This is a genomic window from Mesorhizobium sp. P2_F8 (assembly GCF_056403655.1).
The window spans coordinates 618,036-674,021 of record NZ_JBFUFB010000001.1; the positions used below are offsets into that span (position 1 = coordinate 618,036).

The window sequence follows — 55,986 nt, forward strand, 5'->3', positions numbered from 1 at the left end:
ATCCGGAAGCCTGGGAGTGGTATTTCAACGTCGTCGGCAACGGCAAGGTGCCGATCGTCGACACCTGGTGGCAGACCGAGACCGGCGGCATCCTGATCACCCCGCTGCCCGGCGCCACCGACCTCAAGGCAGGTTCGGCGACGCGGCCTTTCTTCGGCGTCAAGCCGCAGCTGGTCGACGGCGAAGGCAAGGTGCTGGAGGGCGCGGCCGACGGCAATCTGTGCATCACCGATTCCTGGCCGGGCCAGATGCGCACCGTCTATGGCGACCACGAGCGCTTCGTGCAGACCTATTTCTCGACCTACAAGGGCAAGTACTTCACCGGCGACGGCTGCCGCCGCGATGCCGACGGCTATTACTGGATCACCGGCCGCGTCGACGACGTCATCAATGTCTCCGGCCACCGCATGGGCACGGCGGAAGTCGAATCCGCGCTGGTCAGCCACGACAAGGTTTCGGAAGCGGCCGTCGTCGGCTACCCCCACGACATCAAGGGCCAGGGCATCTACTGCTACGTCACGCTGATGGCCGGCGAACAGACTGGCGAGGAATTGCGCAAGGAACTGATTGCCCATGTCCGCAAGGAGATCGGCGCCATCGCTTCGCCCGACAAGATCCAGTTCGCGCCCGGCCTGCCCAAGACACGCTCGGGCAAGATCATGCGCCGCATCCTGCGCAAGATCGCCGAGGACGATTTTTCGACCCTCGGCGACACCTCGACACTCGCCGATCCGGCCGTCGTCGAGGACCTGATCGCCAACCGGCAGAACAAGAAAAGCTGATGCAATCGACAGTCGCGGTGGGTTCGGTCACCGAGCTTTGGCGCTACCCGGCGAGTTCACTCGCCGGCGAACGCCTGGACGCGATTTCGGTGGATCAGGAAAGCATCGACGGCGACCGCATGTTCGGTCTCGTCGATGCCACCGACAACGAAATCGCGCGACCCGACCGCGATGCGAAATGGCACAAGGTACCGCGCATCAGGACCCGGTTGTCGCCAACCCGTGAACTGGAGGTTGCCATTCCGGGCGGCGACTGGCTGGCGGCGCCAGGAGCCGAAAGCGATCGCGCCGTTTCCGCCTATCTCGGCTTCGCGGCCTCGATCCGGCCGTTTCGGAGGGAACACGCGGCGCCTGGCTATTCCGGACCGCTGACCGCCGAGCGTTACCGCAAGGCCCCGATCCACCTTTTGACCACGGCTTCGCTGGCACGGCTGAAGGCATTGCACCCCGAAGGCGTGCCCGATCCGCGACGCTTCCGCCCCAACATTGTCGTCGACATGGCGCCGGTCGAAGGATCGTTCCCGGAGACGGAATGGATCGGCCGCAAGCTGGCGATCGGCGATCTGCACTTGACCATCTCCGAGCCGTGCCGCCGCTGCGGCTTCACCATCATTGCCCAGGATGATTTCGACCACGACCCGGCCATCCTGCGCAATTTGGTCCGCCACAACGCGCACAATCTCGGCGTCTACTGCACGATCGATCGACCGGCCCGCGTCGAAATCGGCGCGGCGATGCGATTCGTCTGATCACCGGTAAAGATCCGCCCGCGTCGGCGGCAAGCCGCTCGATCCCCGCACACGCTTGGTGACGACGGTCTGGAAAATCTGCGCCGAGGCGCGTTCGAAGGTGATCGAACAGCCTGTCAGGTAAAGCAGCCACAGGCGGGCCTTGGCTTCGCCGACCTCGGCGATCGCCTCATCGAACCTTGCGTGCAGACGTTCCGCCCAAAGCCTGCAGGTGCGGGCATAGTGTTCGCGCAGGTTTTCGACGTCGTGGACGAGAAATCCATGCGCCTCGAGATTGCCGAGCGTCATGCCTATGGTGTCGACCTCACCGCCGGGAAATATGTATTTGATCAGCGCCTTATATTCGGCGCCCTTGCGCAGCGTCTTCTTCGGGCTGCCCTTGCCGCGCCGGGTGATGGCGTGGTGCAAGTAGATGCCGCCTGGCTTGAGCAAGCGATGGATGGTCGAGAAATAGGTGCCGTGGTTGGCGAGGCCGACGGCCTCGAACATGCCGATCGACGAGATCTTGTCGTAGCTGCCGCTCAGTTCCGTATAGGATTTTATGTCGATGGTGATCCGATCATCGAGACCCTCGGCGCGGATGCGCTCGCGCGCCAGTCGGGTCTGCTCCTCCGACAACGAGACCCCATGGCCGATGGCGCCATAGTGCTTGGCGGCATGGATCAGCATCGCGCCCCAACCGCAGCCGATGTCGAGCAGCCGGTCGCCGGGCTTCAGCCTCAGTTTACGGCAGATATGGTCGAGCTTGTCTTGCTGCGCCTGGTCGATGCCGTTGGCGAAATCGGTGAAATAGGCGCAGGTGTAGACCATGCGTTCATCGAGGAAGAGCCCGTAGAACGCGTTCGAAATGTCGTAGTGATGCTCGATCGCTTGCTTGTTCGAACCGCTGACGAAGGGGTTGCGGCCGGCAAGATCGGCTCGGCGCGTCATCTGCTTTCGCGAGAACAGGACGGCGGGCAGATCGCGCAGGATCGCCAGCTTCGGCAACGCCTTCAACCTCAGCTTGCCCTGTGAGGGCAAGGCGTAGAGATCGAACAGCGACCCGTCCTCCACGTCGATCGTCTTGGAAATCCACATCTCGAGCAGCGTCGAAAAATTTGGCCGGCGCGCCAGGTGCCAGACGATGTCCTGGTCGTTGATGGCCAGCACCGGACCGTCGGCGGGGCCAATGCGCTCGCCGGTCCAGAGCTTGACGGCGAAGCCCGGCTTCAGCGTTTCAACAACCGTTCGAACGATCCGCGCGGCCTTGTCGGTGGCGTCCATGCTTCCTCCCCGAAGCCAGAGCGCCAATGTTGTCCGTTTGCCCCCGGACCGCAAGCCACCCCGTCTGGCCAGCATGTCTGGGCAGCATGTCTGGGCAGCATGTCTGGGCAGAATGGCCGGAAAGACACACACCCGGCTTTTTGAGGGCGACGCCTTGCCATTTGCCAAATCAGACCCCATCATCTCAGTGTGTTCAACAAATCGAAAGGAGGTGATCCGATGTCGAGTGATTTCGTTTTCCAGAACGTGGCCTCAGCGGATTGCACTTTCGGGAAGCAGACTTCCCGTTAAGGCGCGAGATGCGCGGTAGGTGACCTCACGGGTCACCGCCATTGGCCGCGCCACGGACGGAAACACGGAAGGCCGCCGGCTTCGAGAGAAGCGGCGGCCTTTTCCTTTTGGACCAATAACCTGCGGAACTGTCCGCTGCTCAAAGGCTCATTTGGTGACGGTGATCTTCTCGATGTTCTGGACGATGTCGTCGAACGCCTGCTTCAATTCCGCCCCTGTGGCCGCCTCGTAATAGTGCTTCAGCGAAGACGTGTCCGCCGTGGAGCAGTCCCGGAGCACGCTTTTTGCCTGGTCCCGTTCGGTCGCCGTCATGGTTGGATCGTTCAGATCGAAGCCGATCGTGAAGATCTCGATGCCGACGCGCTTCATCTCGTCGCAGATGCCTTCGGCATTGTCGCGCGACATCTGGCCGGCATTCTGTGATTTTGGCGCGCCGCGCTCGCCAGCGAAGGCTGTGTTGAACTGGCCGTCCGTCATCAGGATGGCGACCTTGGCGACTTTCCTCTTGTCGAAATTGGCGGGACCCGCACCGAGCCCGGCATTGACGATGGTCGAGCGCCAAGAGGGTGAAAGCATGTAATAGCCCCACTGCGCGGCGATACCGCCGGCGGTCACGCCAGCCGCGCTGAAATCATCGATCGTGTCGAGCAGCTTGTCTTCGTCGGCCGACAGCGGGATGAGTTCCGGCGTAGGGCAGGTTCTCATGTGATCGTCCCGATTGATTTTGGCCAGGTACTCCTTGCCGTTGCTGTCCCACCGCGACGTGGAAGGTCCGTCTGACGAAGTGTCGGCATAGCCATCCTTGTCCTTGCGTTCGGTGGCGCATTTGTCGGGCACTGGTATCACCGACACCGAAACCGGAGCATCCAAGGGTGGCGGCAGGTCCGGCCCGCCCTTCTCCTCGACGAAGACACTGCCAGCAAGACCGCCTGTGTTCACAGCTTCGGCGTAGGGAACAATCGCCACACGCACACGCGGATTTCTCGGATCGATGTTGTTGTCCAGCAGATCCTTGACAGCCCCGGAAGCGGCAATCTGCAGGTCGCCGATCTTGTTGGTCTTGGCCCAAATGTTCGGCCCCATCGACCCGGTCACATCGAGCATCATCGCCACTTCGATGGTCTTGTCCGAATAGAGCGCCGTTGTGGAAGCGGCGACGCGCTTTATGTCGCCCATGTTGAACATCGGGAAATACAGGGCGACATCGACATGGGCGTCCACCTGGACGGTCTTGGCGGTCCTGCTGACAATCAGCCCGTCGAGCACGATCTGGTCGGCCTGTAGTATGCCTGCCTGGCCGTTGGCATCGAGAAAGGCCTGCACCGATTTGTTGGCATCGGCTTCCCTGATGACGCCGGTCGTCAGGTCGCGCGCCGTCGACGTGACTGCGGCGTCGACCACGCCCTGCAGGCTCGATCTGGCATTGTAGAGCTGGGTTACGTTGACGGAAAAACCAACAGCCAGCGCCAAGACCGAGGCGGTCAGGCCGAACAGGACTGCGAAATTTCCACCGCAATGTCTGGCGAAGACGCCAGCCGTGTGAACAAGACCCCCGAAATTCCGCATCCTGCAGCCTCCACTCGCCTCGGCCTCGTCGCCGCAGGAAGGGCAATGCAGGATTCCGGCCGGGTGACGCCGGAACGGGCGGAAGGCCAACCGCTCGCCAACAACTTGTTGTTTTTGTTTGAGTTCGAGCTGCGCAAAGGTGAATGATTGGTAAACAGAAAAACACTTTTTCGGGTTCGTTTACCAGGCGCTTGCCATGATCAAGCCAAGGGATCACGCAATGCCCGATGACGTCCTGTTGCGGCACAGGGCTTCTGTGCCGAAGCGGACCAGCTGTTAGAAATCGCAGGGCGTCAAACTTGCCGGATCACATGCCCGGCTACCGGGAGATCAGGCCAGCATCTGCGCGCTGACCGTCCGGTCGATGCCGTGATAGGGCGGGTTGAACAGATTGCCTTCCTGTTCGTAGGTCCACACCTTGAACAGGGTGAGCCGATGCGGGCCGAAGCTGTGCAGCAGCGGGACGTCGGTGGCGTCGCGGCCGCGCGCGATGACGACGCGGCCGACCCTCGGCGTGTTGTGGCGAGGATCGAACGCGTACCATTTGCCGTCGAGGAACACTTCCATCCACGCCGAGAAATCCATCGGCGCCGGATCGGCGGGCACGCCGATGTCGCCGAGATAGCCGTTCACATAGCGCGCCGGAATGTTCATGCAGCGGCAGAGAGTTATCGCCAGATGAGCGAAGTCGCGGCAGACGCCGACGCGCTCCTCATGCGCCTGTGCCGCGGTGCGGGTCGAACGCGCGTAGCCGTAGCCGAACGATAGGCGGTTGTGGACATAGTCGACGATCGCTTGCACCCGCGCCCAACCCGAGGGGACATGGCCGAAAAGCTGCCACGCCAGGCCGCTGAGGTGATCGGTCTCGCAATAGCGGCTGCCGAGGAGATAACCGAGCACCTCGTCGGGCAGTTCCGCCACCGGCACTTCCCTGGCCAGTGTGTTGACCGCATCGGTCTCGCCACTGTCCTCGACGACCGCATCATAAAGGATGCGAAAACCGCCGGCGGGCGCGGTGAAGCGGCGGCAGCCATTGCCATAGAGATCGTGGTAGAGCCTGGTCGACACCGCAGGCGATGTCAGCACCCGTGTCTGCCGTTTGATGTCGGCCTGCCTGTCCTTGTGGATCTCGAGCAGTGAAATCACCGGGGTGGCCGCGGTGCACTCGATAGCGATTTCGTAGCCGAGCCGGATCAGCATCGCAGTCCCCTTCGATCGTCGTGGAAAACAGTTTTGCTCAAACGCGAGAGGACGGACTGTGGTTCCCTGGGACTATCGAAAAGGTGGCCCTCGCGCCTTCCCATACCGACGCCGCGACGTTAGGTTCGGCGACCGCCATAAGCGCTCCCCCAATTCAAGGAAAACCATGTTCGCAGGCAAGAAATTCGCGGCCTTCCTCTTCGATATGGATGGCACGCTGCTCAATTCGACCGCGGCCGCGGAACGCGTCTGGAGCAACTGGGCGATGGGGCACGGCCTCGACGTGGCGACTTTCCTGCCAACGATGCATGGCAGGCGGGCCATCGAGACCGTCCGCCGGCTGGCACTTCCCGGGGTCGACCCACAGCACGAGGCGAACGAGATTACACGGGCCGAAATCGCCGATGTCGAAGGGGTCAATGCCATCGCCGGCGCCGCTGCATTCCTGGGTGCGCTGCCGCCGGATCGCTGGGCCATCGTAACATCATCGCCGCTCGCGCTTGCGCTGGTGCGGATCGAAGCGGCGGGCATCCCGCGTCCGGCGACAATGGTCACGGCGGAAGACGTGGTTCACGGCAAGCCTGCTCCCGACTGCTTCCTGTTGGCGGCCGAACGGCTTGGCTTCGACGCCCACGACTGCGTGGTTTTCGAGGACGCGACGCCGGGCATCCAGGCGGGCGAGGCGGCCGGCGCCACGGTGGTGGTGATCACCGCGACGCATCAGCACAAGATGGAGACGCCGCACGAAACCATTTTTGACTACAGCAACCTGACGGCGGTCACCGACGCCCAGGGCCAGCTTGGTCTGGAGCAGATACGAAGCGCGGCGGCTTCCTAAAGCGCGTCGCGTTGAGACCGATTCAAGCAACGCGCTTTAGGCCTTCTTGTTGTGCATGTCGTTATCGCAAAACCGAGGCCACTTTTGCGCGACATGCATTAGAAATCGCTGGTCAGGCCCTTGACCTCCCAGTCGCCGTAGCGGCCGGGTTCCTTGCCGCCACGGCCGCCGATTTCCTTCGGCGTCGCGGCTTCCTTCTCCAGATATTTCGCGCGCCTTGCTTCGGCTTCCGCGAGCGCACGGCTAGCCTCCGGCGTCAGCGCCTTTGGCTGGAGGTCATGGCCAAGGTCGGCATCGGTTTTACTGGTCTCGTCGTTCATGCGATATTTCCGGCGGATTGAAACAGGGGCAAGCCTTTCCCATCATATAGCGATGAGTTCTCAGGGATCGACCCCTTTTCACCGCAGCCGGGACAGGAGCAGACGATGAACACACTTCGCACCGCCATGCTTCTTGCCGCGATGACGGCGCTGTTCATGGGCGTTGGCTTTCTGATCGGCGGATCGGGCGGCATGATGATCGCGCTGGTCATTGCCGCCGGCACCAATCTGTTCAGCTACTGGAACGCCGACAAGATGGTGCTGTCGATGAACCGCGCCGTTGAAGTCGACGAAAAGAACGCGCCCGAATACTACGCCATCGTTCAGTCACTGGCCCAACAGGCCGGCCTGCCGATGCCGAAGGCCTACCTGATCGACAATCCGCAGCCGAACGCCTTCGCCACAGGTCGCAACCCGCAGAATGCGGCCGTCGCCGCCTCCACCGGCCTGCTGCAGCGGCTGAGCCATGAAGAAGTCGCTGCAGTGATGGCGCATGAACTCGCCCATGTGCAGCACCGCGACACGCTGACCATGACCATCGTCGCCACCTTTGCCGGCGCCATCTCGATGCTTGGCAATTTCGCCTTCTTCCTTGGCGGCAATCGCGACAACAATCCGTTCGGCTTTGTCGGCGTGCTGGCGGCGATGATCGTAGCGCCCTTTGCGGCGATGATCGTGCAGATGGCGGTCAGCCGCACCCGCGAATACGAGGCCGATCGGCGCGGTGCCGAAATCTGTGGACACCCGCTCTGGCTGGCGTCCGCCCTTGACAAGATCGCTCGCGGCGCCGAACGCATTCCCAACCCCGATGCCGAGCGCAATCCGGCAATGGCGCATCTCTTCATCATCAATCCTCTTTCCGGCGAGCGCATGGACAGTCTGTTTTCCACCCACCCGAGCACCGAAAACCGCATCGCCGCCTTGCAGGCGATGGCGCGCCAGATGGAAGGCAGCGACACTCGGGTCGCACCACGCCAGGCCCCGGCCCCCCGGCAGCCGGACGAACAGCCGCCGTCAGGCCCATGGGGCCAGGCAGCGCGACCTGAACAGCCGGCGGAATCGGCTGAACCGAAGCCCAATCCATGGGGGCGCAACCCGACCGGGCCCAAAGGCCGGTGGTCGTGAGCGTGGCGGGCAGAGGACCTCGACGCACAGTTTCAGGCGATCAGGAACACAAGGATGGCGGCGACTTCGTTGCCGGTCTCGCCGCCCGCAAGGCGGCGGCGCGCCTGCTTGCCGCCGTCATCGACGCCAGGACGCCGCTCGACGGGCTCACCGACCATGAGAACGGCCATCCGCAGTACAGAGCGCTCGACCTGCGCGATCGCGGCCTGGTGCGTGCCATCCTGGTCACCGCACTGCGCTATCGCATGACCATCACCGGGTTGCTGGCGCGCCGCCTGGAAAAGCCACTGCCGCCCAACGCCACCGCGCTGTCGCACATATTGCATGTGGCGGCGGCACAGATCCTGTTCCTCGACATTCCCGACAGCGCCGCCGTCGACCTGGCGGTGACCCACGCCAAATCAGATCCGCGCACGGTGCGCTTTTCCGGCCTGGTCAACGGCGTGCTGCGCACGCTCGCGCGCGCCAAGGAAACGGAGTTGCCTGCCGCCCTTGCCGCCACCGACGAAGCGCCCAAATGGTTCTCCGACCGGCTGAAGGCTGCCTACGGCAATGAAAAGGCCAGACAGATTCTCGCCGCGCATCGACACGAAGCGCCGGTCGATTTCTCGGTCAAGGCCGATCCCGAACTGTGGGCCGAGCGGCTCGGCGGCATCGTCCTGCCGACCGGCACAATTCGGGTGGAAAAGCTTGCCGGGCCCGTCACCGAATTGCCCGGCTTTGCCGACGGCGCCTGGTGGGTCCAGGACGCCGCCGCCAGCCTGCCGGCGCGGCTGTTCGGTGATGTCAGAGGGCTTCGCGTCGCCGATCTCTGCGCCGCTCCCGGCGGCAAGACCGCGCAGCTCGTTCTCGCCGGCGCCAAGGTCACCGCCGTCGACACATCGAAGAACCGGTTGGTGCGGCTGACGCAAAATCTCGACCGCCTCGGCCTGTCCGCCGACATCGTCCAGGCCGACCTCACCAAATACGAGCCGAAGGAATTGTTCGACGCCGTGCTCCTCGACGCGCCCTGCTCGTCGACCGGCACGGTGCGGCGACATCCCGACGTGCCATGGACCAAGACGGCGGCCGATGTCGAAAAGCTCGCCGATTTGCAGCGCAGGCTGCTCGCCCGCGCCGTGACGCTGGTAAAACCCGGCGGCAGGATCGTCTTTTCCAACTGTTCGCTCGACCCGCTTGAGGGCGAGGACCTCTATCGCGCCTTTCTGGCAGGGACGGCTGAAATAGCCGACGATCCGCTGCAGCAAGGCGAGATCGCCGGCATCGATCCGTTCCTGACACCGCAAGGCACATTGCGCACCACGCCCGCCGATCTGGACCTCGGCGCGCCGGAACGCTCGGGCCTCGACGGCTTCTTCGCCGCCCGCATGCGCAGAGCCGGCTAAATATTTAACCGCCTGGATTTGCTGACTTTTTTAGGGAGAGTCGCGGGCGGGACCGGGTGAGCCGGCGCCGTCCGATGGAATTCGCCTTCGCACGAGTCGTGCAATCATGTAAACTTGTGCCGGGGTAGAAGACGATCAGGAGGGGTTTTGGCACTTGCTGCCAGCAGCACGACGCGTCTGTGGACGCTTGTCGCGAAGGAGTTCTGGCGCAAGACGCGCCGGCGCTTGCGTGCCGGGCCGATCTATCGTTGGCGCTATTCCGGCCGCACGCCCGAACGTGTGCTGATCGCACCGCCGGACCTGCGTCTGGCCGACCCGCAGATCGCGCTTGAGATCTACTACGGCCGTTATCCCCTGTCGGGTCATCTGGTCGAGACCGGCGGCAAATCGCCCTTCCAGATCAACGTGCCCAACCATGGCTGGCAAAAGACGCTGCACGGCTTTCGCTGGCTGCGCCACATGCGCGCCGCCGGCACCGAGCTCGCCGCCGCCAACGCCCGCGCGCTGGTCTCCGACTGGATCACCATCCATGGCAGCCATATTTCCGGCATCGCCTGGGAGCCCGGCACGACGGCCAAGCGCATCATCGCATGGCTGCAGCATTCCTCTGTCGTGCTGCAGGGCGCCGAATTCCCCTTCTACCGCGCCTTCCTGAAGACACTTGCCGTCCAGATCCGCTACCTCAGGTCGATGGCGCGCGAAATGCCGGATGGCAAGGACAGGCTGCGCGCCCGGATCGCGCTGGCCTTCGCCGCCCTGTCCTTGCCGGCGCCGGCATCGGCGCTGCGCGGCGCCACCCGCAACCTCGCCGCGGAGCTCGACCGCCAGATCCTTGCCGATGGCGGTCACATTTCGCGCAATCCGATGGTCGTCCTGGAAATCCTCGCCGACCTTTTGCCGCTGCGCCAGACCTATGCCAACCAGGCCGAAACGCCGCCGCAGGCCCTCATCGGCGCCATCGACCGCATGCTGCCGGCGCTGCGCTTCTTCCGTCATCAGGACGGCAGCCTCGCCCGCTTCAACGGCATGGGCGCCACCATCCACGATCGCATCGCCACCATCCTGCGTCACGACGACACCGCCGGCTCGCCGCTGCTGCATGCGCCGCATTCCGGCTATGAGCGCCTGTCGATGGGCGGCGTCACCGTCATCGCCGACACCGGGCTGCCGCCGCCGGTCGACGTGTCCAATGCCGCGCACGCCGGCTGCCTCGCCTTCGAACTGTCGTCCGGCCGCCAGCATTACATCGTCAACGCCGGCATCGACACCTATGGCGTCGCCGAGTTCAGGCCGCTGGCGCGCGCCACCGCAGCGCACTCGACCGCCACCATCAACGATACCTCGTCGGCACGCTTCAGCCATTCGTTGCGTGTCAACGACCTGCTCGGTTCGCCATTGATCGGCGGGCCGCAGCAGGTGCAGTGCAAGCGCACCGATCAGAAAGGAATTCAAGGCTTCATCGCCCGCCATGACGGCTATGTCCCGCGCTTCGGCTTCTTGCATGAGCGCGAGCTGAAACTGTCGCAGAACGGCAACGTGCTGGCCGGCAGGGACCGCTTTCTGCGGCCCGGCAATGCGGCGATCCGCAACAATGGCCGCGACTTCGTCACCATCCGCTTCCACGTCCATCCCGACGTCAACCTGCTGCAGGACGAACACGATCGGCTGGTCCTGGCCGGCGATCAGGCCGACACCTGGGTGTTCACCTCCAGCGAAGTGGTGCCGGAGGTCGAGGAATCGATCTATTTCGCCGGTCTTGGCGGCCCGCGTCGCAGCCGCCAGATCGTGCTTGCCTTCAAAGCCTCGGACGTCGCCGAAGTCCACTGGCAGCTGACGCGCACCAGCATCGCCGGCTATCCCGAGAACAACTGATCTGGCGCGCGAAAACAGTCGGCTCGCTCAAGCCTGTTGCGAGATACCGAAGGCGTCATAGGTGCTGAGCGATGGCGGGCCGGCGAAGGCGAAGCGGATCTTGTCGACCATCGCCGCCGCTTGGCCGCTGCGGTCATAGCGCTCTGCGTCCTCGACGGTGTTCCATATGGTGATTGCCATGAATGTGTCTCGCGCTTGATGCTGCTGCAGCAGCACTGCGCTGATATTGCCGTTTGCGGCGCGGATAGCGGGGATCGCCTCGGTTTCATAGATCGCCCGCAATTGCTCCGTCATTTCCGGCAACGCTGTGAACTGGCCAATACGGACAAATGCCATCAGTTTCCTCCATTGACGAGAAGAGGAGCCTATATCCGCGCCCGGCAAATTGCATATGAAACCGTCGAATGAAGCGCGACGCTTGATTTCCGGGCCTCATGTGCTACGGCGCGGGCACCCACCACACCAGCCGTGAAAGGCCGCCGCCCATGGCCGTCGCCGCCAAGAACATTCCAGCACCTGACCTCGTTCCGGTGCGTCGCGCCCTGCTCTCCGTCTTCGACAAGACCGGGCTGATCGATTTCGCCAGGGCGCTGGCGGCTGCCGGCGTCGAACTGGTCTCGACCGGCGGCACGGCAAAGGCGATCGCCGAGGCGGGCCTGGCAGTGCGTGACGTCTCCGAGCTCACCGGCTTTCCCGAGATCATGGATGGCCGCGTCAAGACCTTGCATCCCAGCGTGCATGGCGCGCTGCTTGGTGTGCGCGACGACCCCGAGCACTCGGCTGCGATGAGCAAATACGGCATCGAGCCGATCGATCTCGTCGTCTCCAATCTCTATCCGTTCGAGGAGGTCCGCCGCTCCGGCGCCGACTATGCCGCGATTGTCGAGAACATCGACATTGGCGGCCCGGCGATGATCCGCGCCTCGGCCAAGAACCATGCCTATGTCGCCATCGTCACCGACCCCGGCGACTACGCCTCGGTGCTGAACGCGCTGGAGATGAACATCGGCTCGCTGTCGCTGGATTTCCGCAAGAAGCTGGCGGCCAAGGCCTTTGCCCGCACCGCCACCTATGACGCGGCGATCTCCGGCTGGTTCGCCGAGGCGCTGGAGATCGAGCATCCCATGTGGCGCGCCTTCGGCGGCCGGCTGGTCGAGGTGATGCGCTACGGCGAGAACCCGCACCAGAGCGCCGGCTTCTACGTCAATGGCGACAAGCGGCCTGGCGTCGCCACGGCGCGCCAGTTGCAGGGCAAGCAGCTCTCCTACAACAACATCAACGACACCGACGCCGCCTTCGAACTGGCCGGCGAATTCGATCCGAACCGCTCCGCTGCCGTCGCCATCATCAAGCACGCCAACCCGTGCGGCGTCGCCGAGGGCGCGTCGCTGAAGGCAGCCTATGCCAAGGCGCTCGCCTGCGATCCGGTCTCGGCCTTCGGCGGCATCGTCGCCATGAATCGCACCCTCGACGCCGAGGCCGCCGAGGAGATCGTGAAAACCTTCACTGAGGTGATCATCGCGCCCGACGCGACCCACGAGGCAGCCGCAATCGTCGCGGCGAAAAAGAACCTGCGCCTGCTGGTCACCGGCGGCCTGCCGGACCCGCGCACCCCAGGCACGACGGTCAAATCCGTCGCCGGTGGCATCCTCGTCCAGGGCAGGGACAATGCCGTGGTCGACGACCTCGAGCTGAAAGTGGTGACCAAGCGCGCACCGACAGCGGCCGAAATGGCCGACCTGAAATTCGCCTTCCGCATCGCCAAGCACGTCAAGTCCAACGCCATCGTCTACGCCAGGGACGGCGCCACCGTCGGCATCGGCGCCGGCCAGATGAGCCGGGTCGATTCCTCGCGCATTGCCGCGCGCAAGGCGCTCGACGCGGCCGAGGCGGCGGGCCTTGCCGAACCGCTGACCAAGGGCTCGGTTGTCGCCTCCGACGCGTTCTTCCCCTTCGCCGACGGATTGCTGTCGGCGATCGAAGCCGGCGCCACCGCCGTCATCCAGCCCGGCGGCTCGATGCGCGACGACGACGTCATCGCCGCCGCCGACGCGCACGGCATCGCCATGGTGTTTACCGGCGTGAGACACTTCCGGCACTAGCTGCCGGCAGAGAGATGCTTGAGAATTCGCTCCGCTGAGTCGGATGGCGTGGTTTTCGAGAACCGGAGCGGAGCGGACATTCAAGTCCGTGAGCACCGGAAGCGCAGAAAACCGCGCCAGCCGGCCGGCGGAGTAGAATTATCGAACGTCTCTCATTCCACCGGCTGGTCCGCCGGATAGGGCGTCCTGATCAGGATCGCCATGCCGATGCCCAGGAACAGGATGATCACCGCCATGCCGAGCCGCGCCGAGCCGCTGACGGCGGTGATGGTTGCCACCAGGAACGGCGCCAGGAAGCTGGTTGCCCGCCCGGCCAGCGCATAGATGCCGAAATAGCGGCCGGATTCCGCCGCCGTGACGCTGCGCGCCATGTAGGAGCGCGACGATGCCTGGACCGGCCCGAAGGCCAGGCCGATCAACAGGCCGTACAGGATGTAGGCCTTTTCAGCCGCGGTGCCGAACAGGCCGCCCGAATCGACCGTCGAGAGCTGTATCAGGCCGAGCAGCGTGAAGCCCGGACCGGTCGAGACGACGCCAACGGTGGCGATGGACAGCATGACCAGCGCAATCATCACCACCACCTTGGAACCGAGCGCGCTGTCGAGGCGCGCCGCAACCCAGCAGCCCAGGATGGCGACGACATTGAGGATGATGCCGAACATGCCGATCTCGGTGATCGACCAGTGGAACATCGCCGCCGCGAAGGTGCCGCCCAGCGCCAGCAGCGCGTTGACGCCGTCCTGGTAGATCATGCGGGCGACGAGGAAGCGGAAGATGCCGCCACGCTGGCGCACCTCGGCCAGCGTCGATTTCAGCTCTGAAAGGCCTTCGCGCACCGCCGGCCCGATCGGGATGCCCTTGATGGCATCCGGCGTGAAGAAGAACATCGGCAGGATGAACAGGAAGTACCAGCCGGCCGACAGCGGCCCGGTGGCGCGCGCGTCCTCGCCGAGTTTCGGGTCGAGGCCGAACAGCGGGTCGAGGCCGATGATTGTCTTGCCGGTCTCGGGCGAGCCGGCCATGCAGGTGACGACGAAGATCAGCGCGATCATGCCGCCGAGATAGCCGAGGCCCCAGGCGATGTTGGAGATGCGGCCGATTTCGCTTTTCGGCACCAGGCGCGGCATCATCGAATCGTTGAACACGGTCGAGAATTCCGCCGCCACCGAGGCCAGCGAGAACAGCGCCACGATGAGGAACAGATTGGATCCGGGGGCCGCGAACCACAGCAAGCAAAGGCTGGTGATCTTGATCGCGGCGAAGAACGCGATCCATGGCTTGCGCGGTCCGGTCTGGTCGGCGATCGAGCCGAGGATTGGCGACAGCACGGCGATGATCAGCCCGGCCGCGGCAATGCCATAGCCCCAGACCGCCTGGCCGGTATTGGGATCGCTCGCCATGCGCGAAACGAAATAGGGGCCGAAGATGAAGGTGGTGACGACAGTGAAGAACGGCTGCGCCGCCCAGTCGAAGAACATCCATCCCCAGATGCCGCGCCCGGACGCACGCTGCACGGTTACCTCGGTCATGTCCCCTCCTCAGCGTCTGCTCCACGCGTCGCGCGCCATGTCTGCATGTTTTTTCGTGATGGTGCAAACGAACAAGCATGGCGCCGCCCCTCATTGCCCTGCCGGGCATTTCTCCCCGTATAGTGACGGGAGAAAGACGCGGTCATCGACGTTTCGCCAACGGTCAGCGTTGTAGTAAGGCGCCGACGATCGCGACAGGCTCCCTTCTCCCCGTGACAATACGGGGAGAAGGTGGCGGCAGCCGGATGAGGGGCAGCACCAGCCTTGTGAAGCGAATGGGTTCACATCCCCGTCAGATCGCTCATCAGCCCCGACGCGACCGACAGCCGCGACACGGTGATGTCGCCGCCTTCGGTGAGCGCCTGAAGCCGCTCGCGGATGCGCGCCACCCGCTCGCCGCCGGCTTCCAGCCAGGCCACCACCGGATCCGCGGCCTTGGCATGACCGGTGAGTGCTGCCACCGCAATGCCGCGCCGTGCTGCCCCGATCGTGTCGGTGGCGCGCGACAGCGCCAGCTGATCGTAGTAGTCCGAGGGCGTGATCGAACGCGCCGCGTCCTCGACACGCGGGATACGGAAGGCATCGCTGACCGCGAAGAACGCCTTGGCCGCGGCAACGATGTCGGCGCCGGCCGTGCGCGCCGTCAGCGCGATGTCGGGGATGAGCTCCGCCACCTCGTTCAGCGCCAATTGCCCAGCCAGCTTTTCCGGCGCGCCACTCTTGAACAGCCCGTGCCGCTTCTCCTCGATACGCTCGCGCGAGAAGGCCGGCAGCAGCGAAACGAGCTTGGGTTCCAGTGCCTTGCGCGCTTCCATGAGTTCGCCAATGCGCTGACCAAGTGGTGCGGTGCCGGCATCATTCTTGAGGTACCAGCCGCTGGTCACGTAGATCAGCCGGCTGACCGCCTGGTAGAGATCAAGCTGCACCTGGCCGTCGATCAGATTGTCGAGCGCGTCGATCTCGCGATAGAGCGCCGGCAAGGCAAAACCGTCGCGCACCACAGCAAAGGTGCGCACCACGTCGGCCGCGGTGCGGCCGGTCGCTTCCTGCAACCGGTTGACGAAGGACGGGCCGCCGCGATTGACCAGGTCGTTGGCGACGACCCGGGCAATGATCTCGCGGCGCAACCTGTGGTCGTTGATCTCGGCTGCGTATTTCTTCGCCATCCGGTCCGGGAAATAGCCCATCAAGTCGCGATCGAAATGCACGTCGTCCGGCACGTCGCTGGCGACGATATCGGAAAACAGCACGATCTTGGCATAGGCCAGCAACACGCCGAGCTCGGCCCTGGTCAGCGGCTCGCCGCGTGCTTCGCGCTCGGTGAGCGCCGCCGGCGACGGCAGCGTCTCGACGGCGCGGTCGAGCAGGCCGCGTCCCTCCAGCGCCGTCATGAAGCGGCTTTGATGCGCGATGTCGGCGAGGCCGCGCTTGCGGGCGATCGAAAGCGCCAGCGTCTGCTCGTAATTGTTGGACAGCACCAGTCCGCCAACCTCCCCGGTCATTTCGGCCAGCAGCTTGTTGCGCGCCGGGCGCGTCAACGATCCCTTGCGCATGGCCGAAGCCAGCGCAATCTTGATATTGACCTCGACGTCGGAGCAGTTGACGCCGCCCGAATTGTCGATGGCGTCCGAGTTGCAGCGGCCGCCATTCATGCCGAACTCGATGCGGGCCCGCTGCGTCACGCCGAGATTGGCTCCCTCGCCGATCACCTTGGCGCGCACGTCGAGCGCGGTGATGCGGACGGCATCGTTGGCGCGGTCGCCGACCTCGGCGTTGGTTTCGCTGGATGCCCTCAGATACGTGCCGATGCCGCCGAACCAGAGCAGATCGACCGGCGCCTTGAGGATGGTGCCCATGATCTCGACCGGCGTGGCGGTCGTCTTGGCCAGACCGATCGCCGCCGCCGCTGCCGCCGGCAAGGTGATCGACTTCTGGTTGCGCGACACGATGATGCCGCCTTCCGACAGCTTGGTCTTGTCGTAGTCCTGCCAGCTCGAACGCGGCAGGGCGAACATGCGCTCGCGCTCGGCCATCGACGCCGCCATGTCGGGATCGGGATCGATGAAGATGTCGCGGTGGTCGAAGGCGGCGATCAGCCTGGTCTTCGGCGACAAAAGCATGCCGTTGCCGAACACGTCGCCCGACATATCGCCGACACCGACGACGGTGAAGGGCGAGGTCTGGATGTCGCGGTTCATCTCGCGGAAATGCCGCTTGACCGCCTCCCAGGCGCCCTTGGCCGTGATGCCCATCTTCTTGTGGTCGTAGCCGGCCGAACCGCCGCTGGCGAAGGCGTCGTCGAGCCAGAAGCCATGCTTCTCGCTGATGGCGTTCGCCGTGTCGGAGAAGGTCGCCGTGCCCTTGTCGGCGGCAACGACGAAATATGGATCGTCCGGGTCGCGGCGCACGACGCCGGCCGGCGGGATGACGCCGTCGAGGCCGATATTGTCGGTGATCGACAGCAGGCTGGAGACAAAGTTCTTGTAGGCCGAAGTGCCGGCCTCGAAGATCGCATCGCGGCTGCCGCCCGCCGGCAGGCGCTTGGGGAAAAAGCCGCCCTTGGCGCCAACCGGCACGATGACGGCGTTCTTGACTTGCTGCGCCTTGACCAGGCCGAGCACCTCGGTGCGGTAGTCCTGGGCGCGGTCCGACCAGCGCAGACCGCCACGCGCCACTGGGCCGAAGCGCAGATGCAGCCCCTCGACCTCGGAACCGTAGACGAAGATCTCCCGCCACGGCCGCGGCGCCGGCAAGCCGTCGACCGCATGCGAATCGAGTTTGATCGCCAGCGACTGGCCTTTCTCTTTCGTATCGGCAACGAAATGATTGGTGCGCAGCGAGGCTTCGATCAGGTTGAGATAGCGGCGGATGATGGTGTCGTCGTCGATGTTCGGCACATCTTCCAGCGCATCCTTGATCTTGGCCTTGAGGTGCTTTGCCGCCACCACGCCCTCGGCCTCGGCCGTCGGGCCAAGCCGGGCGATGAACAGGGCGTGCAGGCCGCGCGCGATATCGGGATAGCGGTTGAGCGCGGCGGCGATGAAGTCCTGGCTTTGCGGAATGCCGACCTGCTGCAGATAGCGGCCATAGGCGCGCAGGATGGTGATCTCGCCCGACCACAGGCCTGCGGTCTGGGCAAGGCCGTTATAGCCGTCATTGTCGACGTCGCCGCGCCAGACGGACAGGAATGCGTCCTCGAACAGCGCGCCGCCATCGGCAAGGTCGATCGGCTTGCCGTAGCTGTTCTCCAGCTCCATGTCGTGGATGAAGACCATGCCGGACTGGTCGTCGCCGACCTCGAAGGTGCGCTCGCTGATGACCCGGAAGCCGATGTTTTCCAGCACCGGCACGCGCCGTGACAGCGCCACCGGGCTGCCGTGGTGATAGATCTTCAGCGACGCCTGATGCGGCTTCTGCTCGGCATTGCGATAATAGTCGATGGCGATCGGATTGCTGCCGCTGATCTTGGCGATGCGCCCGGCATCGGCAAGCGCCACCGCCGCGCTGAACGTATCGCGGTAGCTTTCCGGCAGCCGAGCGGCGATGCTCTTCAAAGCCTGGTTGCCGCCATTGGCGTCCGCTGCATCGGAAAGGGCATCCTCCCAGGTGCGCACGATGTCACGGATCGCCGCCTCGATCGCCGCTTGCTCGACCTTCGGCGTCTTGCCGCCGGAGCGGCCGATGATGAAATGCACGCGCGCCAGCCCACCTTCGGGGAAGGCCGGGTAATGGGCCGACAGCCGGCCTTCGAAGACGGTCTTGAGATAGCTGCCGATCTTCTCGCGCACGACGCTGTCGTAGCGGTCGCGCGGCACGAAGACGAGGATCGAGACGAAGCGATCGAACTGGTCGACACGCACCAGCGCCCGGACCCGCGGCCGCTCGACCAAGCCGAGAATGGCTGCGGCGTGCTTCCTCAGGATCGGCACCGGCACCTGGAACAACTCGTCGCGCGGATAGCTCTCCAGCACATTGATCAGCGCCTTGCCGGAGTGATCGTGCCGGTCGAAGCCGGACTTGGCGATGATGGTTTCGGCCTTCGACCGCAGATACGGGATCTTCATCACGGAGCGCGTGTAGGCGGTCGAGGTGAACAGGCCGACGATGCGCAATTCGCCCGCCAGCGTGCCCTTGGACGTGTAGGTCTTGACGCCGATGTAGTCGAGATAGATGCGGCGGTGCACCGAAGACTTGGCATTGGCCTTGGTGACGATCAGCGGCTCCGGCCCGTGCAGGAAAGCGCGGATTTCCGGCGTTGTCGTCACGGCTTCCGTGCCGCGCCTCAGCACCAGCACGTCGGGATCGGACAGGATACCGAGACCGGGCTTGTCGGCGCGCTCCAGCGTGCCGCTTTCCTCGCCGCCGGTGTATTTGAACTCGCGCATGCCGAGGAAGGTGAAATTGTCGTCGCGCAGCCACTCCAGGAAGGCGATCGCCTCGGCAACGCTCTTCTTGTCGAGCGGCACCGCCGAATAGCGGAACTCCGAAATCGCCTGGTCGAGGCGGGCCAGCATCGGCCGCCAGTCGTGGACCGCGGCGTGCACCTGGCCGAGCATCTTGCGCAGCCGCTCGGTCAATCCGGCCGCCTGCTCGGCGGTCAGCCGCGGGATATGGACATGGATGACGCTCAGCCGGTCGTGGCTGCCGTCGTCCTTGGCGAAATTGCCGTCGCCGAGGATTTCTTCCACACCGCCTTTGCCGCGGCGAACGGTGATGACCGGGTGGGTGACCAAGGTCGGTTCGCCGGCGCTTTCGGTGATCTCGCCGAGGATGGAATCGAACAGGAACGGCATGTTGTCGTTGACGACCGTGATCACCGTCACCGGGCGGCCCTGGCGGACGACGCCTGAATCGGCATCGACGGCGACGACGCACTCACTCTTCTTGTGGCCGGCGACCGCCTTGCCAGCAAGATCGGCGGCGCGTTCGAGGTCGGCCACCTCATAGGCGGCGATGTCTTCGGCCGGCGCGCGGGCGAGCAGGTAGTCGGCAAGCCTGGTTGGTCTTTCCTCCGTCCTTGCTGCTGCGGTGGCCTTTTTCTTCGACTTCGCTGCGGATTTCACGCCGGCCATGATGCCATTCCTCCCGTCGCATGCTTTTGTGACTATGGTAGCAGATGAGCGCTGTTTGGCGACAAAGGTTTGACGGCTTGCCAAGAATTATCGGAATTCGGCGACAGGACACCGCCCAACGAGGAGAAGCCACCCCATGACCGGCAAAATCACCGCGCTTGACCTCGCTTCGGGAGAACTGAGCGAGGCGACAAAAGCCTATTTCGCCAAATGCGAGGAGAAGCTCGGGCTCGTCCCCAACGTGCTGCGCGCCTATGCCTTCGACGACAAGAAGCTGCGCGCCTTCACCGACATGTACAACGACCTGATGCTGGGCGAGTCCGGCCTGTCGAAACTGGAACGCGAGATGATCGCGGTTGCCGTCTCCTCGATCAACCATTGCTATTATTGCCTGACCGCGCATGGCGCGGCGGTGCGACAGTTGTCCGGCGACCCGACGCTCGGCGAGATGATGGTGATGAACTTCCGCGCCGCCGAGCTTTCGCCGAGGCAGACCGCAATGCTCGAATTCGCCGTCAAGCTGACGGAAGAGCCGGCTAAGATCGTCGAGGCTGATCGAGCCGCACTGCGCAAGGCCGGCTTCACCGATCGCGACATCTGGGACATCGCCTCGACCGCTTCGTTCTTCAACATGTCGAACCGCGTGGCGGCGGCAATCGACATGCGGCCGAACGACGAATACCACGCCATGGCGAGGTAAGCTGCTGGAGCCAGCCGCGCCCTACATTAGCCCTTTCGCATTCTCGTTGCATGTTCGCCGCTTTGGTCCGATGATCGCCAGGCGGCGTGACCGCATGCCGGTTCGATGCCGCTGATCAAGGGAGGAGAACATGGCGAAGTTTCTCTACGTCTATCACGGCTCGGGCAAGATGCCGACCGAGGAGGCCGAACGGCAGGCGGCAATGGACGCCTGGACGCACTGGTACGGCAAGCTCGGCTCGGCCGTGGTCGACGGCGGCAATCCGGTCGGCATGTCGAAGATGGTGCTGCCCGGCGGCAAGGTCGAGAACAATGGCGGCAGCAATCCAACCGCCGGCTATACGATCGTTGAAGCAAAAGACATCGACGATGCCGTCGGCAAGGCCAAGGATTGTCCTATCCTGATGGACCCGGCTTTCAGCGTCGAGATCGCGCCGATCATTGAAGTGATGTGACGCGGCGTTTTAAGCGTGATCCTCCTAACCGAGGGTCTGCGAAGCAGAAAACGTTCCCGCTTTTCGCTGACGCAGTCCTTCGGTTCGGATTCATGCCCTATCGCCGCGCCGCGATCGCCGCGGCAGCGCCGGCCATCGTGGTGGCGCTGACGCGGTTGGCGATCTTCATGGCGCGCTTGCTTTTCAACAGCTTGCGCGCCTGCGAGGCGGCGAGCACCCAGGCGAGATTGATGACGATGAGGACCACCGCCATGGTCGCCGTCAATTCGACCCAGCCGAGGATGCTCACCGACGCGAGGTCGATGATGGTCGGCAGCAGCGCCAGGTAGAACATCATGATCTTGGGATTGCCGAGCGTCACCGCCATGCCGGCGAAGAACAGTTTTGCGGGCGAATCCTCGCGCGGCATCTCGCCCTCTTTGGCGTCGACCGGCGCGGTCCACATCTTGAAGGCGAGATAAGCGAGATAGGCGACGCCGATCCATTTCACGACGACGAAGGCGAAGTGAAAACTCTGCGCCACGACAGCCAGCCCGAACACCGCCAACGACAGCCAGATGCCCTCGCCAATCCACATGGCGAGCAGGAACGGGAACACGTCACGATACCCTTTCGAGATGACCCGCGCGACGAGCGCCGCGATCGACGGGCCCGGCGAACCGGCGGCAACGAACAAGGCGGCGGCGAAGATCAGCAGCGAAGTGAGGTGCATGGTCAGGATCTCTGCTTGAGGTTCGATCCGCCACACTAACCCGACAGCTGTAACGCTGGCAAAGGCAAGATAATCGCTGGAGCTTCTCCCTTCTCCTCCATCCCTTACGGGGAGAAGGTGCCGGCAGGCGGATGAACGGTAGCACCAACGTGAGATAATCAGGTGCCTTGCACCTCTGGCATCTCGCAACTAGAAGGGCCGCCGCGAAACAATTTCGAGCGTTCACTTTGCCTCAGTAACCGCCGGTCTCGTCAACTCCCCCGACACACTGCATGGCGCCGCATTCGCGGTGCCTGTTTTCAATTCATGTGTTCCTCTGGGCGGCGGTTCGAGACCGGTTTGGCACTGCTGAACCGCTGTCGCGCGCTTTCCGCCCGTGACACCTGATTTCCGATCGCCACAGCCTGCCGCCACGCCGCGCCCGCATGGGCATCTCGACATTGCCGACCTGATGAACTTCCCGACGGGAAGAGCTTATCGGCATGTCTGTACTCCTGCGTATCCGCTGGGCGATCGCGCCCAAGACCGCACCTCGACCACTCATCAACTGCAATCGCTGCGGCACCGTGAAGGCCTATCGCTGCAGCGAAAAATTCCGCGTCAACGCCAACGGCAAGCGCATCGACGTCTGGCTGATCTACCGTTGCATCGACTGCGACAATTCCTGGAATTTCGGCATATTGGAGCGCTGCAACCGCCGCGACATCGAACCGGCGCGGCTGGCAGCGCTCGAAAGCAATGATCCGTCACTCGCCCGGCGCCATGCTTTCGACGTCATCGCGCTGCGCAGCCGGGTGGGACGCGTCGAGGAATTTCCCGACGTCGTCGTCCGCAAACAAATGCTCGGCTCCCCTCAAGAGGCCGCAACCATGTTGGAACTCCTGCTCGGGCTCGAAATGCCGACATCGCTGCGGCTTGACCGGCTGCTCGCTAACGAACTCGGCCTCTCGCGATCGCGGCTTCAGACGTTGGAAGAAAGGCGATTGCTGGTCGTGGACCCCGACGGCGCCAAAGCCCTGCGCAGGCCGGCTCGCGCGGGGACCACGATCCGGATCGACCTTGCCGGCGAAGCCGACCGGGAGAACATCATCTCGGCCGCTGGCGGGTGAATGAAGAGAGGGGCGAAGCACTGTTGTACTCCGCCCCTCTCAGCTGTGAGAAAGAGAAAGTGAGATTACGCCGCGCCGACTGCCTTGGCTGACTTCTCGAAACGCTTGCGCTCGTTCGGGTCGAGATAGAGCTTGCGCAGGCGGATGGTCTTCGGCGTCACCTCGACCAGCTCGTCGTCCTGGATCCAGGCCAGTGCGCGTTCCAGCGTCATGCGGATCGGCGGGGTGAGCTTGACCGCCTCGTCCTTGCCTGCGGCGCGGATGTTGGTCAGCTTCTTGCCCTTCAGCACGTTCACTTCGAGATCGTTGTCGCGGCTATGGATGCCGATGATCATGCCCTGATAGACCTTGACGCCGGGATCAATGACCATCGGGCCGCGGTCTTCCAGATTCCACATGGCATAGGCCACCGCCTCGCCCTGCTCGTTGGAGATCAGCACGCCATTGGTGCGGCCCGGCAACTCGCCCTTGTAGGGCTCGTAGGCATGGAACAGCCGGTTCATCACGGCGGTGCCGCGCGTGTCGGTCAGCAGTTCCGACTGATAGCCGATCAGGCCACGCGTCGGCGCGTGGAAGACGATGCGCTGGCGGTTGCCGCCTGACGGGCGCAGCTCGACCATCTCGGCCTTGCGCTCCGACATCTTCTGCACGACGATGCCGGCATGCTCCTCGTCGACGTCGATGACGACTTCCTCGACCGGCTCCAGCAATTCGCCGTTCTCGCCCTTCTGCATGACGACGCGCGGACGCGACACGGCGATTTCGAAGCCTTCGCGGCGCATCGTCTCGATCAGCACGGCCAGCTGCAATTCGCCGCGTCCGGAGACGAAGAACGAATCCTTGTCCGGCGATTCTTCGATCTTCAGCGCGACATTGCCTTCGGCCTCGCGCAGCAGGCGGTCGCGGATGACGCGGCTGGTCACCTTGTCGCCTTCGGTGCCGGCCAGCGGGCTGTCGTTGACGAGGAAGGACATGGTCACGGTCGGCGGATCGATCGGCTGCGCATGCAGCGGCTCGGTCACGGACGGGTCGCAGAACGTATCGGCGACGGTGCCCTTCGACAGGCCGGCGATGGCGACGATATCACCCGCCTGGGCTTCTTCGATCGGCTGGCGCTCGAGGCCGCGGAAGGCGAGGATCTTGGAAATACGGCCGGTCTCGACCAGCGTGCCGTCATGGTGCAGCACCTTGACCGGCTGATTGGACTTCAGCGTGCCGCTCTCGATGCGGCCGGTGATGATGCGGCCAAGGAACGGATTGGCCTCCAGGATGGTGCCGATCATGCGGAACGGGCCGGGATGAACGGTCGGCGTCGGCACGTGCTTGATGACGAGATCGAACAGCGGTGCCAGGCCCTGGTCCTTGGGGCCTTCCGGATTTTCCGAAACCCAGCCATCGCGGCCTGAACCGTAAAGAATCGGGAAATCGAGCTGCTCGTCGGTGGCGTCGAGCGCCGCGAACAGGTCGAACACCTCGTTGACCACCTCAACATGGCGGGCATCCGGACGGTCGATCTTGTTGATGACGACGATCGGCTTCAGGCCAACCTTGAGCGCCTTGCCGACGACGAATTTGGTCTGCGGCATCGGCCCTTCGGCGGCGTCGACCAGCACGATGGCCGAATCCACCATCGACAGGATGCGCTCGACCTCTCCGCCAAAGTCGGCGTGGCCAGGGGTGTCGACGATGTTGATGCGGGTGTCCTTCCAGTCGACCGAGGTCGCCTTGGCCAGGATGGTGATACCGCGTTCCTTTTCGAGGTCGTTGGAATCCATGGCGCGCTCGGCGACGCGCTGATTGTCGCGGAAGGAGCCGGATTGCCGGAGCAACTGGTCGACGAGGGTGGTTTTTCCATGGTCGACGTGCGCGATGATCGCGATATTACGGATTTTCATGTTCTGGTCTCGGAAGCGTTGTGGGCAGCAGGCCAAAAGGCGCTGCCTCTTTCGGTTGCGCGGCTCATACAGGGTTTTTCGCAGTTGCGAAAGAGGCGGCGCGACACCAAATACTCATCAAATCTTAAGCATCTGCGTGTGAAATGATTTTGTTAACCAAGGCGGGAACCTTTCGAGGCCCGGACAGTTCGAACGTCATGACCGATAAACTCAACCGATTTTGGCCGCTCATCGCGTCCGCTGCCTTTGCCGTCCTGCTGGCGGCCAACGCCGCGCAGTCGGCCGCGACGCAGAAGGAAGCGCGGCCTGCCTTGCCAATCGTTGCGCCATCCGCCGAGCAGGTCTTTGCCGACGCACCCGACGGAGTCGACCCGATGGTGACCGGCCCGGTCAGCGCCGCCTTCAAGCAGAGGCAGGACGCCGCCAACTGCGACACCGCCGTCTGGCCGAACGTCCCGATGGTCTGCTATCCCGACTGACGACCGCCGGCAGCGGTCGTTATCCCAGCGATGACGAAGGTCGGCTTACGCCGACCGCACCGGGTCGAGCGTGACCTTGTAGAGTTCGTTGTCGTCGCGATCCATCAGCCGCACCGTCATCTGCTCGCTGGCGCCATTGATATCGACCAGCCCGAAGAATTGCAGGCCGGCCGACGGCGGCAGGTTCTGGCCTTGCTCGGCGGTTGGCGCCTTGATGAATTTCAGCTCCGGACCGAAGGTCATGTCGAAATCGTTCGGGCCGAACGTGCCTGCATGGATCGGGCCCGAGACGAATTCCCAGAACGGATTGAAATCCTGGAACTGCGCCTTGTCGGGATTGTAGTAGTGCGCGGCGGTGTAATGCACGTCGGCGGTCAGCCAGACGGTGTTGCTGATCCCAGCGTTCTTGATGAAACGCAAAAGGTCGGCAATCTCGAGCTCGCGTCCCTTGGCCGGGCCGTTGTCGCCATTGCTGACCGCTTCCGCGCCGACCTTCTTGGCGCCATCGTCCCAGACGACGAGGCCGAGCGGCATGTCGGCGGCGATGATTTTCCAGGTCGCCTTCGAATTTGCCAGTTCGCGCTTCAGCCATTTCGTCTGTTGTTCGCCGAGCATGCGCGATTGCGGCGTCATCTCGTCTTGCATGTCCGGACCGTTGGGGCCGCGATAAGAACGCATGTCGAGGAAGAACACGTCGAGCAGCGGCCCATAGGCAATCTTGCGATAGACGCGGCCCGGCTCGGACGGTTCGTAGCGGATCGTCGTCATTTCATGGAACGCACGCGCCGCGCGTGCCGCCAGCACATGGATGGATTTCTCCGTGTAGCGGTTGTCGGCACTGAGATCCTTCGAATCCGACCAGTTGTTCAGCACTTCGTGGTCGTCCCACTGGTAGAATGTCGGGCAGATAGCGCTGAGGCCCAGCACGTTCTTGTCCATCATGTTGTATTTCCACTGATCGCGGTATTCGTCCAGCGTCTCGGCGACCTTGCGCTTGCCGTCGATCAGCACGACGTTCTTCCACTTGCCGCCCCCGGGCAGGTCGACCTCGTCCTTCATGGCGCCGTCGGCATAGATTGTGTCGCCCGAATGCAGGAAGAAGTCGGGCGTGTGCTTGCCGATCGTGGCGTAGGTCTTCATGCCGGTCTCGTCGATACCCCAGCCCTGGCCGGCGGTGTCGCCCGACCAGGCGAACTTGATGTCGCGCCTGGAGGCAGGCGCGGTGCGGAAGCGGCCGGTGATCGGCTCGGAAACCACATTGATGTCGGCGAGATCGGCTGCCGTCATGCGATAGAAGATGTCCTGGTCGGAAGCGAGGTCGGTGAGCAGACGCTTGACCGTATAGTCGCTGGCCGGCGAGGTATCGAGCGGCGCCAGGCGGACGGCATCAGTGAAACTTTCGGTCGACGACACTTCGAACATGACGCGCGACGGCCGATCCGTGCGCGTCCACACCATGCCGCTGGTGGCGTCGACATCGCCTGACTGGACGCCATGGGTGAAGGCCGGGCGCTGGCTGGCGCGTGAATAGTATGGCATTGCCAGGCCTGATACGCCAACCAGGCCAGCGGCGCTGGCCGAGGTGACGAAAGCACGGCGGGTCATCGAGAGCTTGTTCATGGCTGTCTCCTGGATGGCGTGAACGGTGCCACCAAGGTCCAACCTCAATGTTTCAGGCGCATCTCCAAACCATGAAGGTTTGATAACAGCCAACAGGCTGGGCACGTTCTCCCCTTATCTCCAGGGGGAGAAGGGAGAGCCGCACCCAGTCGCCTTAAGCCGCTTGCGGTTCCGGATCGAAGGCCGGTCGGCTGGTGTTGATCAACAGCGAGATACAGGCGGCGGCGATTGCCGTCATGCCGGCGATCATGAAGGCCAGCTCGTAATTGCCCTGAAGCTCGCGCATCGTGCCGCCGAAGGCTGCGGCAGCAGCCGCGCCGATCTGATGTCCAGCGACGATCCAGCCGAACACGATCGGACCGCTGCGATCGCCGAACGCCTCGTTGGCGAGCCTCAGCGTCGGCGGCACGGTGGCGATCCAGTCGAGGCCGTAGAGCACCGCGAAGATGATCAGGCTGGTTGCCGAGAAGCCGGAATAGGGCAGGTAGATCAGCGACAGGCCACGGATCCCATAATAGACGCCGAGCAGCTTGCGCGGGTCGAAACGGTCGGTGAGCCAGCCCGACAGCGTCGTGCCGATCAGGTCGAAAATGCCCATCATCGACAGCAGGCCGGCGGCCTGCACCTCGCCGATGCCCATGTCGCCGCAGAAGGCGATCAGATGCGTGCCGACCAGTCCGTTGGTGGTGAAACCGCAGACGAAGAAGGTGGCGAACAGATACCAGAACACGCGCGTGCCGGCGGCGCGGCGCAGCGTCGAGAACGTGTGGGCGAGGAAATTGCCCTGCGATGCCGGTGACACCGGCGGCACATCGTCGGCCGCGGCACCATAGCGCACCATGCCGATCGAAGCCGGCCGCTCCGGCACCAGCAGCCAGACCAGCGGCACCAGAGCAGCGGTGGCGATCGAAACGGCGATGACAACCGGCTGCCAGCCGCCCGACTGTGCCAGCGAGGCGATCAGCGGCAGGAACACCAGCATGCCTGAGGCACTGGAGGCCGACATCAGCCCCATGACAAGGCCACGATTGGTCTTGAACCAGCGGTTGACGATGGTGGCGCCGAGCACGCTGGCAACAGCGCCGGAACCAATGCCCGAGAACACGCCCCAGGTGATGAACAGATGCCAGGGCTTGGTCATCAAGAGGCTGAGTGCGGTCGAGCCTGACATCACCACCAGCGAGGCAAGCAGCGTGCGGCGCAGCCCGATCCGCTCCATCAGGGCGGCGGCGAACGGCCCGGTCAGGCCGTAGAGCAGGATGCCGACACCGGCGGCCAGCGAAACGATGTCGCGGCGCCAGCCGAAACTGTTCTCCAACGGCAGCATCATGACGGCGGGCGCCGAGCGCAGGCCGGCCGCGACCAGCAGGCAGAGGAAGATGACGCCAACCACGACGAAAGCGTAGCGCTGGCCAAACGGACGGGATTGAGCTATCATGTTACTGACCGGTACGTTTCAGATGGGAGAAGGTATACGTACCGATCGGTAACATTGTCAATCGAGTTCCATGATGCCAACGGACAAAAATATTGAACTGACCATCAGCGACGGTCATGCATCGGCGCCACCGAAGGCCGCCAAGAAGATCCTCGACGTGGCCTACGAGCTGTTCTACCGGCGCGGCATCAGGGCGATCGGCGTCGACGAGATCGTCAAGCGCGCCGGCGTCACCAAGCCCAGCCTCTATCGCAGCTTTCCCTCCAAGGATGAGCTGGCGGCCTCCTATCTCAGGCAGTACGACCAGGAATACTGGGAGCGTTTCGATGAGGCGGTCGCGGCCCATCCCGGCGACCCGCGCGCGCAGATCAAGGCTTTCCTGACCCGCATCGGCAAACGCACGCAAGTGGCGGACTATCGCGGCTGCGGCATGACCAATGCGGCGGTCGAATATCCCGAACACAGTCATCCGGCCCGCGTGGTCAGCGAAGCCAACAAGCAGGAATTGCGCCGCCGCCTGCGCGGCATGGCGGCTGCGATGGGCGCGCAAGACGCCGACACCTTGGGCGACGGCCTGCTGCTGCTGATCGAAGGCGCCTATATCAGCGGCCAGCTGTTCGGGCTCGGCGGCCCGGCGCAATCGGTCGCTCGCAACGCCGATCTGCTGATTGAAGCGAGCTTGAAGAAATAGCGTTTGACGCTACGCTGCGATGGCTTGCAACGGAGATTGTCGGCGATGCGCGCTCTTCTGATCCCGTTCGTCTTGGTCGGTTTCTGCCAGGCTGCGCAGGCCAGCGATATATCTAGCGCCTATACCGATCTCGATTGGAAGAAGGATTGCGTGACCTACGCGCAGGCCGAAGAAGGCGACGGCGACTGGGCCGATCTCGCCTGTTCGGGCTATCGCGGCTACCCCGTGCTCATCGCCTATGACGACGCGCGCGAATCGCTGTTTTATGGCTTTCCGCCCGGCAGTGACATGACATCGGTTTGGGAGAGTTTCTCCGGCTTCAATTCATCCGGCGCCAGGATCGAGTGGCGCATCGAAACCACGGGCGACAAGGCTGTGCCCTTTGCCGCGATCCACCGCCGCTCGATCAGCAACCCGGACGATGAAAACAAGCCGACCGAGGTGCTGCTCGTCGCCAAGGTCGGCCAGATGGACGCCCGCGATGGCTGCACGGTCGGCCTGGTGCTGGCCACCGGCAATCCCGCCGCCAACGATCAGGCGCGCAAACTGGCAGACGACAAAGCGCGGACGTTCGCCTGCGGCAAGGACCGGCACACCGTCATCGGCAACGTGCCGGCTTTCGGCCGCGTCGATAACTGACCTGTCGGGCTACTTGCTGGCCTTGGCCCGCGCGATCGCCTCGAGGATCATCTTCTTGGCATATTTGGAATCGTGCCAGCCTTCGATCTTGACCCATTTGCCGGGCTCGAGATCCTTGTAGTGCTCGAAGAAGTGCTGCACCTGCTGGCGCGTGATGTCGGGCAACTGCGTGTACTCTGTGACATTCTCGTAGCGCAGCGTCAGCTTTGGTGACGGCACGGCGATGATCTTTTCGTCCTGGCCGGCATTGTCTTCCATGATCAGCACGCCGATCGGCCTGACATTGATGACGCAGCCCGGCACCAGCGCACGGGTGTTGCAGACCAGCACGTCGATCGGATCACCGTCGCCCGACAGCGTGTGCGGCACGAAGCCGTAATTGCCGGGGTAGCGCATCGAGGTGTGGAGGAAGCGGTCGACGAACAGCGTGCCGGCCTCCTTGTCCATCTCGTATTTGATCGGCTCGCCGCCGATCGGCACCTCGATGATGACGTTGACGTCCTCAGGCGGATTCTTTCCGCTGGCTATGGCTTCAATGCGCATGGCTTTGTCCCTCTTATCGATGAAAGATCGATAGCGGGCGAGGCGCGGCGGCGCAATGCGGCGAATGGTGCTGGGTAGGGTCAGGTGGATAGTGGCCGAAAGGCCGGGCCGTCACTCCCAGACGAAAGCGACCTTCTTGAGCGCCTTCTGCTCGAAGATTTCGACACCCTCGGCAACATCACGGCCGCCGGCGCCGGCGTAGAAGGCGAGCGCGTTCTGGTTGTCTTCCAGCGCCCACACCACCATGCCCTTCAGCCCGTGATCGGCCAGACGCGCCTTGGCTGCCGCGAACAAACGGCTGCCGAGCCCGATACCCTGGTATTCCGGGCGCAGGTACAATTCGTAGATTTCGCCTTGCTGCTTGAGTTCCCGGGCCCGGTTCTTGCCGATCGTGGCATAGCCGGCGATCTTTCCGCCGATTTCGACAACCAGCACGGTGGCGGCGCGGCGGATGGCATTCGCCCACCAATCGGCGCCACGGCGGTTGATCATCGATGTCAGCGTGCGATGTGGAATGATGCCGGAATAGGCGCCGCGCCAGGCCTGCAGGTGCACCTCGGCGATGGCGCCTGCGTCGCTCGGTTCGGCCTTCCTTATGTCGATCGTCAGCGTATTCATGATTTCTTAACCATAAACCCGCATTGCCCGATTGCAAGAGTCAGCGCGGCCCGCCGACCGCTTTCTCACAGACGATCATCGCGTCGGTGACATCGGCGAGAGCCTGTCTGAAAACGCGTTCAGCCGAGATGGATGGCGTGGTTTTCGAGAACCGAAGCGCAGCGGACTTGCAGGTCCGTGAGCATCGGAAGCGCAGAAAGCCGCGCCAGGCGTCCGGCTGAGTAGCGTTTGCAGGCAGGCTCTCAGATCTCGACGAGATGGTCGTCGAGTTCGTTGGTATCGCCCGACGTGACCGGGAAATGCTCGGCCAGCACCGCGCCCACCGTTTCGATCGCTTTGATGAAGCCATCGGCAAGCCGGTCGTCGCCGGCATGCGCGGTCAAGTCGCGCACCACGCCATCCCAGACATGCTGGCCGACTTTGGCATCGATGCCCGAATCGGCGACCACCTCGGCGTAGCGTTCGGCGATCGAGACGAACACCAGCACGCCGGTGCGCGCCGCGGTGCGGTGGACGTTGCGGGCGAGGAACTGCTTGATCGCATTGGCGTGCGCCGCCTGATAACGCATCCGCCTTGGTACCAGATGGATGCGCAGGCCGGGCAGCGCCCACAACAAGGCCAGCACGCAGGCCAGCGCCAGCAGCTGGGCGATAACGAAATGCGGCAGCCGGATCGACAGCCACCAGGCCTCCAGCCCATAACCAACGGCAAGGCTGACGATCAGCATGCCTGCCGTCGCCATGAAGGCGGCCGGGAAGAAATAGCCGTCGCTGGCATGCGCCATGACGCAGTAGATCTCGCCATCGGTCCTGGTTTCGGCGGCGCGGATCGCAGTGGCGATGCGCTCATGATCTTCCGGGCTGATCGGTCGTGTCGCCATGATCTTGTCTCACCAGCTTCCTGAAGAACCGCCACCACCGGATGAGCCACCGCCACCCGAAAACCCGCCGCCGCTGCTTGAGCCGGACGACCACCCGCCACCGGAACTTCCCGATGACCAGCCGCTGCCCGACGACGAACCCGTTGTCCAGCTGCTGCCCGAGGATCCGCTTGGTCCGCGGCCGTAACGAAACGTCATGCCCAGCCATTTGTACACGCCCGGCGACAGCTTTGTGCCGAACGTCGGCGGCAGGAACGCCATCGCCAACCCGCCGAAGAACATTGTGCCCCACAGGATCAGGAACACCGCGACGATGGGGTCGATGGGCATGCTGTTATGGGCGGGATTGCGCTGACCGCGCGCCTCCAGCTCCTCCGGATTGCCTTCCAGCACCATGACCATGTCGTCGACGGCCTTGCTGATGCCGCCGGAGAAGTCGCCGGCGCGGAAGGCCGGCACCATGTCGTTTTCGATGATCAGCTTGGTGTGCAGGTCGGTCAGTGTGCCTTCCAGCCCATAGCCGACCTCGATGCGCATCTTGTGGTCGCTCTTGGCCACCAGCAAAAGCACACCATTGTTCTCGCCGGCCTGGCCGAGTTTCCAGAAGCGGAACAGCCGGTTGGCGTAGGGCTCGATCTCCTCCCCGTCGAGACTGTTGATGGTGGCGACGACGATCTGGTCGGAGCCTTTTGTCTCGAAATCGGCGAGTTTCTGCGTCAGCGCCGCCTCGGTGGCGGGATCGATAATGCCGGCATTGTCGACGACACGGCCCGTCAGCGCCGGCAGCTCGGCGGCGAGGGCCGTGAACCCGACGAATAGCGCCGCCATGGCCACCAGGACTGCCGCGGCGAACCGGCAGGGTCTCGACAGGCTGACGGTGCGTGTTGTCATGCCATCACCAGCTTCCCGAGGAGCCGCCGCCGCCGGACGAACCGCCGCCGCCGGAAAAGCCGCCACCGCCACCGCCTGAAGACCAGCCGCCGCCAGAGCTTCCCGACGACCAGCCGCCACCAGACGACCGCCGGTGTGGCTCGAAGGTCATGCCGAGCCAGCGGTAGCGGCCGGGACCAAGCTTCTGGCCAAAGATCGGCGGCAGGACGGAGACCGCGATGCTGCCGAAGAAGATGATCGCCCAGATGCTGATGAAGACGGCGAAGAACAGGTCGTCGGAATTGAACGGCGCCTGCTGGTTGCGCTCGCCACGCGCCACCAGTTCCTCCGGATTGCCTTCCAGCACCATAACCATGTCGTCGACGGCCTTGCTGATGCCGCCGGAGAAATCGCCGGCGCGGAACGCCGGCACCATGTCGTTTTCGATGATCAGCTTGGTGTGCAGGTCGGTCAGCGTGCCTTCCAGGCCGTAGCCGACCTCGATGCGCATCTTGTGGTCGTCCTTGGCCACCAGCAGCAGGACGCCGTTGTTTTCCTTCGCTTGGCCGAGTTTCCAGAAGCGGAACAGCCGGTTGGCGTAGGGCTCGATCTCCTCGCCGTCGAGACTGTTGATGGTGGCGACGACGATCTGGTCGGAGCCTTTTGTCTCGAAGTCGGCAAGCTTCTGCGTCAACGCCGCCTTGGTGGCGGGGTCGATGATGCCGGCATTGTCGACGACGCGGCCTGTCAGGGCAGGCAGGTCGGCGGCGAAGGCGGTGAACGGGAGGAAGAGGAGGCCTAGAATGGCGTACAGCAAAGCAAGGTTGGCGATCCGTCGCGCCCCCCTCTGTCCTGCCGGACATCTCCCCCTCAAGGGGGGAGATTGGCAGTTTCGTTGACCGCGCCATCTGTCCAACTGGGATTGGCGAAAACCTTGGTGGCGGCCGATCTCCCCCCTTGAGGGGGAGATGTCCGGCAGGACAGAGGGGGGTGTGGACACGCCTACGGTCCGTCTCGTCAGGATTCGGTATCGGAAGGTTTGTTGGCTTAGGCCCCTCACCCGCCCTGCTTGGTGCCGAAATCGACCTTCGGCGTCTGCAGCTTGTCATCGTCGATGGTGAAGTTGGCGAAGGGCTGGTTGCTGCGGAACCAGAAGGTCGCCCACAGCACCGAGGGGAAGGTCTTCAGCGTCAGATTGTAGTCCTTGACCGCCTGGATGTAGTCGCGCCGTGCCACCGCGATGCGGTTTTCGGTGCCTTCGAGCTGTGCCTGCAACGCCAGGAAATTCTGGTTGGCCTTGAGGTCGGGATAGGCCTCCGATACCGCGATCAGCCGCGACAGCGCGCTGGTCAGCCCTGCCTGGGCATCCTGGAACTTCTTGAGGGCTTCGGGATCCTTCAGCGTTTCCGGCGTCACCGTTATCTGCGTTGCCTTGGCGCGGGCCTCGACCACCGCATCGAGCGTGTCCTTTTCGTGCGAGGCATAGCCCTTGACCGTCTCGACCAGGTTGGGGATGAGGTCGGCGCGGCGCTGATACTGGTTCAGCACCTCGCTCCATGCCGCCTTGGCGTTTTCCTCCGCCGTCGGGATGGTGTTGTAACCGCAGCCGGCCAGCAGCGGCAGCACGATCGCCATCATCAGGAAGGCGGGCAGCGTGCGGAACATGGATGGTGGAGCAAGGCGCTGGGCAAACATGATGGGATCCCTCGGTAGAAGTTGCATGCGAAGCATTACCACAATCAGCGGGCAAGAAAACCGCCCGACCGGCGGCCGCTTGCCTGGCACGCCCGGTGCCGTTGCAAGGCCCTGTGATTGGCCGCGCGAACGCGATAAGGTCTTGACGAAACGGGACATCATCATGGCGGACCGCCAGGACAGCGAGAGGGAATCGCGCCGTATCCTCGAGCGCATCGCGCGCGAGACGGATCCGGCCGGCAATTCGTTTGTTGCGCGCAGCACCAAAGGCATGCGCGACCACGTCACCGCGGCCGATGCCGACCGTGCCGACCCGATCGAAGTCTGGGGCACGCGCATTGGCCGCACACTCGGCCTGCTGCTGACGCTGGGCCTGATGGTCTGGCTCGTGCTTTACGTCATCCGGGGCAGTTAGGAATCAAAGAACAATGAGTGCCGAACAAACCGACGCGCCGCGTGCGGTCATCGTCATTTCCAGCCATGTCGCGCGCGGCTCGGTCGGCAACCGCGCGGCTGTCTTTGCGCTGGAAACACTGGGCTTTCCGGTGTGGGCGGTGCCGACGATCATCCTGCCCTGGCATCCTGGTCATGGGCGGGCGACGCGGATCGTGCCGCCGCTCGACCAGTTCAAGGCGCTGATGGCCGATCTCGAGCGTGCGCCGTGGCTGGGTGAAGTCGGCGCCGTGCTGTCCGGCTATCTCGGCGAGGCCGGCCAGGCCGAGGCCGTCGCCTCGCTGGTCGCCGCGGTGAAGGCAAAGACGCCTGACGCCGTCTATATCTGCGACCCGGTGATGGGCGATTCGGGTGGCCTCTACGTGCCGGAACCGACTGCTGCCGCCATGCGTGATCGGCTGATGCCGATCGCCGACATCGCCACCCCCAACCGGTACGAACTGGAATGGATGGCCGGCGCACCCTTGCCCGACCTGAAATCGGTAATCGCGGCCGCCCTTCACGCCGGGCCATCGACCATGCTGGTCACCTCGGCGCCGTCGCTGATGACCGGTGGCACGGGCAACCTGCTGCTCGACGGCAACCAGGTGCTGCTGGCCGAGCACCGCCTCATCGACAAGCCGCCGAACGGTCTCGGCGACCTGACGGCGGCCGTCTACCTGGCGCGCATCCTGTCCGGCCAGCCGGCGATCAGGGCGCTGCAGTCGACCACGGCGGCGGTCTACGAGATCCTGGCGCGCACCGCCAAGCGCGGCGGCGACGAACTGCAGCTCGAAACCGATGCGCAGAGCCTGGCGAACCCGATGGCGATGGTGCAGCTTCGCCACCTCACGCATCCGGGGAGGGACCGGCGGGCGTGACCCTGGCCACGACCGTCGTGACCGTCGGCGTCGACGGCTGCAAGGCCGGCTGGATCGCCGTGCGGCGCGATCCCGGCTCGATCCCTCGTAGCCCCGGCTCGATCCCTCGTAGCCCCGGTTCGACACCCTCTGTCAATGTCTTTGCAAGCTTCACAGCCCTGCTTGCATCACTGCCAGTCGACGCGGTTCTCGCCGTCGACATGCCGATCGGTCTGCCCGAGTTTTCAAGCAGAGGCGGGCGCGGCCCGGAAGCGCTGGTGCGGCCATTGCTCGGGCAACGGCAGTCCAGCGTCTTTTCGATCCCGTCCCGCGCTGCGCTCTATGCCGATACGGGCGACTTCACCACCATCGAAGCCTGGTATGCCGCGCATCGCCGGGCAAGCGAGGTGGCCATGACCACATCAGACCCGCCGCGCGGCGTTTCGATCCAGGCGTTCGGCATTTTTGCCAAGATCCGCGAGATCGACGCCTTGCTCATCGCCCGGCCCGAATTGCGTGGCCGCATCTTCGAATCGCATCCGGAAGTCGCTTTCTGCCGGCTAAACGGCGGTCAGGCCATGCAGCTGCCGAAGAAGATCAAGGGCAGCATCAATCCGGCCGGCATGGCGGAACGAAGGGCGCTGCTGAGCCGGCACGGCTATGAGATGGGCTTTCTCGATCAGCCGCCGCCGCGCGGTGCCGCCGCCGATGATTTTCTCGATGCGGCGGCGATGATGCTGATTGCCGGTCGCATTGCCGGCGCTGAGGCACGGCCATTTCCCGACCCGCCGGGCCGCGACGGTTTTGGCATCCCCGTCGCCATCTGGGCGTGAACCCAATAGCTCAAGCCATGCGTCTTGCATGGCGATTGGCGGGCAGCCATCTGCAATTCGGCATTGCCCGCAACAGGCTTTTGCCGTTAGAGGCTCTCTGGAGCAATTCTAGGAAAAGTGTGAAGCGGTTTTCCGTTCGGAATTGCGCCAAAGCAAAACAGATAGAGCGGTTCGACGTTTCCGTGAAACGGTGACCCGCTCTAGACCGCAACGAGCTGCCGCATCCAACCCGGAAAGGCTCCAGACGCCGCCCATGCCCCATCTCCCCGACCATCTTCTCGCTGGCTACCGCAGTTTCATGAGCGGCCGCTATCTCACCGAGAGCGGACGTTATCGCGAGCTTGCCCGCGAAGGCCAGGCACCCGAAACCATGATCGTCGCCTGCTGCGACTCCCGCGCGGCCCCCGAAGCGATCTTCGACGCCGGCCCCGGCGAACTCTTCGTGCTGCGCAATGTCGGCAATCTGGTGCCGCCTTACGCGCCGGACGGCGAGTTCCATTCGACCTCTGCCGCACTCGAATTCGCCGTGCAGAGCCTCAAGGTCAAGAACATCGTCGTCATGGGCCATGGTCGCTGCGGCGGCATCCGCGCAGCGCTCGACACCACGTCCGCACCACTGTCTCCCGGCGACTTCATCGGCAAATGGATGAGCCTCATCGCACCAGCGGCCGAGACCGTGTCCTCCAGCACCTTCATGACGGCGTCGGAGCGCCAGACCGCGCTGGAGCGCATTTCGATCCGCTATTCCATCGCCAATCTCAGGACCTTTCCTTGCGTCTCGATCCTCGAAGGCAAGGGGCGGCTGTCGCTGCACGGCGCCTGGTTCGACATTTCGACCGGCGAACTCTGGGTGATGAACAAGGAGACCGGCGATTTCGAACGACCGGAGTTGGCATAGACACATGATCCAGAACCGAAGGAACGCGCCAGCGAAAGGTGACAACCGGCTCTTCGGGTAGCTGATAGCCGATAGGAAGACGGAGGCAGCACATGATGGGAGATCGCCGTTCGATCACTTTCGTCGCGGCAGCGTTGCTGTTTTCGATCATTCCAGTCCATGCCGACGATGGCGCCATCATCAGCCGATGGTATTCGGCCCTCCTGGTCGCCGACCGCACTGAACTGTCCGACCTGCTCGCCGACGACGTCCGCATCAAGCTGGACGACCTCGGCATCGTGCAGAGCAAGCAGGAATTCATCGCCTCGATCGATGAATGGCAAGGCGCCGTCGCGGGTGCGGAGATCCGGCACCGGATCGAAAAAAGCGAAGGCGGCGTCACCACCGTGATCGCCTGCTATGATTTTCCCAACAACGACATGCTGATGCAGGAAACCTTCGCGGTGACCGACAATCGCATCACCGCGAGCTCGCAAGCGGCGATCGCCGAGAATTGCGACGGTTACTGACGAAAACCTGACCGGTGGCACTGTTGCGCGCGGTAAACCTGCGCCCTACATCGGTACCAACTCACCCTGCCCACCGCCTTCACCGGCGCCCGGCCTGCCTTCACCAAGGAAAGATTGTCCATGCATTCCACGAAAGTCGTCGACCTCGCCATCCATCCGCTGACCGCGTGGCAAGGGCCGCTCGGCCTGCCCGATTTCACCCGCATTGGCGACGACGATTTTGCTCCGGCCTTCGACGCGGCATTGCAGGCGCATGAGGCGGAGATCGAGGCGATCGCCGGCAACAAGGAGGCGCCGACCATCGACAACACGCTGCAGGCGCTGGAACTCGGTGGCGAGGCACTCGACCGTGTCTCGTCGATCTTCTGGTGCCGCGCCGGCGCCCACACCAATGAGACGTTCCAGGCACTGGAGCGCGACATCTCGCCAAAAATGTCCAGGCATTTCTCGGCAATCTCGATGAACGAGCGGCTGTTCGCCCGCATCGACGACCTCTACCATCGCCGGGAAAGCCTGAAGCTCGATGCCGAGACGCTGCGGGTGCTGGAGAAGACCTGGAAGGGGTTTGTTCGCTCCGGCGCGAAGCTCGACGTCGACGGCAAGAAGCGGCTGGCAAAGATCAACGAGGAATTGTCGTCGCTTGGCACGAATTTCGGCCAGAACGTGCTTGCCGACGAGCGCGACTGGGCGCTGTTCCTCGACGCGACTGATCTTGCCGGTCTGCCGGACTTCCTGAAAAGCTCGATGGCCGAAGCCGCCGAGATGCGCGGCCAGAAGAGCCGCTATGCGGTCACCCTGTCGCGTTCGATCTACGAGCCGTTCACGACCTTCTCGGAACGCCGCGACCTGCGCGAGATCGCCTTCCGCGCCTTCACCATGCGCGGCCAGAATGGCGGCGCCACCGACAACACAATTGTTGTGCGCGACATGCTGAAGCTGCGCGCCGAAAAGGCAAAGCTGCTCGGCTACGGCTCGTTTGCCGCGCTGAAGCTCGACGACACCATGGCCAAGACGCCGAAGGCAGTGCATGCGCTGCTCGATCCGGTCTGGGAGAAGGCAGTGGAAAGGGCCGCCGCCGACCAGAGCGAACTGCAGCGGCTGGCGACGGAGGCCGGCAGCAACGAGACATTCGCCGCCTGGGACTGGCGCTTCTACCAGGAGAAGCTGCGCGCCGAAAAGTTCGCCTTCGATGAGGCCGAACTCAAACCCTATCTGCAGCTAGACCGCGTCATCGACGCCTGCTTCGACGTGGCGACAAGGCTGTTCGGCATCACCTTCGAGGAAAAGCAAGGCATTGCCGTATGGCATCCGGACGCACGCGTCTTCGTGGTGAAAAATGCCGATGGCAGCGAGCGCGGCCTGTTCCTCGCCGACTATTTCGCGCGGCCGTCAAAGCGCTCCGGCGCCTGGATGAGCGCGCTCAAGTCCGGGTACAAGCTTGGCCACGGGTCGAAACCGGTGATCTACAACATCATGAACTTCGCCAAGCCGCCGGCCGGCGAGCCGGCCTTGCTGTCGGTCGACGAGGCGAGAACGTTGTTCCATGAATTTGGCCACGCGCTGCACGGCATGCTGACCGACGTCACCTGGCCGTCGGTTTCCGGCACCTCGGTCAGCCGCGATTTCGTCGAATTGCCCTCGCAGCTCTACGAACACTGGCTGACGGTGCCGGCGGTTCTGGAAAAGCACGCGCTGCATGTGAAGACCGGCAAGCCGATGCCCAAGGCGCTGCTCGACAAGATGCTGGCGGCGCGCACCTTTGGCGCCGGCTTCGCCACGGTCGAATTCACCTCTTCGGCGCTGATCGACATGGCCTATCACGCGCGGCCGGATGCGCCAGAATCGCCACTTCGTTTCGAAGCCGAAACGCTTGATAAGCTCGACATGCCGGACACTATCGCGATGCGTCATCGCACTCCACATTTCGGCCATGTGTTCTCCGGCGACGGTTATTCGGCTGGCTATTACTCCTACATGTGGTCGGAAGTGCTCGACGCCGACGCCTTCGCCGCCTTCGAGGAGACCGGCGACCCCTTCAACCCCGGTCTCGCCGAGAAGCTGAGGAAGAACATCTATGCCGCCGGCGGCTCGAAGGACCCCGAAGAGCTCTACACAGCGTTTCGCGGCAAGATGCCGTCGCCCCATGCGATGATGGTCAAGCGCGGGCTGGTGTAGCGCCTGCTTCTTCCTTCTCCCCCTGGGGGAGAAGGACAGGCCGCGCACGGTCGCAACAATGGCAAACCCTTATCCCGGCTCTATACCGCCCACGGGTCCGCCACCCTAGGCCACACCGGCCGCGTCAGCTTCTTGTAATCGGTCACCGCCGGATTGCTCGGATACGAACTCGGCGCCGAGACATAGATGATCTCGGCGGCGATCGGCTCGAAGCCGGCATAGAAATGATTGGTCGACTTGATCAGCAAGATATCCTTGGCCATCGGATCGACACCGATGTTGGAAAAGATATCCGGTTCGAAGGTCTGCGTGCGATTGGTGTTGAGGATGATGTCGACCTCGGTGCCTTCGATACGCACCAGCGCCGTCGGCCCGAGCGTCACCCGGCTTGGCCCGAAACTCTGCCAGCCCTCCCGAACGGCCTTCAGCACCCGCACCCGCGCGTCGATCGGCTCGCCGGCCTGCGGGCCGGCCTTGCCGCCGAAACGCAGGTCGATGACGGCACCTTCGCCTGCCGCCAGGCAGAAGGTCACCGCGATCGGATCCCAGATTGTTGCAACGCCGATGGTGTTCAGCCCGCGCGCCAGCATCTGGCGCAGCACGACGGTGCCGTCGCCCGGCACACCGCCGCCGGGATTGTCCCAGATGTCGGCGACGACCACCGGCTTGCCTGGGTTTTCAGCGCGCACGGCCAGCGCCCGATCGATGCCGTCAGCGGCGCTCAACATCGTCATCGCCGTCTCTTCGCGCAGCGCGTAGAGTTCTCGCCCCAGCCGTTCCGCCAGCGCATCGCCCTTGGCCTTGTCGTTGTCGGTGACGACCAGGATGCGCGTGCCCATTTCGGCCACGTCTGCTGCCATGAAGCCGTGGACGATCGAGACCGACAGCACGCCATTCCTGCCGTGCAGCGCCTTGATGCGGTCGACGAAGGAGCGCATCGGCTCGCGGCTGGTTGGCAGCACCTGGATCATGCGGCAGTCGAAGGTCGAGATGACAGGTCTGATCTCACCACGGGCCGCGGCGAGGCCAAGCTCGACGACATGTTCGCCACGCTCGTAGAAATCGGTATGCGGGAACTCTAGGAAGTAGGCCATGATGTCTGACGCGGCGACACGCTTTGGTGTCAGATGGCTGTGCGGATCGAACTCAGAGGCGATCACCACCTTCGGACCCACCATCTTGCGGATGCGCTCGAGTAGGTCGCCTTCGCAATCGTCATAGCCTTGCGCCACCATGGCGCCATGCAGGCCAAGAATGACGGCATCGACCGGCAGTGCCGCCTTGAGCTGGCCGAGAATCTCGTCGCGCAGCGCCTCGTAGGTCTGCCGCTGCACCAGGCCGCCGGGCTCCGCCCAGGTGGCGGTGCCCTCGATGACGGTCAGGCCTTCGGTCGCCGCGCGCCGGCGCAGGGCGACCATCGGCGAGGAACACAGCGTCGGTGTCTCCGGATGCTTGCCGGGTCCGGCATAGAACGCCATCTCGAACGAGGCCCTGTCGGTTGGCACCGGCGAGAAGGTGTTGGTTTCCGTCGCCAGCGAGGCGGTGAAGATGCGCATGAGAACTCCGTGGATGCTGGAGCAATTCCAGGAAAAGTGTGAACACTTTTCCATCCGGAATTGTGTCAAGACAAAGAGATAGAGCGGCTCCGCGTTTCCGCGAACGATGAACCGCTCTAGCGGCTATTTGACCGCCCCGAGCGCCAGCCCCCTGACGAGGTAGCGCTGCAGCCAGATGAACAGGATCGCCACCGGCAAGGTCGCCAGCAGCGTGGCCGCCATGACATGGTGCCATTCGATGGTGTAGCGGCCGGCGACCAGCGAAAACACCTGGATCGGCAGCGTGTAGCTTTCCTGGCTGCGCAGCATGGTGAGCGCCACGACGAATTCGTTCCAGGCATTGATGAAGGTAAAGATGGCGGTCACCGCGATCGCCGGCAGGCAGAGCGGCAGGAACACCTTGCGCAGGGTCAGCCAGCGGCCGGCACCTTCCATCCAGGCCGCTTCCTCGAGATCGCGCGGGATGGTGTCGAAATAGCTCTGCAGCATCCACACCGTGAAGGCGACGTTGAAGGCCATGTAGATGAAGCCCAGCGCCGTGGTGCTTTCGACCAGGCCCCAGGCCGCCATCAGCCGGAACAGGCCGAGCACCAGCACGATCGGCGAGATCATCTGCGAGATCAGCAGGAACTGGCGCAAGGCGCCGTAGCCGGCAAAGCGGAAGCGCGACATCGCATAGGCCGCCGGAACCGAAATCAGGATGGCGCCGACGGTGGCGATAACAGACACGTAGAGCGAATTGAGCAGCGCCTGGCCGAAGCCGGTCGCCACCCACATGTCGGAGAAATTCGACCAGCGGAATTCGCTCGGCCACCAGGTCGGCGACAGCACTTCCTGCCTCGGCTTGACGGCAGTCAGGAACATCACCGCAAAGGGAAAGATCGTCACCACGATCAGTGGCGCCAGCAGCAGCCAGGCAATGATCGAACGCTTCAGCTTACTCGTCATCCGCGTTGCTCCCGCATCGCCAGCCGCACATAGATCATGGTGAAGACCAGCAATATGGCGAACATCACCAGCGAGACCGCGGAAGCCTCACCCAGTTTGCCGATTCGGAAGGCCAGCTTGTAGAGGTGGGTGACCAGGATGTCGGTCGAATTGGCCGGCCCGCCCTGCGTCATCACCCAGATGATCGGGAAGGAATTAAAGACGTAGATGGTGTTGAGCACGATGGCGATGTTGATGAACGGTTTCAGCAACGGAAAGGTGATTTCGCGGAACTGCTGCAGCGATGTCGCGCCTTCGAGTGCTGCCGCCTCGTAGAGGTCGTCCGGAATCGACGACAGACCGCCGAGGAAGATCGTCGTCGTGAACGGCACCGTCACCAGGATGCCGATCAACACCTGCATCGGAAAGGCGGTCTCGGCGCTCGCCAGCCACTGGATGTTGTGGTCGATGAGGCCGAGGCCAATCAGCGCCGAGTTCAGCATGCCGCTTTCGCCGCTCAGCGCCCAGCGCCAGACCACGGCGGTCATGGTCAGCGACACCGCCCAGGGCAGCATGATGATGACGCGGGCGACGCCGCGGCCATAGAAATCGGTGTTGAGGATCATCGCCACCGGGATCGACAGCAACAGCGCGCCACCGACGACCAGCACCGTCCACTGTCCGGTGCGCCAGAGCGCGGCCATGAAATCGGGATCGGCAGCGAGCGCCGCGAAATTGGCGAAGTCGTTGAATTCGCGAAGCTGACCGAAGCGACTGACCTCATGCGTCGAGATCTGGACCAGGTCCCACACCGGCCAGAAGATGACGACAGCCGCCAGGAACAGGCTGGGCAAGGTCAGGAGATAGGGCAAGAAGCGATTTTGCATCGGCTGACCTAGAGCAATTCCAGGAAAAATGTGGAGCGGTTTTCCGTCCTGGATTGCGTTGAAAACGGAGAGATAGAGCTGTCAGGCGTTTTCTGTTGAACGATGACCCGCTCCGTGGCGAATTCGAAATTCGCCTCGGAAAAGTGTGGCGCGCCCGATCGTCTGGGCGCGCCACGGGCGCGGGAGAGACGCCCTATTTCCTCAGCACTATTTCTTCAGCACTGCATTGGCCTTGGCAGCGGCGTCCTTCAGCGCTGCCTCGGGTTCGGCGCTGCCGAGATAGATTTTCTGCATGGCGTCCGACGTGATCTGGGCGACTTCTTCCCAGCCTGGGATGATCGGTGCGAAGCGGGCGTCGGGCAGCAGGGCGGTGAACGCCGCCAGATCGGCATTGTTCACATAATAGTCCATTTTGGCCTCTTCCTTGTTCACCGGCAGGAAGCCTTCGCCTTGCGTGAACCTGGCGCGCTGCTCGGTGGTGAACAGGAAATCGAGCAGCTTCCAGGCCTCGTCCTTGTTCTTGGAGTTCTTGAACATGATGATGGAATCGGTCACGCCATAGGTGCCGCGCGCACCGGTCGGTCCGGCCGGAATGGCCGCCACGCCGTATTTCAGCTTTGGCGCCTCGTCCTTGATCTGGTTGGACAGGAAGGGTGCCGTGATCATCATGCCGACCTTGCCCTGCTTGAACAGGTTCTGCACATCCTCGCGGTTGTTGGAGGTGACGCCCGGCTCGGTCAGGCCCTCGTCGATCATCGACTTGTAGAGCTTGGCGGCTTCGAGCGCGCCCGGCGTGCCGAGGCCGGAGGTGCCGTCCTTGTTGAGGATTTCGGTGCCTTGGGACCACATCGCATAGTAGTAATAGACGTCGGTCTCGATCTCCTTGCCCTGCAGGCCGAAACCGAAGGTGCCGGAACCGAGCGCCTTGATCTTGCGCGCGTCTTCCTGCAGCTCGGTCCAGGTTGCCGGCGGATTGGCGATGCCGGCTTTCTCGAACAGCTCCTTGTTGTAGTACAGCGCACGCGCCGAGGCCGCGATCGGCAGGCCGTAGGTCTTGCCGTCCATGATCGAGGGTGACAGGAAGGTGTCGATGAAGCGGCCCTTGAAGTCGGGCTTGATATAGCTGTCGAGCGGCTCGGCGACATCCTGCTGGACAAAGTCGATCAGCCAGCGCGTGCCGATGATCGACAGATCGGCATTGGTGCCGGCGGTGATGTCGGTGGTCAGCTTCTGCAGCAGCACATCCCACGGTACCACTTCGAACTTGACGGTGATGCCGGGGTTTGCCGCCTCGAATTCCTTCTTGACGCTGTCGAAATAAGGTCCAGTCTTGGCGCTGTACTCGGCGACAGTGACGCGCACCTCGCCCGCATTTGCCTGCGCCGCAAATGCCAGCATGCTCATTCCGGCCATCAGGCCGACAGTCCATTTTGCAAGGCTCATTTGATGTCTCCCATTTTGATTTTGCACCTGCGCGCCTCTCCGCGACCGGCAAAGAAGATTTATGTGACTTTCCTACATTATCGATGATTGGAAGGCTTGCAAGCAGATTATTCTGTTGCTTAATTACATTTAGTGAATTAGGCCTGATACGAATGTCAGAACTCCCGGAGGATGACACACGGTGGTTTCGCAAACCGAATTCGAAGGCAGGGCCAAGTTCGAAAGCAGGGCCGAGTTCGAAGGCAAGACTGTAGTGGTGACCGGTGCTGGCGGCGGCCTCGGCACCGCCATCGTGGCGCTGATGGCGCAACGGGGCGCCAGGGTCGTCGGTTGCGACCAGTCGAGCGAAGCGTTGAACAGCCCGCACCTTGCCTCCCGCCATGTCTTCGATCTTCTCGACCGGGCTGCGATAGACGCGGCGATCGCAGCGATCCTCGACCGGGATGGCGTGCCGGACATTCTCATCAACAATGCCGGCTGGACGCGCGCCGAGACGCTCCCTGCCCTCACCTCCGACAAGATCGAACAGGAGCTCAACCTCAACCTGACCGGCGTCATGATGTTCGCCGATCCGCTGGTCAGGGCGATGGCCAGCCGCGGCTCGGGTAGCGTCGTCTTCATCTCATCGGTCAATGCAATCGCGCATTTCGGCAATCCCGCCTATGCGGCGGCCAAGGCCGGGATCAACGCCTATGCCAAGGCGATTGCCGTCGAGCTCGGCCGCAGCGGCCTGCGCGCCAATGTGGTTTGCCCCGGATCGATCCGCACTGCCGCCTGGGACCATCGCCTTGCCAAGGATCCTGAAATCCTCGGCAAGCTGCAGCGGCTCTATCCGCTCGGCCGCATCGTCAACGCTTCGGAAGTGGCCGAAGCCGTCGCCTTCCTTGCCTCCGATCGCGCATCGGGCGTAACTGGGGTGGTGATGCCGGTGGACGCTGGCCTGACGGCCGGTTGCCTGCCATTCATCGACGACATATTGGGAGCGCGATCATGACCGACGTCGAGTTCCGCGACCTGTCGAAATCCTTCGGCCAGCACAAGATCCTTGAAAACGTCAGCCTCGACATCAAGAGCGGCGAGTTCGTCGTGCTGGTCGGGCCATCCGGCTGCGGCAAGTCGACCCTGCTGCGCATGCTGGCCGGGCTGGAGACGATCACCTCCGGCGACCTGTTGATCGGCGGCGTGCGCGCCAACGCGCTGCCGCCGCAGCAGCGCAACATCGCCATGGTGTTCCAGTCCTATGCGCTGTTTCCGCATCTGAAGGCGTCGGACAATATCGGCTTTGGCCCGAAGATCCGCGGCGAGGCGCGCGCCACGGTCGACGCAAAGGTCAAGAAGGCGTCCGGCGTCCTCAATCTGTTCTCCTATCTCGACCGCTACCCCCGCCAGCTTTCCGGCGGCCAGCGCCAGCGCGTCGCCATGGGCCGCGCCATCGTGCGCGAACCATCGGTGTTCCTGTTCGACGAGCCCTTGTCCAACCTCGACGCGCAATTGCGCGTGCAGATGCGCGTCGAGATCAAGGCGCTGCACCAGCGGCTGAAATCGACGATCGTCTATGTCACCCACGACCAGATCGAGGCCATGACCATGGCCGACCGCATCGTCGTGATGGACCGCGGCAGGATCCAGCAGGTCGGCGCGCCGCTGGAGCTCTATGACCGACCGGCCAACAAATTCGTCGCCAGCTTCCTCGGCTCGCCTTCGATGAGTTTTGTTTCCGGTTCTCTCAAGACAACGCCTGAGAAAACCTGGTTCGAGTCGACAGGTGGCGGGCGGCTCGCGCTTGCCGGCAAGCAGGTGTCGGCGGGTAGTGCGGTGGAGGCCGGTATCCGGCCCGAACATTTTGTCATCGGCGAGGCCGTCGACGCGATGGCGATCAAGGTGGATGTCGTCGAGCCGACCGGCTCCGAAACACATGTATATGGCGCCATCGGCACCGACACGGTGCGCGCCGTGTTCCGCGACAGGGTGCCGGTCAGGCCGGGCGACGTGCTGCCGGTGAGCGTCGATCCCGGCAACATCCACCTGTTCGACAAGGCGACGGGTCTGCCCGTATGAAAACACGAATATGAAGACGCCGGCCGATATCATCACACGCCTGCAACTGATGTTGCAGGACGGCACGAAGTCGGATCGCAAGCTGGCCGCCTTCGTGCTTGCCGACCTCGATCTGGTCTCCAAGGCGGCGATCTCGGAAATTGCCGCCCGCGTTGGCGTCAGCGAGCCGACGGTGACCCGGTTCTGCCGCAACCTCGGTTGCGAGGGCCTGCGCGACTTCAAATTCTATCTGGCGCAAGCCATCGCCATCGGCGGCCAGTATCTATCGCCGGAGCCGTTGAGCCGGGATGCCCGCGAACAGCGCATCGCTTCCGCCATCACCGAGGCAGCGATATCAGCCATCCAGCGCGCCAGCGAAAACCTCGACATGACGACGCTGGTCGCCGTCGCCGCGCGCATCGCCGTCTCCGGCAACGTTCTGTGCATCGGGTCGGGCGGCATTTCCTCGATGATGGCGACCGAGATGCAGAACCGGCTGTTCAGGTTGGGCGTTTCGGTGCTTGCGCAGATCGACGGACAGCTGCAGCGCATGTACGCCGCTGTTGCCACCCCCGACACCACGCTGATCGCCTTTTCGGTTTCCGGCTATGCCCGATCGGTCATCGACGCGGTGCAGGTCGCCCAGCAGTATGGCGCCACCACCATCGCCATCACGCCGCCTGACTCGGCACTCGCCAAAGCCGCTGACACGGTCATCCATTTCCAGTCGCTCGAGGACGGCAACATCTACAAGCCAACATCGTCGCGCTATGCGCTGCTGTCGATCGTCGACATGATCGTCACATCGGTCGCCGAGACGCGCGGACCAAAGGTTTTGGAAAACCTGCGCCGCATCAAGCAGAGCGTGAACACGTTGAAAGTCGACGATCCGCGTTTGCCGCTGGGGGATTGAACCGCCAGGGCATCAGGACTGCTGGCCGAGCGCCTCGATGCCTTTCGCCAGCGTCGCTGGGTCGCCTGCAATGCGCACGGTCTTCAGCCGGGCGGTGCCGCCGGCGACAATCGAGACGGCGGACGCCGACACGCCCAACGCCTTGGCGAGCAAACGCTCAAGCGCCTGATTGGCGGCGCCGTTTTCCGGCACTGCGCGGACGCGGGCCTTCAGGTGGCTTCGCCCATCCGCCAAGGTCTCGATGCCTTCAAGCCTGTCCAGCGCCGCTTTTGGTGTCAGCCGGACGAACAGGTCGATACCGTCATCGCGCAGGCGGAACGGCGTGCTCATGCAGTCATGGGTTCACAAGACCAGAGGCGCCACAGTGGTGAGCAGGAACTGCCGGAAGAAGAACAGGATCAGCAGGAGGATGATCGGCGAGATGTCGATGCCGCCAAGGTCCGGTATGAAGCGCCGGATCGGCCGCAACGCCGGCTCGGTCAGCCGGTAGAGCATGTTGCCGATGCTGCCGACGAACTGGTTGCGCGAGTTGACGACGTTGAAGGCGTAGAGCCAGGAAAAGATCGCCGAGGCGATGATGACCCACCAGTAGAGGTCTAGCGCCATGACGATTGTTTGAATGAGGGCGAGCATGCCGGTCTCCAATTGTTGCCGACATGTAGCCATTGCGGGCGAAACCGGCAAGGGCCGCCGTCCTCCGCGTGCTGGGCTGACGACCGGCAGCCGCGGATTTCGGCAAAACGCCGCCTTGACAGGAAAGCGCGGCGCCCGATAAATGCGCCATCCGCTGGACGGGGCTGTAGCTCAGCTGGGAGAGCGCGTCGTTCGCAATGACGAGGTCAGGAGTTCGATCCTCCTCAGCTCCACCAGCGGATTTTGGCGAACCTTTGGCCACAGTACCTGCTCGGAAAAGCCTCGTGTTGTCCGAGGCTTACACTCTTTGCTCTTTGGTTCGGCCGTAACTGAGTCCAGATCTCGAGGCCTTCTGCAGGTGTATTTGCTTCCCGTCTCCCGGGTCCATTTCCGTGCCCACAATTTTCCAAGGAAGATGCGAAGCAGACCTTTCGACAACCCCCGCAGGCTGCCGGTCATCTCAGTCGAAACTTTTCCTAAACTGGCCCTTTGAATTTGAAGCGTGGATCGACCGTCCGCAAGAAGGTTTGCTTCCTCGCTGTTTCATTCCTGGTCGTCATCCATAAGGATTCGCTCGGCCGCCCCGTCGAGATCGTCATACTGTCCTGAACGCAGCGCCCACATGAAGGCGGCGAGCCCTGCAAGGCCCATCAGAATTGCGATCGGCACGAGAACGGACAGGTAGCTCATGATCCTGTAGCCATCGCTTGAATGTTGGCGTGAGTCGATGCGGCTTGCCAGCGGGGCGGTTTTCGACATGGGCGATTGCTGAGACGAAGTGCGTTGGACACAACGACAATCGAAGACAGCGACATCGCGACCGCTGCCACAAGTGGAGTCACGTGGCCGAGGATGGCGACTGGTACCGCGATGATGTTGTAGCCGATCGCCAGCGTGAAATTCTGGCGAATCAGGATTCCTGCATTGCGCGAGATTTCGAGAGCGTCCGTCACAGCCGAAAGACTCGGGTGCAAGAAGACGAAGTCCGCGGCGTTGCGGCCGACATCGGCTGCCGTCGCGGGCGCCATAGACACGTGCGCGGCCGCAAGCGCTGGAGCATCGTTCAGGCCGTCGCCGACCATCAGAATCGTGCTTCCGGCCTTGCGCAGTTCGGCGATGCGCGCAACTTTTCCGGATGGAAGCAGTTCCGGCATGAAGCTGTCGATCCGGAGAGATGACGCAAGTTCTTCGACGACAAGTCGTCGGTCCCCAGAGAGGATTCCGACAGCAAGGCCTTGCCGCTGCAACCGGCTCACCGTCTCTCGAACATCAGGACGATTGCCGTCCTCGAATACGAAGCTGGCCAACGGCGCGCCGTCTTTCACGAGGAGCGAAACGGAGAAAGCGCGCTCATCGGAAATTGCGGCTTTGCGGCCAAGCGCCCAGTCCGGTCGGCCGATGCGATAGATATTGTTTCCCGCTCGCGCTTCCACTCCACAGCCCGGATGTTCTGAAATCCGGTCGAACTCCGGAAATGCCTGACCGTTTTGTACAGCGTCCGAGATCGCCGCAGACATTGGATGCCTGGAACGGGCGACGATCGCCGCCGCGATTCCCAGGGCATACGGTTCGATGTCGCTGGCGTTGACGAGGCGCGGCTTTCCAAGTGTCAGGGTTCCCGTCTTGTCGAAAAGCACGGTGTCGACTTCCGCAAGCCGCTCCAGCGCCGAGCCGTCCTTGACCATGATACCTTTCTCGAAGAGGCGGCGCGCGGCCACGACCTGGACGATCGGCACGGCAAGGCCCAGCGCGCAGGGGCAGGTGATGATCAGGACGGCTATCGCGATCGTGACCGATGCGTGCCAATCGCCGGTAGCCGATATCCAGCCGAGGAACGACAGCAGGGCCATCACGTGCACCACCGGAGAATAGAGGGCGGCGGCCCGGTCGGCCAGCCGGCGGTAACGCGCCCGTCCGCCCTCGGCTGCCTCCATCATCCGGACCATTTCGGCAATGAATGAGCTGTCCGCACGCGCAATGGTCCTGACCGTCAACGGACCCGTAAGGTTCGTCAACCCTGCCTGGATCATGGTCCCTGGTCCGGCGTGCTTGGGTGCGGCCTCGCCCGAAACCAGCGAGCAATCGAGTTCGGAAGCGCCTTCCGTCACCACCCCGTCGAGCGGGATTCGATCACCAGCGGCAACGAGTAGGGACGCTCCGGGCTCGATCTCGCCAACCGGGACGTAGCGCCGCTGGCCATCGGCTTCGATGATCGTTGCGCCTGCAGGCGCCAGCCTGGCCAGGCCAGCCACCGCCGAGCGGGCCTTTTCACGCATCAAATGGTCGAGTGTACGGCCGATCAGCAGGAAGAACAGAAGCGAAGTCGCAGCATCGAAATATGCATGAGTGGCGTTGTGGACCGTGTCGTAGAGGCTAAGCGCGAAGGCAAGCGTCACACCAACCGAAATCGGCACGTCCATGTTGGTCCGTCGCTGGCGAAGCGCAGACCACGCAGAGGCATGGAAAATCCGCCCCGAGTAGATCAAGGCAGGCAGCGCAAGCACCGCCGATATCAAGTGGAAGGCTTGACGTGTGCCCGCATCGGCGCCCGACCACACAGACACGGACAGAATCATGATGTTCATTGCCGAGAACCCGGCAACTGCGAGCGCCCGGATGAGCCGCGAATACTCAGGATCGCGCGGATCGGATTCGATCGAGAACACATGTGCATCGTAGCCGGCGGCGCGCAGAGCCCCGATCAGATCGGGCGAGCTGATTTCCGCCGCACGCCAATTCACCGTGACGCGCTTCATGGAGAGGTTCACGCGGGCAAATTCCACACCGGGCAGTCTCGACAGGGTACTTTCGACCGTTGCGATGCAGGCCGCGCAATGAATACCGGGAACCGAAAGAGCGGATTGTCGGGCGCCGTTACCGAGATCACGACTGGCCAGCCGGATTTCCTCCGCCGGGTTCGACCCGGCATCAATCCCGGCGATCGACAAGGCGGCCTCCGCACCGGGCGCGCAACAGGTCATGGGTCAGCAGCCTTTTGCGGCCTGAGCATAGCCGACGTCATTTGATTGCCTTGTACGCCTGCCAGGTAGCGTGCCCGAGCAGTGGAAAGACGACGATCAGGCCGATCATTGCTGTCAGCAGGCCGACCGCGGTCAGCGCAAGCACAATCGCTCCCCAAGCGATCATGACAGGCCGATTGTTCCAGACGCGGGAAATGCTCATGCCCATTGCCGTAAAGGCGTCCGTCCGCTCGTCGAGGAGCATCGGTACCGAGAAAACGCTGATCGCAAAGGAAAACGCCGCGAAAACCCCGCCGACGACGGTGCCCGTGGCGAGCATGGCCCATCCGATGCCCGTGGTGAATAGCATCGAAGCAACATGGTCGAGGCCTGGAAACGGCCGCAAACCGAAGAACAGCGCATAGAGAATGACTGCGGCTCGCATCCACAGCAAGGCTAGCCCCAGCATGATGAAGCCGGTGAACAGGACCTGGGCGCCGGAGGCCGGCCTGACGAAGATCATGCGCCGCAGCGAAACCGGCTCGCCGGCCTCAATCAGCCGGCTCTTTTCGTAGAGACCGATGGCGACAAGCGGACCGACGACCATGAAGGCAGCGATGGCGGGAAACAGGATGTAGTCGAGACCGAGGAAGAAAAGTCCTCCGACGATCGCGACTGAAACGATGAACACAGCGAGGCCGTAGGCGAGGCTGGAACTCGGCTCTGCCATGAGGTCACGCCAACCGGCGCGCAGCCAGCCGAGGGCGGCGCCGGCTGGAAGATGGCGATTGCGGGCCCCCACGTAGGTAGGGCCATCCGCTGTCAAATCGACATTGCCCATTGTGATGTTCCTTCCTGCCCTGCCTGGTTCATTGCCGTGTTCGCAAGGCCCTAGCAAGCCGGATCGGCGGCTTGGTAGAGGCCTCCCGGAATGGCGGCTCGTGACACCTTGCTGTGTGGAACGCAGTCCGGCTGCGACATGAATGCCACGTAGAGGAAATGCGCGTTTGCAACGGTGAATGTGGCAAGTCCAGCGGCAACCAAGGCGACCGCCAAGGCCTTGCCGCGCGAGAATGCCCGTGGAGCGATCCCTGCTTCTGTTTTTTCAGCGGCGACCGTCACGATCTTTTCTCCGAAAGTGACAGGACATAAAGTGCGAGGATCTTGCGCTGGGTCGTCGAAAGGCGCTGCTCCCAGGACGGCATCTGTCCTTGGTGCCCCGAATAGATCGACGTGTGGATCGACTGGCTATCTCCCCCATAGATCCAACTGGCATCGGTGAGATCAGGAGCGCCTACGTCTTGTTTGCCTTTGGCATCCTCTCCATGACAGGCAACACAGTTCGCGACAAAGACTTCCTTTCCGCGAGAAACGGCCTCAGGCGAAGCGACGGTGGGTTCGTTCGACCCGCCGAGAGACTGAACGTAGGCACGCACATCGTTGATCTGCGCTAGGTTGAGGATTCCGTCACGGCCGAAGGCGAGCATCTGCGAGGTCCGTGTTTCGTCATGCGCTGAATTGATCCCAACGCGCAGCGTTTCGACAATGGTCTCTGGATTACCGCCCCACAGCCATGCGGCTGCCGTCAGGTCGGGGAAACCCTTACCTCCTGTGCCACGAGCTCCGTGGCACGCCGCGCAATTGTCCTTAAAGAGCGTCGCTCCGGCTTCGCGTACGGTTTCCATCAGCGCGGGGTCGGCCCTGATCGCCGGGAAATCCATCTCGTCAATCCGCTTCGTCCATACCGTGCGTTCGGCGGTGGCCTCTTCGACCTGACGTTCGACCGTCGTTTTCTGATCGACCCCAAGCAGGCCCTTCGTGTAGGTCCGCCCCAAGGGCCAAGCAGGCATGAGGATCCAGTATCCCACCGCGAACAGGGTCGTGAGGACGAGAAACAAGATCACGACCCGCGGTACCGGAGTGTAGAGCTCCTTTATGCCGTTCCATTCATGACCCGTCGTCAGCTGCCCGGTGACGGGATCGCGTTCGCCTACTTCCATGGCTTGTCGTCCTCATCGAGGATGTTCTTCTTGGCCGCGTGGAACCGCTCTAAGTTCGAAGGCCAGAAAACATAGATCAGGACGCCAACTGCCATAGCGATCAGGTAGAACAGCCCCCAGCTCTTCGTGAAGCCGACGACGGTGTCATGGTCGAAGTTCATTTTGCAGGCTCCGCGGCTGCCGCCTGTTTGTAGGCAGCGTCGGTGAGATGGCCGATGATCTGGAGATAGGCGACCAGAGCATCCATTTCCGTGATGGTTCCCGGATCGCCGTCAAAAGCCCTGACCTGCGTTGCCTGCCCGTAGCGCTTGACAACGCCGGCGGCGAAATCACCGTCCGGAGCGGCCTGGCCGAGAGCATCCTGGGTCGCGTTGGCAATCATGTCGTCCGTGTAGGGAACGCCGACGTCCCTGAGAGCGGCCAAATGCTCGCCGAGGTCGTCGATGCGCAGGGCGTTGCGCTGCAGCCAGCCATATTTCGGCATGACGGATTCCGGCACGACGTCGCGGGGATTGATCAGGTGGGCGACCTGCCAGGCGTCAGAATATTTGCCGCCGATGCGGGCCAGATCCGGTCCCGTGCGCTTTGATCCCCACAACATCGGATGATCGTATTTAGATTCTACGGCGAGCGAATAAGGACCGTAGCGTTCGACTTCGTCGCGCAGTGTTCGGATCATTTGAGAATGGCAGGCGTAGCAACCTTCGCGCGTGTAGATGTCGCGCCCAGCCTGCTCCAGCGGGGTGTAGAGCCGCATGTCCTGCACGTTCTCGACCGTGTCGTCGATCGTGAACAGTGGAGCGATCTCGACAAAGCCGCCAATGCTGGCGACGACGACGATGGCCAGAACGAAGCCCATGGCGTTGCGTTCAATCTTGCGATGAAATTCGGCCATGTCCTACTCCCCCGGCGCGGACGCGAGCCTGGGCTCGGGGAGGTCTGCGGACTCAGAGGCGACCTCCGCCTCGCCACGGATCGTCATCCAGATGTTGTAGGAACCGACGATAGCGCCCATAAGGAACAGAAGACCGCCAAAGGCGCGCGCGATGTAGTAGGGATGCATGGCGACCATGGACTCCACAAAGGAGTAGGTCAGCGTTCCGTTCTCGTTGTAGGTCCGCCACATCAGGCCTTGGATGATGCCCGAATTCCACATCGCGAAGACGTAGATAACCGTTCCGATAATGGCCAACCAGAAATGGACTTCGACCAGCCGCGCTGAATACATACGCTCGCGCTTCCAGAGCCACGGAACGATACAGTAGATCGAGCCGAACGTTATCAGCGCGACCCACCCAAGCGCGCCGGCGTGTACATGTCCGACGGTCCAATCAGTGTAGTGGGATAGCGAGTTGACCGGGCGAATGGCCAGGAACGACCCCTCGAACGTGGTCAGTCCGTAAAAGACCGCCGCGGCCATCATGAAGCGCAGGGTCGCATCGTCGCGGACCTTGTGCCAGGCGCCGTTGAGCGTGGCGAGTGCGTTGCCGGCCGAAGCCCAGGAAGGTACCAGCAGGATCAGCGAGAAGGTCATGCCCAGCGTCTGAACCCATTGTGGCAACGCCGTGTAGAGCAGGTGGTGGGAACCCGCCCACATGTACATGAAGGTGATGCCCCAGAAACTGATGATGGAAAGCCTGTAGGAATAGATAGGCCGCCCGGCCCTCTTTGGCAGGTAGTAATACATCATGCCGAGAAAGCCGGCCGTAAGGAAGAACGCGACGGCGTTATGGCCGTACCACCATTGAACCATCGCATCCTGGACACCTGAAAAGACGGAATAGCTCTTGGCGTGTCCGAACGATACCGGGACGGCAAGATTGTTCACGATGTGGAGGATCGCGACAACCAGGATGAAGGCCATATAGTACCAATTGGCGACATAGATGTGCGGTTCCTTCCGCCGCGCCAGCGTGCGGATGTAGATGGCAAAATACGTTACCCAGACGACGACCAGCCAGATATCAGCATACCATTCAGGCTCGGCGTATTCCTTCGACTGTGTCACGCCCATGAAGTAGCCGGTCGCCGCGACCACGCAGAACAGATTGTAGCCGATGAGCACGAACCATGGGCTGAACTGGTCCGGCAGCCGCGCCCGGGACGTGCGCTGGAGAACGTGGAAGGAGGTGGCGATCAGCGCGTTGCCGCCAAACCCGAAGATGACGGCGCTGGTATGGGCGGGGCGCAGGCGGCCGAAGCTCGCCCACGCTGCATCGAAGGTCAGGTCCGGCCACGCGAGCAGGCTTGCGACCCAAACGCCGAGGAACATGCCGACCACCGCCCAGGCCATCGTCAGCACAATGCCGACCTTGCTGGGGTCGTCATAGTAATGCTCCAGCCGTTCTGGAGACGGCTCCGGTGCGTAATACGCGCCGAGCACCACAAAAATGAGACCACAGCAAATTGCCAAAACGATGAAGCCATGCACGCCGATTGGGTCTGCGCGCCCGGCGGCAGCCATGGCCAGCCCTAGGAGGGCGAC

At 63.3% G+C, this 55,986-nt stretch carries 53 protein-coding genes and 1 tRNA gene (2 of these 54 running past the window's edge); 23 read left to right on the forward strand and 31 right to left on the reverse strand.

The features are described 5' to 3' along the window. Positions 1–782, forward strand: partial view of an acetate--CoA ligase gene (acs, locus tag AC1DZP_RS02960; protein WP_477300073.1) — the 3' portion only. The gene continues 1,174 nt to the left of window position 1, outside the view; 782 of the gene's 1,956 nt are visible here — the last part of the coding sequence; its start codon lies beyond the left edge, outside the window; it ends in the stop codon at positions 780–782. After that, positions 782–1,531: an MOSC domain-containing protein gene (locus tag AC1DZP_RS02965; RefSeq protein WP_477300074.1), complete on the forward strand. Its 750-nt coding sequence runs from the start codon at positions 782–784 to the stop codon at positions 1,529–1,531. The genes acs and AC1DZP_RS02965 overlap by 1 nt, the downstream gene beginning before the upstream one ends. Here the strand turns inward: AC1DZP_RS02965 and AC1DZP_RS02970 are convergent, their stop codons facing one another. The 3 genes from AC1DZP_RS02970 to AC1DZP_RS02980 form a co-directional block, all read right to left on the reverse strand. Continuing rightward, entirely contained in the window at positions 1,532–2,794 is a 1,263-nt protein-coding gene (locus tag AC1DZP_RS02970; RefSeq protein WP_477300075.1) for a class I SAM-dependent methyltransferase, read from the reverse strand. Between the two features lie 438 nt (positions 2,795–3,232). Then, complete coding sequence (locus AC1DZP_RS02975; RefSeq protein WP_477300076.1) at positions 3,233–4,651, reverse strand: TadE/TadG family type IV pilus assembly protein; 1,419 nt, start codon at positions 4,649–4,651, stop codon at positions 3,233–3,235. A 330-nt stretch (positions 4,652–4,981) separates the two neighbouring features. Beyond that, positions 4,982–5,851: a transglutaminase-like domain-containing protein gene (locus AC1DZP_RS02980; RefSeq protein WP_477300077.1), complete on the reverse strand. Its 870-nt coding sequence runs from the start codon at positions 5,849–5,851 to the stop codon at positions 4,982–4,984. A gap of 166 nt (positions 5,852–6,017) precedes the next feature. On the opposite strand from AC1DZP_RS02980, the gene AC1DZP_RS02985 reads away from it, so the two are divergent. Next, positions 6,018–6,689, forward strand: coding sequence for an HAD-IA family hydrolase (locus AC1DZP_RS02985; RefSeq protein ID WP_477284688.1), 672 nt, complete (start codon positions 6,018–6,020; stop codon positions 6,687–6,689). A 98-nt stretch (positions 6,690–6,787) separates the two neighbouring features. Here the strand turns inward: AC1DZP_RS02985 and AC1DZP_RS02990 are convergent, their stop codons facing one another. Next, entirely contained in the window at positions 6,788–7,009 is a 222-nt protein-coding gene (locus AC1DZP_RS02990) for a DUF1674 domain-containing protein (protein ID WP_477300078.1), read from the reverse strand. A gap of 105 nt (positions 7,010–7,114) precedes the next feature. Between AC1DZP_RS02990 and htpX the strand changes: the two genes are divergently transcribed. The 3 genes from htpX (at position 7,115) to AC1DZP_RS03005 (ending at position 11,391) form a co-directional block, all read left to right on the forward strand. Beyond that, positions 7,115–8,134, forward strand: a complete 1,020-nt coding sequence (htpX, locus tag AC1DZP_RS02995; protein ID WP_477300079.1) for a zinc metalloprotease HtpX — start codon at positions 7,115–7,117, stop codon at positions 8,132–8,134. Beyond that, positions 8,131–9,519, forward strand: a complete 1,389-nt coding sequence (locus AC1DZP_RS03000; RefSeq protein ID WP_477300080.1) for an RsmB/NOP family class I SAM-dependent RNA methyltransferase — start codon at positions 8,131–8,133, stop codon at positions 9,517–9,519. The genes htpX and AC1DZP_RS03000 overlap by 4 nt, the downstream gene beginning before the upstream one ends. 147 nt (positions 9,520–9,666) lie before the next feature. Continuing rightward, complete coding sequence (locus tag AC1DZP_RS03005) at positions 9,667–11,391, forward strand: heparinase II/III family protein (protein ID WP_477300081.1); 1,725 nt, start codon at positions 9,667–9,669, stop codon at positions 11,389–11,391. A gap of 27 nt (positions 11,392–11,418) precedes the next feature. Here the strand turns inward: AC1DZP_RS03005 and AC1DZP_RS03010 are convergent, their stop codons facing one another. After that, on the reverse strand, positions 11,419–11,727 hold the full coding sequence (locus AC1DZP_RS03010; RefSeq protein WP_477300082.1) for a putative quinol monooxygenase: 309 nt from the start codon (positions 11,725–11,727) through the stop codon (positions 11,419–11,421). A 149-nt stretch (positions 11,728–11,876) separates the two neighbouring features. Here AC1DZP_RS03010 and purH point away from each other — a divergent pair, with 149 nt between their 5' ends. After that, positions 11,877–13,493, forward strand: coding sequence for a bifunctional phosphoribosylaminoimidazolecarboxamide formyltransferase/IMP cyclohydrolase (purH, locus tag AC1DZP_RS03015; RefSeq protein WP_477300083.1), 1,617 nt, complete (start codon positions 11,877–11,879; stop codon positions 13,491–13,493). 152 nt (positions 13,494–13,645) lie between these two features. On the opposite strand, the gene AC1DZP_RS03020 is transcribed toward purH, so the two are convergent. Together AC1DZP_RS03020 and AC1DZP_RS03025 are read right to left on the reverse strand one after the other, a co-directional pair. Further along, the gene (locus tag AC1DZP_RS03020) at positions 13,646–15,022 is read right to left on the reverse strand and encodes an MFS transporter (protein WP_477300084.1); all 1,377 of its coding nucleotides are present in this window, start codon (positions 15,020–15,022) and stop codon (positions 13,646–13,648) included. A gap of 281 nt (positions 15,023–15,303) precedes the next feature. After that, positions 15,304–20,094: an NAD-glutamate dehydrogenase gene (locus AC1DZP_RS03025; protein ID WP_477300085.1), complete on the reverse strand. Its 4,791-nt coding sequence runs from the start codon at positions 20,092–20,094 to the stop codon at positions 15,304–15,306. A gap of 136 nt (positions 20,095–20,230) precedes the next feature. Between AC1DZP_RS03025 and AC1DZP_RS03030 the strand changes: the two genes are divergently transcribed. Continuing rightward, positions 20,231–20,794: a peroxidase-related enzyme gene (locus AC1DZP_RS03030; protein ID WP_477300086.1), complete on the forward strand. Its 564-nt coding sequence runs from the start codon at positions 20,231–20,233 to the stop codon at positions 20,792–20,794. A 130-nt stretch (positions 20,795–20,924) separates the two neighbouring features. Then, positions 20,925–21,248 carry a YciI family protein gene (locus AC1DZP_RS03035; RefSeq protein WP_095084148.1) on the forward strand — a complete coding sequence of 108 codons (324 nt, stop codon included), beginning with the start codon at positions 20,925–20,927 and terminating at the stop codon, positions 21,246–21,248. A 97-nt stretch (positions 21,249–21,345) separates the two neighbouring features. On the opposite strand, the gene AC1DZP_RS03040 is transcribed toward AC1DZP_RS03035, so the two are convergent. Further along, on the reverse strand, positions 21,346–21,960 hold the full coding sequence (locus tag AC1DZP_RS03040) for a LysE family translocator (RefSeq protein WP_095084416.1): 615 nt from the start codon (positions 21,958–21,960) through the stop codon (positions 21,346–21,348). 482 nt (positions 21,961–22,442) lie between these two features. On the opposite strand from AC1DZP_RS03040, the gene AC1DZP_RS03045 reads away from it, so the two are divergent. Beyond that, positions 22,443–23,069, forward strand: coding sequence for a DUF1062 domain-containing protein (locus AC1DZP_RS03045; RefSeq protein WP_477300087.1), 627 nt, complete (start codon positions 22,443–22,445; stop codon positions 23,067–23,069). Between the two features lie 65 nt (positions 23,070–23,134). Here AC1DZP_RS03045 and typA read toward each other — a convergent pair whose 3' ends face one another. Then, positions 23,135–24,964, reverse strand: a complete 1,830-nt coding sequence (gene typA, locus AC1DZP_RS03050; RefSeq protein ID WP_477300088.1) for a translational GTPase TypA — start codon at positions 24,962–24,964, stop codon at positions 23,135–23,137. Between the two features lie 197 nt (positions 24,965–25,161). On the opposite strand from typA, the gene AC1DZP_RS03055 reads away from it, so the two are divergent. Continuing rightward, a complete protein-coding gene (locus AC1DZP_RS03055) occupies positions 25,162–25,443 on the forward strand; it encodes a hypothetical protein (protein ID WP_477300089.1) in 282 nt (93 codons plus the stop codon). Positions 25,444–25,488: 45 nt separating this feature from the next. Here AC1DZP_RS03055 and AC1DZP_RS03060 read toward each other — a convergent pair whose 3' ends face one another. Together AC1DZP_RS03060 and AC1DZP_RS03065 are read right to left on the reverse strand one after the other, a co-directional pair. Next, a complete protein-coding gene (locus AC1DZP_RS03060) occupies positions 25,489–27,063 on the reverse strand; it encodes an alkaline phosphatase D family protein (protein ID WP_477300090.1) in 1,575 nt (524 codons plus the stop codon). Between the two features lie 154 nt (positions 27,064–27,217). Next, positions 27,218–28,501: an MFS transporter gene (locus tag AC1DZP_RS03065; protein WP_095084143.1), complete on the reverse strand. Its 1,284-nt coding sequence runs from the start codon at positions 28,499–28,501 to the stop codon at positions 27,218–27,220. A gap of 73 nt (positions 28,502–28,574) precedes the next feature. Here AC1DZP_RS03065 and AC1DZP_RS03070 point away from each other — a divergent pair, with 73 nt between their 5' ends. Then, positions 28,575–29,192: a TetR/AcrR family transcriptional regulator gene (locus AC1DZP_RS03070; RefSeq protein ID WP_477300091.1), complete on the forward strand. Its 618-nt coding sequence runs from the start codon at positions 28,575–28,577 to the stop codon at positions 29,190–29,192. A gap of 45 nt (positions 29,193–29,237) precedes the next feature. Continuing rightward, positions 29,238–29,831: a hypothetical protein gene (locus AC1DZP_RS03075; protein ID WP_477300092.1), complete on the forward strand. Its 594-nt coding sequence runs from the start codon at positions 29,238–29,240 to the stop codon at positions 29,829–29,831. A 9-nt stretch (positions 29,832–29,840) separates the two neighbouring features. Here AC1DZP_RS03075 and ppa read toward each other — a convergent pair whose 3' ends face one another. The 6 genes from ppa to AC1DZP_RS03105 all read right to left on the reverse strand — a co-directional run bounded on the left by ppa (position 29,841) and on the right by AC1DZP_RS03105 (position 34,438). After that, the gene (ppa, locus tag AC1DZP_RS03080; RefSeq protein ID WP_457150615.1) at positions 29,841–30,374 is read right to left on the reverse strand and encodes an inorganic diphosphatase; all 534 of its coding nucleotides are present in this window, start codon (positions 30,372–30,374) and stop codon (positions 29,841–29,843) included. Between the two features lie 111 nt (positions 30,375–30,485). Next, positions 30,486–30,992, reverse strand: a complete 507-nt coding sequence (locus tag AC1DZP_RS03085; protein ID WP_477300093.1) for an N-acetyltransferase family protein — start codon at positions 30,990–30,992, stop codon at positions 30,486–30,488. Positions 30,993–31,234: 242 nt separating this feature from the next. Beyond that, on the reverse strand, positions 31,235–31,873 hold the full coding sequence (locus tag AC1DZP_RS03090) for a TPM domain-containing protein (RefSeq protein ID WP_477300094.1): 639 nt from the start codon (positions 31,871–31,873) through the stop codon (positions 31,235–31,237). A gap of 9 nt (positions 31,874–31,882) precedes the next feature. Next, entirely contained in the window at positions 31,883–32,764 is an 882-nt protein-coding gene (locus AC1DZP_RS03095) for a TPM domain-containing protein (RefSeq protein WP_477300095.1), read from the reverse strand. A gap of 4 nt (positions 32,765–32,768) precedes the next feature. Next, positions 32,769–33,617: a TPM domain-containing protein gene (locus AC1DZP_RS03100; protein WP_477300096.1), complete on the reverse strand. Its 849-nt coding sequence runs from the start codon at positions 33,615–33,617 to the stop codon at positions 32,769–32,771. A 182-nt stretch (positions 33,618–33,799) separates the two neighbouring features. Then, positions 33,800–34,438 (reverse strand): LemA family protein, encoded by a 639-nt coding sequence (locus AC1DZP_RS03105; protein WP_095084414.1) that lies wholly within the window; start codon positions 34,436–34,438, stop codon positions 33,800–33,802. A 163-nt stretch (positions 34,439–34,601) separates the two neighbouring features. Here AC1DZP_RS03105 and AC1DZP_RS03110 point away from each other — a divergent pair, with 163 nt between their 5' ends. The 6 genes from AC1DZP_RS03110 to AC1DZP_RS03135 all read left to right on the forward strand — a co-directional run bounded on the left by AC1DZP_RS03110 (position 34,602) and on the right by AC1DZP_RS03135 (position 40,145). Beyond that, positions 34,602–34,853 carry a hypothetical protein gene (locus tag AC1DZP_RS03110; protein WP_477284649.1) on the forward strand — a complete coding sequence of 84 codons (252 nt, stop codon included), beginning with the start codon at positions 34,602–34,604 and terminating at the stop codon, positions 34,851–34,853. 13 nt (positions 34,854–34,866) lie between these two features. Continuing rightward, on the forward strand, positions 34,867–35,751 hold the full coding sequence (gene pdxY, locus AC1DZP_RS03115) for a pyridoxal kinase PdxY (RefSeq protein ID WP_477300097.1): 885 nt from the start codon (positions 34,867–34,869) through the stop codon (positions 35,749–35,751). Beyond that, the gene (locus tag AC1DZP_RS03120; RefSeq protein WP_477300098.1) at positions 35,748–36,563 is read left to right on the forward strand and encodes a DUF429 domain-containing protein; all 816 of its coding nucleotides are present in this window, start codon (positions 35,748–35,750) and stop codon (positions 36,561–36,563) included. The genes pdxY and AC1DZP_RS03120 overlap by 4 nt, the downstream gene beginning before the upstream one ends. Positions 36,564–36,816: 253 nt before the next feature. Then, entirely contained in the window at positions 36,817–37,461 is a 645-nt protein-coding gene (locus AC1DZP_RS03125; protein WP_457150622.1) for a carbonic anhydrase, read from the forward strand. 95 nt (positions 37,462–37,556) lie between these two features. Then, on the forward strand, positions 37,557–37,970 hold the full coding sequence (locus AC1DZP_RS03130) for a nuclear transport factor 2 family protein (protein WP_477227832.1): 414 nt from the start codon (positions 37,557–37,559) through the stop codon (positions 37,968–37,970). Between the two features lie 120 nt (positions 37,971–38,090). Then, the gene (locus AC1DZP_RS03135) at positions 38,091–40,145 is read left to right on the forward strand and encodes a M3 family metallopeptidase (RefSeq protein ID WP_477300099.1); all 2,055 of its coding nucleotides are present in this window, start codon (positions 38,091–38,093) and stop codon (positions 40,143–40,145) included. Positions 40,146–40,225: 80 nt separating this feature from the next. Here the strand turns inward: AC1DZP_RS03135 and AC1DZP_RS03140 are convergent, their stop codons facing one another. The 4 genes from AC1DZP_RS03140 to AC1DZP_RS03155 form a co-directional block, all read right to left on the reverse strand. Next, positions 40,226–41,701 (reverse strand): M81 family metallopeptidase, encoded by a 1,476-nt coding sequence (locus tag AC1DZP_RS03140; RefSeq protein ID WP_477300100.1) that lies wholly within the window; start codon positions 41,699–41,701, stop codon positions 40,226–40,228. A gap of 123 nt (positions 41,702–41,824) precedes the next feature. Further along, positions 41,825–42,649: a carbohydrate ABC transporter permease gene (locus AC1DZP_RS03145; protein WP_095084132.1), complete on the reverse strand. Its 825-nt coding sequence runs from the start codon at positions 42,647–42,649 to the stop codon at positions 41,825–41,827. Beyond that, positions 42,646–43,515, reverse strand: a complete 870-nt coding sequence (locus AC1DZP_RS03150) for a carbohydrate ABC transporter permease (protein ID WP_095084131.1) — start codon at positions 43,513–43,515, stop codon at positions 42,646–42,648. Before AC1DZP_RS03150 ends, AC1DZP_RS03145 begins: the two co-directional genes overlap by 4 nt. A gap of 207 nt (positions 43,516–43,722) precedes the next feature. Beyond that, positions 43,723–44,958: an ABC transporter substrate-binding protein gene (locus tag AC1DZP_RS03155; RefSeq protein ID WP_477300101.1), complete on the reverse strand. Its 1,236-nt coding sequence runs from the start codon at positions 44,956–44,958 to the stop codon at positions 43,723–43,725. A gap of 181 nt (positions 44,959–45,139) precedes the next feature. On the opposite strand from AC1DZP_RS03155, the gene AC1DZP_RS03160 reads away from it, so the two are divergent. From AC1DZP_RS03160 to AC1DZP_RS03170, 3 genes are read left to right on the forward strand one after another with little or no spacing between them, the layout of a single operon-like run. Then, positions 45,140–45,952, forward strand: coding sequence for an SDR family oxidoreductase (locus AC1DZP_RS03160; protein ID WP_477300102.1), 813 nt, complete (start codon positions 45,140–45,142; stop codon positions 45,950–45,952). Next, positions 45,949–47,016: an ABC transporter ATP-binding protein gene (locus AC1DZP_RS03165; RefSeq protein ID WP_477300103.1), complete on the forward strand. Its 1,068-nt coding sequence runs from the start codon at positions 45,949–45,951 to the stop codon at positions 47,014–47,016. Before AC1DZP_RS03160 ends, AC1DZP_RS03165 begins: the two co-directional genes overlap by 4 nt. Before the next feature lie 10 nt (positions 47,017–47,026). Next, positions 47,027–47,908 (forward strand): MurR/RpiR family transcriptional regulator, encoded by an 882-nt coding sequence (locus AC1DZP_RS03170; RefSeq protein ID WP_477300104.1) that lies wholly within the window; start codon positions 47,027–47,029, stop codon positions 47,906–47,908. A 12-nt stretch (positions 47,909–47,920) separates the two neighbouring features. On the opposite strand, the gene AC1DZP_RS03175 is transcribed toward AC1DZP_RS03170, so the two are convergent. Continuing rightward, on the reverse strand, positions 47,921–48,238 hold the full coding sequence (locus AC1DZP_RS03175; protein ID WP_457150631.1) for a DUF167 domain-containing protein: 318 nt from the start codon (positions 48,236–48,238) through the stop codon (positions 47,921–47,923). Between the two features lie 12 nt (positions 48,239–48,250). Further along, on the reverse strand, positions 48,251–48,541 hold the full coding sequence (locus tag AC1DZP_RS03180) for a YggT family protein (protein ID WP_477300105.1): 291 nt from the start codon (positions 48,539–48,541) through the stop codon (positions 48,251–48,253). A gap of 160 nt (positions 48,542–48,701) precedes the next feature. Here AC1DZP_RS03180 and AC1DZP_RS03185 point away from each other — a divergent pair. Further along, positions 48,702–48,777, forward strand: a tRNA-Ala gene (locus tag AC1DZP_RS03185). 307 nt (positions 48,778–49,084) lie between these two features. Here the strand turns inward: AC1DZP_RS03185 and ccoS are convergent. The 8 genes in view from ccoS to ccoN are tightly spaced (at most 50 nt apart) and all read right to left on the reverse strand, a layout consistent with a single transcriptional unit that may run on beyond the window. Beyond that, positions 49,085–49,231: a cbb3-type cytochrome oxidase assembly protein CcoS gene (ccoS, locus tag AC1DZP_RS03190; RefSeq protein ID WP_095084125.1), complete on the reverse strand. Its 147-nt coding sequence runs from the start codon at positions 49,229–49,231 to the stop codon at positions 49,085–49,087. Beyond that, complete coding sequence (locus AC1DZP_RS03195; RefSeq protein WP_477300106.1) at positions 49,228–51,522, reverse strand: cation-translocating P-type ATPase; 2,295 nt, start codon at positions 51,520–51,522, stop codon at positions 49,228–49,230. Before AC1DZP_RS03195 ends, ccoS begins: the two co-directional genes overlap by 4 nt. 37 nt (positions 51,523–51,559) lie before the next feature. Then, the gene (locus AC1DZP_RS03200; protein WP_477300107.1) at positions 51,560–52,342 is read right to left on the reverse strand and encodes a DUF2189 domain-containing protein; all 783 of its coding nucleotides are present in this window, start codon (positions 52,340–52,342) and stop codon (positions 51,560–51,562) included. Positions 52,343–52,392: 50 nt separating this feature from the next. Beyond that, the gene (locus tag AC1DZP_RS03205) at positions 52,393–52,623 is read right to left on the reverse strand and encodes a hypothetical protein (protein ID WP_245331065.1); all 231 of its coding nucleotides are present in this window, start codon (positions 52,621–52,623) and stop codon (positions 52,393–52,395) included. Then, positions 52,620–53,501 carry a cytochrome-c oxidase, cbb3-type subunit III gene (gene ccoP, locus AC1DZP_RS03210; protein WP_477300108.1) on the reverse strand — a complete coding sequence of 294 codons (882 nt, stop codon included), beginning with the start codon at positions 53,499–53,501 and terminating at the stop codon, positions 52,620–52,622. The genes AC1DZP_RS03205 and ccoP overlap by 4 nt, the downstream gene beginning before the upstream one ends. Further along, positions 53,492–53,662 carry a cbb3-type cytochrome c oxidase subunit 3 gene (locus tag AC1DZP_RS03215; RefSeq protein ID WP_095084121.1) on the reverse strand — a complete coding sequence of 57 codons (171 nt, stop codon included), beginning with the start codon at positions 53,660–53,662 and terminating at the stop codon, positions 53,492–53,494. Before AC1DZP_RS03215 ends, ccoP begins: the two co-directional genes overlap by 10 nt. Then, positions 53,659–54,396 (reverse strand): cytochrome-c oxidase, cbb3-type subunit II, encoded by a 738-nt coding sequence (gene ccoO / locus AC1DZP_RS03220; RefSeq protein ID WP_477300109.1) that lies wholly within the window; start codon positions 54,394–54,396, stop codon positions 53,659–53,661. Before ccoO ends, AC1DZP_RS03215 begins: the two co-directional genes overlap by 4 nt. Before the next feature lie 3 nt (positions 54,397–54,399). Next, positions 54,400–55,986, reverse strand: partial view of a cytochrome-c oxidase, cbb3-type subunit I gene (gene ccoN, locus AC1DZP_RS03225; RefSeq protein WP_477300110.1) — the 3' portion only. It continues 57 nt past the right edge of the window; 1,587 of the gene's 1,644 nt are visible here — the last part of the coding sequence; its start codon lies off the right edge, out of view; its stop codon occupies positions 54,400–54,402.

What these genes read in the sequence shown, in the direction of transcription:
- AC1DZP_RS03085 (WP_477300093.1), bottom strand. Translation starts at nt 30,992, where the DNA reads ATGAATACGCTGACGATCGACATAAGGAAGGCCGAACCGAGCGACGCA.
- AC1DZP_RS03060 (WP_477300090.1), bottom strand. Translation starts at nt 27,063, where the DNA reads ATGAACAAGCTCTCGATGACCCGCCGTGCTTTCGTCACCTCGGCCAGC.
- AC1DZP_RS03070 (WP_477300091.1), top strand. Translation starts at nt 28,575, where the DNA reads ATGCCAACGGACAAAAATATTGAACTGACCATCAGCGACGGTCATGCA.
- AC1DZP_RS03105 (WP_095084414.1), bottom strand. Translation starts at nt 34,438, where the DNA reads ATGTTTGCCCAGCGCCTTGCTCCACCATCCATGTTCCGCACGCTGCCC.
- AC1DZP_RS03175 (WP_457150631.1), bottom strand. Translation starts at nt 48,238, where the DNA reads ATGAGCACGCCGTTCCGCCTGCGCGATGACGGTATCGACCTGTTCGTC.
- AC1DZP_RS03140 (WP_477300100.1), bottom strand. Translation starts at nt 41,701, where the DNA reads ATGCGCATCTTCACCGCCTCGCTGGCGACGGAAACCAACACCTTCTCG.
- AC1DZP_RS03150 (WP_095084131.1), bottom strand. Translation starts at nt 43,515, where the DNA reads ATGCAAAATCGCTTCTTGCCCTATCTCCTGACCTTGCCCAGCCTGTTC.
- AC1DZP_RS03125 (WP_457150622.1), top strand. Translation starts at nt 36,817, where the DNA reads ATGCCCCATCTCCCCGACCATCTTCTCGCTGGCTACCGCAGTTTCATG.
- AC1DZP_RS03065 (WP_095084143.1), bottom strand. Translation starts at nt 28,501, where the DNA reads ATGATAGCTCAATCCCGTCCGTTTGGCCAGCGCTACGCTTTCGTCGTG.
- AC1DZP_RS03090 (WP_477300094.1), bottom strand. Translation starts at nt 31,873, where the DNA reads ATGGCGACACGACCGATCAGCCCGGAAGATCATGAGCGCATCGCCACT.
- AC1DZP_RS03215 (WP_095084121.1), bottom strand. Translation starts at nt 53,662, where the DNA reads ATGAACTTCGACCATGACACCGTCGTCGGCTTCACGAAGAGCTGGGGG.
- AC1DZP_RS03075 (WP_477300092.1), top strand. Translation starts at nt 29,238, where the DNA reads ATGCGCGCTCTTCTGATCCCGTTCGTCTTGGTCGGTTTCTGCCAGGCT.
- AC1DZP_RS02970 (WP_477300075.1), bottom strand. Translation starts at nt 2,794, where the DNA reads ATGGACGCCACCGACAAGGCCGCGCGGATCGTTCGAACGGTTGTTGAA.
- AC1DZP_RS03200 (WP_477300107.1), bottom strand. Translation starts at nt 52,342, where the DNA reads ATGGGCAATGTCGATTTGACAGCGGATGGCCCTACCTACGTGGGGGCC.
- ccoO (WP_477300109.1), bottom strand. Translation starts at nt 54,396, where the DNA reads ATGGCCGAATTTCATCGCAAGATTGAACGCAACGCCATGGGCTTCGTT.
- AC1DZP_RS03180 (WP_477300105.1), bottom strand. Translation starts at nt 48,541, where the DNA reads ATGCTCGCCCTCATTCAAACAATCGTCATGGCGCTAGACCTCTACTGG.
- AC1DZP_RS03045 (WP_477300087.1), top strand. Translation starts at nt 22,443, where the DNA reads ATGTCTGTACTCCTGCGTATCCGCTGGGCGATCGCGCCCAAGACCGCA.
- AC1DZP_RS02965 (WP_477300074.1), top strand. Translation starts at nt 782, where the DNA reads ATGCAATCGACAGTCGCGGTGGGTTCGGTCACCGAGCTTTGGCGCTAC.
- AC1DZP_RS03110 (WP_477284649.1), top strand. Translation starts at nt 34,602, where the DNA reads ATGGCGGACCGCCAGGACAGCGAGAGGGAATCGCGCCGTATCCTCGAG.
- AC1DZP_RS03130 (WP_477227832.1), top strand. Translation starts at nt 37,557, where the DNA reads ATGGGAGATCGCCGTTCGATCACTTTCGTCGCGGCAGCGTTGCTGTTT.
- AC1DZP_RS03040 (WP_095084416.1), bottom strand. Translation starts at nt 21,960, where the DNA reads ATGCACCTCACTTCGCTGCTGATCTTCGCCGCCGCCTTGTTCGTTGCC.
- AC1DZP_RS03095 (WP_477300095.1), bottom strand. Translation starts at nt 32,764, where the DNA reads ATGACAACACGCACCGTCAGCCTGTCGAGACCCTGCCGGTTCGCCGCG.
- ppa (WP_457150615.1), bottom strand. Translation starts at nt 30,374, where the DNA reads ATGCGCATTGAAGCCATAGCCAGCGGAAAGAATCCGCCTGAGGACGTC.
- pdxY (WP_477300097.1), top strand. Translation starts at nt 34,867, where the DNA reads ATGAGTGCCGAACAAACCGACGCGCCGCGTGCGGTCATCGTCATTTCC.
- AC1DZP_RS03195 (WP_477300106.1), bottom strand. Translation starts at nt 51,522, where the DNA reads ATGACCTGTTGCGCGCCCGGTGCGGAGGCCGCCTTGTCGATCGCCGGG.
- AC1DZP_RS03055 (WP_477300089.1), top strand. Translation starts at nt 25,162, where the DNA reads ATGACCGATAAACTCAACCGATTTTGGCCGCTCATCGCGTCCGCTGCC.
- htpX (WP_477300079.1), top strand. Translation starts at nt 7,115, where the DNA reads ATGAACACACTTCGCACCGCCATGCTTCTTGCCGCGATGACGGCGCTG.
- AC1DZP_RS03025 (WP_477300085.1), bottom strand. Translation starts at nt 20,094, where the DNA reads ATGGCCGGCGTGAAATCCGCAGCGAAGTCGAAGAAAAAGGCCACCGCA.
- typA (WP_477300088.1), bottom strand. Translation starts at nt 24,964, where the DNA reads ATGAAAATCCGTAATATCGCGATCATCGCGCACGTCGACCATGGAAAA.
- AC1DZP_RS03035 (WP_095084148.1), top strand. Translation starts at nt 20,925, where the DNA reads ATGGCGAAGTTTCTCTACGTCTATCACGGCTCGGGCAAGATGCCGACC.
- AC1DZP_RS02975 (WP_477300076.1), bottom strand. Translation starts at nt 4,651, where the DNA reads ATGCGGAATTTCGGGGGTCTTGTTCACACGGCTGGCGTCTTCGCCAGA.
- AC1DZP_RS03155 (WP_477300101.1), bottom strand. Translation starts at nt 44,958, where the DNA reads ATGAGCCTTGCAAAATGGACTGTCGGCCTGATGGCCGGAATGAGCATG.
- AC1DZP_RS03170 (WP_477300104.1), top strand. Translation starts at nt 47,027, where the DNA reads ATGAAGACGCCGGCCGATATCATCACACGCCTGCAACTGATGTTGCAG.
- purH (WP_477300083.1), top strand. Translation starts at nt 11,877, where the DNA reads ATGGCCGTCGCCGCCAAGAACATTCCAGCACCTGACCTCGTTCCGGTG.
- AC1DZP_RS03010 (WP_477300082.1), bottom strand. Translation starts at nt 11,727, where the DNA reads ATGGCATTTGTCCGTATTGGCCAGTTCACAGCGTTGCCGGAAATGACG.
- ccoS (WP_095084125.1), bottom strand. Translation starts at nt 49,231, where the DNA reads ATGAGCTACCTGTCCGTTCTCGTGCCGATCGCAATTCTGATGGGCCTT.
- AC1DZP_RS02990 (WP_477300078.1), bottom strand. Translation starts at nt 7,009, where the DNA reads ATGAACGACGAGACCAGTAAAACCGATGCCGACCTTGGCCATGACCTC.
- AC1DZP_RS02980 (WP_477300077.1), bottom strand. Translation starts at nt 5,851, where the DNA reads ATGCTGATCCGGCTCGGCTACGAAATCGCTATCGAGTGCACCGCGGCC.
- AC1DZP_RS03135 (WP_477300099.1), top strand. Translation starts at nt 38,091, where the DNA reads ATGCATTCCACGAAAGTCGTCGACCTCGCCATCCATCCGCTGACCGCG.
- AC1DZP_RS03020 (WP_477300084.1), bottom strand. Translation starts at nt 15,022, where the DNA reads ATGACCGAGGTAACCGTGCAGCGTGCGTCCGGGCGCGGCATCTGGGGA.
- AC1DZP_RS02985 (WP_477284688.1), top strand. Translation starts at nt 6,018, where the DNA reads ATGTTCGCAGGCAAGAAATTCGCGGCCTTCCTCTTCGATATGGATGGC.
- AC1DZP_RS03165 (WP_477300103.1), top strand. Translation starts at nt 45,949, where the DNA reads ATGACCGACGTCGAGTTCCGCGACCTGTCGAAATCCTTCGGCCAGCAC.
- AC1DZP_RS03030 (WP_477300086.1), top strand. Translation starts at nt 20,231, where the DNA reads ATGACCGGCAAAATCACCGCGCTTGACCTCGCTTCGGGAGAACTGAGC.
- ccoP (WP_477300108.1), bottom strand. Translation starts at nt 53,501, where the DNA reads ATGGAAGTAGGCGAACGCGATCCCGTCACCGGGCAGCTGACGACGGGT.
- AC1DZP_RS03145 (WP_095084132.1), bottom strand. Translation starts at nt 42,649, where the DNA reads ATGACGAGTAAGCTGAAGCGTTCGATCATTGCCTGGCTGCTGCTGGCG.